The following is a 57,671-nucleotide window of genomic DNA, read 5'->3' on the forward strand; positions in this document are numbered from 1 at the left end:
ACTGAAATACAGTGTTGATAATCACATGAAATAAGTGACCGTAACTTAAAAATAAGTACTACTTGCGCTTATTGCTTTGGTGCAATGGCCAAGTAGTAAACGAGACAATTCGTTTATGAATAGTGAGAGCGGTTTAAATTGAAACGGGTGTGAAATAAACACTATGAGCCATATTTTACCTATGATGTATGCAATAAGTTTCACCATTTTTATCGCTATTTTACTCTGCTTGCCTATTCGAAGAGATAAAAAGTGGCTAAAGCATGGTAAATTTTCTCGTTGCTCCCACGTTGTTATTGCTCGGCATAATTATTATATGGAAGAAATCAAATGCCAAAGCTACAGAGCTGCTTTGGCGGCCTACCAAAAAAACATTGAAAATTTGTATACTTATGGCAAGGTCATTGACATAAAATATGACTTATATGATTGGACTAGTACCTATATTCAATTCGAGGATCTAACCATTGGTATTACGTTATGTCGTCCGATCCACAGCATCCAACTAGTACAAAGTGAAAGTTATATGCCAATACAAATCATGGAAGCCGATCAGCCATTTTTAGAGATTATCCTACCTTTAAAAAAGAGTGCTAACGTCAGCAGAGTAAACCTTGTTGACGTTATTAAAGAAGGCTAGCGGAAATAACACAAATAATGCCTAAACAGTAAAATTATTGAATTACCACTTTATCGCCATCGGCCAGTCTTTCAGCGCCTCTAATCGCAACATTATCACCATGTTTAAGTGAGCCTGTTATCGCAACACGTTCTTTATTTCCTTTACCGACAACAACCGCTAAACGTGAGACTGTGCTGTCTGCATTGACCTTAATGACATAGCTACCACTTTTACGCAAAATAAGGGCATCACGTGGTACAGTTAAGCTCTCTGTTGCTTTTTGAGTGGGTACGCTAACACTGACAAGCTGTCCCGCAGCCCAGTGTTTATTAAGTGCTTTAGGTATATTAATCCTAACTTCAAAAGTTTGTGAACGTGGATCTGCTCTTGGAATTTTTGCGGTAACAGCTGCCAGCGTTTTTTGTTCACTTGCTGACATGCTTAATTTGTCACCTTTATTGATGAAAGCGAGATATTTAATTGGGATGTATAATCGTGCTTCTAAATGCTCGGTATCCAGTAGCTTAAGTAAAATATCACCACGACTTACCTCACTCCCTACCCTTATAAGACGCTCAGTAATGATTCCTGAAAATGGTGCAGTTATGATGGCGCGGGACAGTTGTTCATTTATTTGTGCCAACTTTAGTTGAGCAATTTCTAAATCTGCTGCCGCTAAATCATGCTCTGAACGCATTTGGTCTAAATTAAATTGTGAGACGGCTTGTGTTTTACTCAACTCTTGCAAGCGTGATAATTCATTTTTTATATACGCGACATTGATTTTTGCGCGGCTAATTTGGGCTTTTTGTTCTGCTTGGCGCAGTTGAATGGGTAATAAATCCATGCCCGCAAGTTTATCTCCCTGATTGACAAAGTCACCAGGTTCAACCAAATAATCTACCCTTGTGTTGAGTGATGCAGTTATTGGAATGTGTGATCTACTGTATAAGGTCGCGTTAAGTTCAGTATTTGCTGCCAGAGGCATATTTAGCACAGCTGCTGCTTTTACTGGCTTTGCCATGACTTTTATTTCGCTTTTTTCAACCGCATCCTCGGCAATACTCACTTGCATTAAGTTCATTGCGATTAGGGTCGTTACTGCTATCTTTTTCATCATGTTATGCACTACTTTTACTGGTATTGTATTTACTTGCGCTAGGCTGGTTTGTGTTTGTTTTACTTCATTCATTTTTAGCATAAATTTCTCTTACCGATTACTCATACGTAATTCTTGTTCTGTTGCTGAAATAGACACAATATTTGTTGCCGGCGCGGCATGTTTACCTTGTGTCATTCTCAGTAAACTTGGGAACAATACTAAGGTGAATATTGCACTTATCGTCATGCCACCGACAATTACAGCGGCTAATCCGCGATATATTTCGCTGCCGACACCTGGCATTAACATTAATGGCAACATGCCAAATAAGCTGGTTAATGTGCTCATATAAACTGGTCGAGCACGAATACGAATGGCTTGAGCAACGGCATCACAGCGAGACAAGCCTTCTAAACCACCTTGGTTGGTTTGGTCTACCAGTAAAATGGCATTGTTTACCACCAAACCTAGTAGAATAATGAAGCCGATCATCGTTAATAAATCTAATGATTGATAAGCAAATATATTCAAGAAACTCAGGCCTATAACGCCACCTGCTGTGGCTAATGGCATGACCAATAACACCATTAAACTATCTTTAGCGGACTTAAATAATGCTGTCATCAGTAAAAATAATATAAGCAAGGCTAAGATAAAGTTGTTAATCATATCACTGATGGCTGAGGCCATTTGATTCGCATTACCACTCAAAGTAATTGCCGAGTTTTCTGGCAACTCTAACTCCATTTTAGGCAGCACTTTTTCATGAATAAGCGCTGTTGCTTCTTCAAGTGACATGGTCGCTGGTGGTGATACTTGAATACTAACGGTACGTTTACCATTAATTCTTTTTAACTCAGTAGGACCTGCAGATCGGGTAATATGGGTTAACTCCCCTAAGGTCTGGATACCAGCCAACGGTGTATGTATAGGCATCATGGCAAGTTCATCCGGGGTTTCCCACTGCTCACCACGTAATATAATGTTGGATCTATAATTGCCATCAAAATACTCACCAATGAATAAACCACTGGTATAAGCACTAATAGCTCTAGCGACGTCGCTACGATTTAATCCCGCCTGAGTAATACGTTGGTCATTAGGGAGTAAATTTAGTTCAGGCTCTGCTAAGTTAAGGCTTGGAATAGGAAATGCGCTCGTGTTTGGCATATTTTCCTTAATGGCTGCAATGCCCGTTTTCGCTACCTCCATTAAGCCTTCGATATCAGTACCATGAATATCTATGTCGATTGTTCTGCCATTTCCGTTGCCAGAAATATTTATCATAGAGCCACGAAACAGAAATACATCGGTATCGGGCAAATCTGAAAACACATCGGCTTTAATCACTTTCATCAACTCTTCAACCCGGCTTGGATCATCTGAATAGATAAAACCACCCGTTGCATTAGAGCCAAAGGAATAGAAATTATAACTTTTTAATTTTGGCGTTTTCTCTCCAGTTAAGTATGGCGTTAAACGCTTTTTAACCAGACTGGCCATTTCATGCTCAATAAAGTCAACGTTGCCTCCTGGTGGCATATCTAAACTGAAAAAGAAGCCATCTGTTGGCGCTCTCGGCATGAAATCTGTTTTGGGTAATAAGGTAAAACTAATGACTAATGAACCAGCAAGTAAAAGGCTTATCCAGCTTACACGTTTAAATTTACTGTTCGTCAATTTCATTACAAGTACTGTAAGGCGTTCCCAATATTGTGCGAAAGGGTCTACATCATTAACGTCTTTTAATAAATATTTGCTGGCAATAGGTAATACAGTAATAGCGGCAAGCAATGAAGCAATAACGGCAATAGATAGTGTGAGTGCTAAATCAGAAAATAGCTGCCCTTCAATACCTTTCATAAATAATATCGGCAAAAATATCGCAACACTGGTCGCGGTTGAGGCAAATAATGCACCGGTAACCTCAGTAGTACCTTTGAGCACCGCTTTATGGTTATCCATGCCCTTACCTTTGAGTCGGACAATATTTTCTTGCACTATGATGGCGGCATCAAGCACTAAACCAACTGAAAATGCTAAACCTGCAAGAGAAATAACATTCAGTGTTCGATCGAACGCACTCAACGCAACGAAAGCAACTAACAAAGATACGGGAATAGTCGTCGCAATGATCAAGATATTGCGCATGCCTCGAAGAAATAACCATAAGATCACTAATGAAAGTAATACGCCTAGGCCTAAGTTATTTTGTACTAGCGATAATGCATTTCGAATATGTACAGAAGAATCAAAACTTAAATCTATTGTTAGTCCTTCGGCTTTTAATGGTCCGTCGTTTAGTTCTTTGATGGCGATGTTTATTTTATCGAGCAAGGCGACTATGTTTTCACCATTTTGACGCCGCAACGTGAGGTAATATGACGGTTGCCCGTTTCGTAAGTTGAAACCTTGTCGATCGGCTAAGGTATTCTCAACGGTTGCAATATCTTGCAAATAAATCGGTCTTTCATCACTGTAACCAATGATCATTTTTGTGAGATTATCTAGGCTATACTGACCCGAAAAACGTACTACATATTGACGACGTCCGACATTTACCGTACCTGCAGAGGTATCATTTGAATTGGTGATTACTGAGCTTATTTCAGCAATAGATAAACCTAACGAGGCCGTTTTTACTGGATCAAAGGTGACTCTAATTTCTCTTTGCCTATGGCTAGCTAGGTTAACTTCGCCAATACCTGGAATTCTTGCAAACCTTGGTTCAACAACATCTTCAATGAGTTTTTGATACTGACCAAAATCGTCAACCGGATTATCCGGCAAGGTTTTAATCATCATGGTAGCGGTATTACCACCACCATTAGCGGATACGACAGGCTCCATGGCATCAATAGGTAATGGCGGAACTTGGTTCAAGTTATTGATAACATCAAGCATGGCTTTTTGCATGTCAGCACCGACATCAAAGGTTAAGTTAATTCGACCAAACCCTTGGTTTATCGAGGTATCTACTCGAATGACACCTTGGGTATTTTTCACCACATTTTCGATAGGTTCAATAATCACAGACTCTAATTCAGACGGAGCGGCACTTCGCCAGCCGGTAAATATATTTATTTGAGGCTGTTCTATATCTGGGGTTAGTTGAATAGGTAGTTTAGAGACACTTAATAGGCCAAAAACCATAATTAAAACGACTATAACAATGATTGCTGCGGGGTTTTTAAGTGCAGCGCGTGTGTAATTCATTTATTCATTCCATCATAAAAGCAGCAAACATTGTATTATACAGTTTGTTAAAAATATCCGTATTTAGGTAAATTGATGTAAACAAATGTGTCTATAAGTATTTCATTAACCGTCTATTAATCAAAAGAGTCGCCCTATTCTTAGTTATATCAATTCCATTAACCACTTTTGTCTTTTAAATTTTCTAGGCGCTGTTGCTGTTAATGCCAATAGCTAGTTGTGACGTTTTGGATTGCTTGTACGGTGATATAATTTAGCTATACAATACGCTTGTTTTTACTCATCAATTAAGTGTACCTCTTGAAAGTTAACTCGAAAAAAAGTGCTCAACCCAGCGTCAAATTAAGTAAACGGTTACAGGCAATTGAACAAATGGTGACATCGCAGTACGATCATATTTGGGATTGCTGTTGTGATCATGGCCTTATTGGTAGTGCTTTATTGTCGCGCGAAGAAGACACTACCGTGCATTTTGTTGATATTGTTCCGCAATTAATGGCTGAACTAGATAATAAACTTCAACGTTTTTATCCAAATTCAAGATGGAAAACTCATTGTCTTGACGCCGTAAAACTGCCATTAGCGCAATGTAAGGGAAAACACCTCATTATTATTGCTGGGGTTGGCGGCGATTTAATGATTGAGTTTATTGAGGCTATCTATCAAAAGTCCCCCGAATTGGCTATTGATTTTTTACTCTGTCCGGTACATCACCAATTTTCTTTACGCCAGACATTAATCGCACTAGATTTTAGTTTGAAAAATGAAATGTTAATCGAAGAGAATCGCCGTTTCTATGAAATAGTATTGGTTTCAACGGCGAGGGACGAAAGCAAGAGAGTTAATCCGGTTGGCGATATGCTTTGGCAATCTATTTCAAGCCATCAATCTACCACTGCACAAAGATACTTAACTAAAACCCTTAATCATTATCAACGTATACATCAAGGTAAGAGAAACGATGTTCAACACATTATTGATGCTTATCAGGCAATAGAGCTATAAAACTAATTCAGTTTCACGGGTATGACAGTTTATAACACTTACCAACTAGTAATCATCGTCTGCGGAATAGCCAATAACCTTATTGGCTATTGAATAGGAAAAACCTTTAGAGATTAAATGGCGTAACGCTTTTTGTTTCACTTTAATATCTTCAATAGGCTCTTCGCCAAACTTTCTTATTTTTAAAATCAGTGCTTTCTCAAAGTAATCTTTATCAGATGTTTCTATCGCACTAACACACTCATTGATTATTTGAGATGATAAACCTTTGGCATAAAGCTTTTCTTTTATTTTATTAGCGCCGATGTTTTTCTCTGACAAACTCATTGTTAGGCGCTCTGCATAGCGGCGATCATCAACAATACCTCGCTCTTTAAGATATTCCAGTGCTGGTTCGTTGAATTGTTTGTCGTCTTTAAAGAGTAAGTTGGCCTTTTGCAGCAAGGTTTTAGCTGAGTAATCACCATATCGTTCTATCAACCACAGCATATATGATTTTACCCGATCATAAGAAATGACTTGGGGTTTGGCATCTTGCTTTCTGTTATACATGCTCGTTTGAAATCCTCTTGCTCTTTGCTCAATATTTCGTTGTTATGCTTCCGCTAACTTTTGGTTTTCTGTCAAACGACTTAGAAATATTTCTGCACCAATAAAAGCAAAAGGAATTATTGAAGCAATAAATAAAGATAACCAAACGAGTAATGACCATTGCTGTTTATTAGAAACGATGAGCGACAAAAATAAGTAAAGCATGAATAAGACTCCATGAGTCATACCCAACATAAAAACAAAATCTCTGCTGATCAAACCAAACGACACACTTAATATGGCTAGAAAAGACAAGCCTTCTAACAGACTGATGGCACGAAAATACTTGAGCATTATTATTACCTGAAAAACAAAAAGCCGTATTATCCTGTGCTAACCTCACGGGGTCAAACTTATATGATAGTTATTACCTAACTGCTCTACTCTTTTGGCTGTTATCTCTACTTTGCTGTTTAGTTTTTACTTTCTTTTAGCAAGTAATTCATCTACTGATCTTTTAACAAAATCGTATTGATAATAATCGTCATCAATAATATTGCTATTTACTATAACAATATCTAAATCAATCGGTCGCGGTCCATTTTTGTTACTGGTTCGTATTCGTCCCATTTGCGTTTCTATACTTGTTAACTTCGCCTTTAAATCTGTAGCATTAAGTGCACAATCAAACGAAAAGGCGGTATTAATAAAATCTGCTTGTTGGGTAAACCCCACAGGTTTAGTACTCAGTAAAGTTGCCATACTTGCCTTTGAGTCTATTTTTTTTATCAGCTCAAATGCTTGCTCAACATTTGCCTGTGCATCGATATTTGAGCCGACAGCAATAATGTAAAATGACATTAAACCGAGCGCTCTGCAGTAATAGAAACATTTTTTGCATAACGTAAGGCACCAGGCTTGGCTACTTGCAACTTAGCGTGTAAAACACCCTCAAAGGAGGTAACTAAGTCTAATAGTACTCCTAATAAGCGTTCAATGGTTTTGTAACTTGAATTAAGCACTACGGCTAAAATTTCTTTATTGATGGTACGGTAATTAACACAATCTTCGATATCATCAGATAACATAGCTTTCGATATGTCTGCTTCAATCCAATAATCTATAATCAGTTTTTGCTTGTTCTTACGTTCTTCTTCAGTAATACCAAGAATTGCGTAAATCTCTAATTTTTCAACATATATGCTGGACATTGTAAGTGACTCCCTCCGTCTATCTGTATTGTTTGTCCCGTAATGGATGTGTTTTTTGTTAAAAACTCTATGGCTGAATATAAGTCAGCTAATGGGACTTGACGCTGTAAAAGGTTTATATCTTTATTATCTATCTGAGCCGTTGTTTGAGTTGCTTTTGAATCTATCGCTGCTAAAACAAAGCCCGGTGCTATTGCATTCACTCGCACAATGGGGGCGCATTCTATTGCAGCCAATTCGGTTAATGTTTCCTGCGCTTTTTTTGAAATGAAGTATGCCGATTTATTGGTATAACGATGCGTTATATTAGCATCTGAAATGTTAATAATTTGGCACGGCATATTTTGTTTTGCTACTGCCTGAATTAACAGCCAAGGACTTGTCAGGTGAATGTTTAGGTTGCTTTGAATTTGCCTTAAAGAGGATTCAAGTAAGGTTCCTTGACTAAACACTGAGGCACTATTTACCAGTAACTCAATATGAGACACTTGAGTCCGCAATGCTTGAAATCGTTGTGCAATTGTCTCAGGCTCATCTAAATTCGCTTGCCATAATATCACGTTGATATTTAGTGCCTCTAATTGTGCTTTTAAGGCAATGGCAGCCGTTTCAGAACGATTGTAATGCAGCACAATATTCTTACCACTTTTGGCAAACTCTTGATTGAGAAACGCGCCAATGCGCTTTGCTCCTCCTGTGACTAACACCCAGCCAGCGCTATTCATCAATCTTTAATCAACTGCAAAAATTCAGCACGGGTATCTTTGCATTTCATGAAGGAACCGAGCATACATGAAGTTTTCATTTCAGAGTTCTGTTTTTCAACGCCACGCATACGCATACATAAATGTGAAGCAGACATAACAACACCTACCCCTTGTGCCCCTGTAACATCCATAATTGCATTGGCAATTTCTTGCGTTAAATTCTCTTGAATTTGCAAACGTCGTGCAAACATATCAACGATTCGAGCAAGTTTAGATAAGCCTAATACTTTGCCATTTGGGATATAACCAATGTGACAACGACCAGTGAAAGGTAACATATGGTGCTCACACAACGAATAGAGTTCAATGTTGTTAACCACGACCATCGAATTGCACTCTGAGCTGAATAAAGCGCCATTGATAACTGAGTCTAAATCTTGCTCATAACCTTGAGTGAGGAATTTCAGCGCTTTGGCTGCACGTTTTGGCGTATCAAGTAAACCTTCACGGTTTGCATCTTCACCTATTTGTTCAATAATCGATTTAAAATTTTGTTCCACTTGCTTACCTGCTTATTTATGTTAACTGGATATACCAAAGCCACTTACCGAGGCTTATTGTTTCAGTTGAAGTTAAAACATCATGCGCCTTGGTATAGGTATTAAATATTTGCTTAGACATGCTGGTCGATTAAGATTGCATTGCCATCAGGGTCTTTAACAGAGAAACTGGCTGGTCCACTTTCACCATTCATAGATTGTTGTATTATGTCGACACCTTGCCCCTCAAACTCTGTTAAGAGTTCTCTAATGTCGGTAAAAGATTCTAATGTTTTACAGTCTTTATCCCATCCAGGATTGAAAGTCATTATATTACCTTCAAACATGCCCTGAAATAAACCAATAGTATGTTCTCCATTTCTAAGTATTAACCAATGTTGAGTTTGATCTCCACCAATAACCTCGAAACCTAGCTTTTGATAAAACAGTTTTGACGCTTCGATGTTACTTACCGCTAAACTTAGCGAAAATGCACCTAACTTCATCTTTTTGCTCCTTAGTTTATTGCTAAAACTTGCTTACCCTAGTAATAGTAGCAACGCTTATACCTTAATAAAATAAAGGAGTGCTACTAAAGTAACATCAAGAGACTCAAAGCTATACCTTGCGCAATGATTTCAACTTTTTAGCGACCTACCTCACGCTTTCATTTGTTGGTAACTCTGATCAAAAAACTCAGATTTATAACTATACTGTACATAAGGATGAAGGTGGGAAATGCAGATGCTAAAAAAGATTTTATTTCTTGCAGCTTTTATTTTGCTTATTCAACAATATGGCAATGCACAGCTAAGTCCATCGCTCAATAACAGTCAGTGGACCGTGCCTGTGCTTTCAATCAATGGTGCGATAGGGCCTGCCGTAAGTGAATATCTCGTCACAGAAATATCCAAAGCCAATAATGATTCAAGCATTCCGTTAGTCATCATAATGCTAGATACACCCGGTGGTCTTAGTTCAAGCCTGCGAGAAATCAATCAACAAATTCTAAATTCATCCGTACCTATTGCTTGCTTGGTTCATCCTCAAGGCGCGCGTGCGGCAAGTGCTGGCACGTATATGTTGTACGCTTGTCATTATGCCGCTATGGCGCCAGCCACTACGTTAGGTGCCGCTACGCCAGTGAGTTTAGCCCCTGCACCTTCAAATAAAGATTCAGATAAAACAAACAAATCGCCTTCAGCTATGGAAAAAAAAGTATTAAATGACGCCATTGCCTATATCCGCTCGTTAGCACAGCTACGCAATAGAAATGAGCAATGGGCCGAATTAGCCGTCTCTAAAGCGGCAACCCTTACTGCAGAGGAGGCGCTTGCTGAAAATGTTATAAATTTCATTGCTCCAACAGCACAAGCCTTATTTGCCACTATCCTCAAACAAGACAATTCTGCATATCATTTTTCTGAAGTGACAACTGACAATACACAGCTAAAAACTATCTCGCCCAACTGGCGTAATGAGTTTATTGCCACGATCACTAATCCAAATATTGCCTATATTTTAATGCTTATAGGGATCTATGGTTTAGTGTTGGAATTTTATAGTCCTGGCATAGGGGTTGCCGGTATCACTGGGGTGATTTCCCTCTTGATTGCGCTGTATGCTTTTCAACTTTTACCTCTAAATTATTCAGGCTTTGCCCTGTTACTTGTCGGGATAAGTTTGCTAGTAATTGAGTCGATAATGCCTAGCTTTGGAGTCTTTGGCATCGGGGGAACTGTTGCCTTTGTTCTAGGATCTATTTTTTTAATTGACACTGAGCAACCTCAGTACCAAATTTCATTACCTCTCATAGCTGCTTTTGCTTTTGTATCAATACTCTTTTTTGTTCTTTCTTTGGGATTATTGTGGCGAAAAAGAAAGGACAAAGTGGTCTCTGGACAAGAAGAGCTTATCGGTGCGATTGCCTTTGCCGAGGCAAGCTATAGTCACAAAGGTTTTGTCCTCATCAATGGTGAACGTTGGGCGGCAGAATTTAAACATCCAGTCCATCAACATCAAGCCGTTCAGATTAAGGCCATTGAGGGGTTAACCTTAATTACCATTCCTTGTAGAGAATAGGAGAACAATCATGGACATTGTGCTTAATAATGCCCAACAAATATTCACCGTTGTGGTCATTATTCTATTAATTGCCTTACTACTTAGTGCCTTTAGAATTTTGCGTGAATATGAACGTGGTGTTGTATTTTTCCTTGGACGTTTTGACAAAGTCAAAGGACCAGGTTTAGTTATTATCATTCCATTAATTCAACAACTTGTTCGCGTTGATTTACGCACAGTCGTTATGGACGTACCAAGCCAAGATGTCATTAGTCGAGATAACGTATCAGTTAGAGTCAATGCGGTAATTTATTTCCGGGTTATTGATGCACAAAAAGCGATAATCAATGTCGAAAATTACTTGCAAGCTACATCACAATTAGCTCAAACCACCTTGCGGTCTGTCTTGGGTCAACACGAATTAGATGAAATGTTGGCAAGCAGAGAAATGCTTAATATCGATATTCAAGAAATTTTAGACGCGAGAACCGATGGTTGGGGCATAAAAGTCTCTAATGTTGAAATAAAACATGTCGATCTTAATGAAACCATGATTAGAGCCATAGCAAAACAAGCTGAAGCAGAAAGAACCCGTCGAGCCAAAGTTATTCATGCGTTAGGGGAAATGGAAGCGGCAGAAAAATTGAGTGAAGCGGCCAATAAACTGAGCTCTGAGCCTAATGCAATAATGCTACGTTACTTACAAACCTTGACAGAAATTGCAGAAGAGAAAAACTCTACGATATTATTTCCTCTACCCATGGAGTTGCTAAAAGGGTTATTTGGCCCCAAAAATGATGAGGAGAAACAATAGCTCTATCATTTGATCGTACTCGTTAGTATCTGGATAGTACTTCGAGCAGAACGTCTAGCATTGTATTTTAGGGATATCACGCCATTGGCTGGTGTACTGAGGGCTTAAAAACGCTCGTCGCATTTGCCACCTTTCATGTTGTCCTTCAGCAGCCAGTTTTAATGTGCTATCTCCGTATCTATGGTTTATATTATCTAGGCATTTCATTACGTTACTATTTGTGTGATCGGGCATAAATAAGTCTGGCTGTATAAACATTTTACTCGTTAATTCGATTGCCCCTACACCACAACGATAAAAAGGTATACCTGCTTGATAGATAGTATCAATGACTTGGTTGACGGCATTCGCCATCTCACAAGTATTCTCGGTAGCTAAGATAAAAGGATAAGCAATAGCTTGCTTGTAATATAAGTCATCATGTGGCGAGCTAGAGGCAAATATCATTAATTTTTTAATGAGTGAATTTTGCCTTCTTACTTTACGTCCAACGATAGCTGCATGCGTGACCAACGCTGAGCGAAGCTCATCTTTTGTGGTAATACGCTGTCCAAAACTTCGCGTTGAAAAAATTTCTTTTTTGGGGGACTTTACCTCATCCCATGACAAGCAGTTGATACCATTTAATTCATTCACGGTTCTTTCAGTCACCACACTAAACTGTTTTCGAATATGCTTAGCATCTTGCTCCGCTAACTGCGCAGCAGTGCTAATTCCCTCAAGTCGTAATCGTTTGGCTATTTTTCTTCCAATGCCCCATATATCATCAACATTCATGCGACCGAGTATTTCATCTCTGCTTGTTTTGCTATTAATAACAGCAACCCCATTAAATCCAGACAGTTTTTTGGCGGCATGGTTTGCTGCTTTAGATAATGTTGCAGTATCCCCAAAGCCAACACCTACAGGCAGTCTAGTTTCCTTCCAAATAGCCTTTCTTATTTGCTTACCGTATTCATGCCAATCTTTTATACAGCTTTCATAATGATCAAAATATAAAAAAGACTCATCAATTGAGTAGATATATTGGTTATCACAAAAACGGCCAATAACGTTCATCATTCGTTCACTTAAATCGGCATACAGCTCATAATTTGAAGAACGAATAACCACACTATGCTTTTCCAGCAATGCTTTCACTTGAAAGTACGGTATAAATTTGGGAATGCCAAGACGTCTTGCAAGTGGGCAAACAGCACATATACAACCATCGTTATTGGTTAATACGACAACTGGCTTATTGCGTATGCTTGGGTCAAAAACTTTTTCAGCACTAGCATAAAATGATACTGCATCAACTAAAGCATACATGCGGCTAACTCTGGAGATTTGTGGTGCAAGCGAATAGAGCGAGTAACAACACCCTCTAATGAGAATTCATCTTCAGGGGTAATTGATACTGGCGCAAAGTCAGCAGAAGCAGATAATAACCTCGCTTGTACCTTATCGATTAACTTGCAAACAAAGCAGCCATTGTAATTGGCCACAATAACATCACCATTTCTAGCCGTTAACGATCTGTCAACAATAAGAATATCGCCATCAAAGATACCAACACCCTTCATTGACTGACCAGAGGCCTGACCAATGAAGGTGGCATTGGGATGTTTAATGATTAACTGGTCAAGCGATAAACCTAATTCTTTATATTCTGCTGCCGGAGATTCAAAGCCCGAAATACCAGCTTCGGCATATATTGGAATAACTTTCATATAAAAACCACACTACACTGTAATTACATACAGTATAGTGTGGTTTGCTTAATTTATGAAGTACTGAACTCTATAATTATGCTTTTATGGCAGTATCTATCTTCATTTTTAGTTAATTTATTATTCTAATCTAGAGTACTTTTCTGATGAGCTAATATAGGTGGAGTGTTTATACAATAGGAGGAAAAGTTAACGATAACAGTATTACAAATATAGTTTTGCTTACAATAGTATCTCTCCTTAGAGGTCGATTAAGTAACGCGTAACCGTAAAAATCAATATAAAACAAATGATTAGAGTAACAAGTCAATTGATTCGTAAATGAAAGAAAAATGACTAATACACTTTGTTATGCGTACCAAATTTATTTTACTAGGCTAACTAAAGGTGATTTGAAGTGGTATTTTTATTTATTGTAACCAAGAAAGTGCATCATCTCGCTCAGAGAACACTTCAATATTTAACGTTGCAGAGCTAGGAATAGACGCCGAAAATTCTGCACTCATCTTGGCCAGTTTATTAGGGGCAAATATTGCTATTTTATCTATGGTCGGCAAAGTACCGAAATGAATGAGTGCATCAAGTTGGGTAGAATAAGAATTGCTTTTATTGATCAGTAATGAAAATGAGCCGCTAAATAGCGAGAGCAATAAGTGGTGAAGTTCATTCACCATGTCGAGGGTAATGTCTACGCCACTATCAACCGTAATTTCGACAATGTCATTACTAAGTACGCTGACTTTGGCAAATGATATTTGATGTATCCCCATATATTTATTGAATCCCTATTGTCACTTTGTTATTCCTTAACAAAGCGTAGTATAGCTAAATATAAAATGTTGTCATCTGTTTTATAATATTGATTAATTTAACCTTTTACCAATGAATTGGGTCAACTTTGTAGTAAGCGGCTAATTGCCGATACAGTGCAGGATGCTCTATAGATAGTTGTCTAGATTTTTCAAAGAAAACCTCACTAGCAACAGCAAAAAATTCTGCAGGCTCAGTTGCACCATAATAATCAAATATCGATGGCGTCCCAGCTGCCGCTTGTTTTTGTAGTATACTAAATTGTTGTGAAAAAATTGTAGACCAACATTGATAGCTTTGGTCTTTACCTAAAATAGGGGCGCCATTAGCTTTACCATTTTCTTGATCTAACTGATGCGCAAATTCATGGATCACTACATTGTGGCCATCATTGGGGAGTTCTGCGCCTTGCAGACTATCTTGCCAAGATAATACAATTTTACCAAAGTCCCAAGATTCGCCAGCTAAAGCGACTTTTTTTGTAAATTGAACACCATCAGCATTACGTTGGCTTTGCTCTTTAAGAAAAGCGCTTGGGTAGATTAAAATTGTTTTTAATTTAGGATAATAATCTGTTTTTCTATTTAGCAGTAATAAACAAGCTTGCGCCGCAATGGTAATTTTTATTTCTTCAGTTATTTTAATGCCGTTACAACCGATAAAGTTTTTTTCTGCAATAAATACTTGGATATGTTGCTTAAGTTGTAGCTGTAAATCTACGGGCATTTGCTTAAAATATGGCATTCTTTGCTGAATTATTTTACGCCATTGCTTTTTAAAAGGCCGACTTCTTATTTTATCGCGTTGATGTTCGCGCCAATATGGCTTTGCCACTAAATAGCCAATAATCGCAATACCAATAAATAGAGGCAAAAGAATAATCAAAATAAAACCTTAATAATACCAATACATTAAAATAGTGAGCTTTATTCATATCTTGGTATGAATTAAGACAATTTCAAGCGCATTTGGTTTTCAACCTTCATCATAATAACAATAGTGCTCAGTACCACTACACAATATTCAGCTAGCACTGAGCACGGCTATAACATGAGATTGATTACTTGGTAATAACAACCACAGTGTTTTGTTTGGTGTTGGTCCTTGCTTTGGATAAACCTAAGTAAGCGGGTTGTCGACTATCGATAGAAAAGAATGGCGGTACGGGGTTGTCTGTAAAAGCGCTATGCCATTCAATAACAGCAAAGTCGTCAATATCTAATTGCGTTGTGCTGCCATCAACCAATTCAGCTTCAACCATTACACGGTAGCTTTTGTAGCCTATTCTGGGGGAGTTATAATCAACCTCCACGTTTTGCCAGGTATCTGAGCCATTTAATTCGACAGTGTTAATTAAGTGTTTAGGGCTATTTTCAAAGGCATCAAATAACTTTTGTCTCTTTTTTCTTCCTTGCCAGTAATAATGCAATTTAACGGCTTTTTTACTTAGATAACTGGCTTTAATGGTGACCTGTCTACTGGCAGAATAAACACGCCAAAAACTTTTTACACCAAAGGTGGTTGAGTGTTGATCATTAAGCGCTAAAGCAATACTTGAATTACCGCTATCACCATAATTGTTTAAAGACATTACACTTCTATCAAAAAACAAACCACGTTCTGAGCTATCAAAGGTAGAGAAGCTTTCAAAGTCACTGCCATTAACTAAGTTTTTACCTAAACGATATTTCACCTTTTTATCTTCGATAAAAACCTCAGTAAGCTGTTGATGCCATGGTAAGTGATACAAGCTGGCTATGTTGCTGTCTTGCGCAAAAGTTAGCTCATGCTTAGTGCCTGAATTAATATCACCCTTTGTCGTAATAGAGCCATTATCCAATGATTTAACGGTAACTACTGGTGTTTTTGCTATGATGACACCGTGACCACCAGACTGGCTAATAACGGTATTTCTAACCTTAGAAAGTTCAGTTAAACGCTTCATCACAGTATAACGATTAGTACCTGTAGCAGGCGTGGGTTTATAACCCTTAACATATAAAGGTACTATCTCAGCGCGATGAAATTTGCCCTCATCTAACCAAACATACAAAATAAAGCTGTGTTTTGTTGCACTAAAATTTTGGTCAAAGATAAAGTTGCCCATAGAGTATGCAATTAACTTATTATCATAAAGCTCTAACCCTTGGGTTACGTGAGGATGATGGGCAATAGCAAGTGCAGCGCCATTATCTAAGGCGGATTTTAATCTTTGCTCGGTAACACCTGTTGGGCTGTTGGCGTATTCTTGGCTACCATGATATTGCACTACCGTGACCCTATCTTGACTCACTTCTTGTTGCACCGAGTTAACAATATTAGCCATTGAACCATATGCGGCACCGCCGTGTTGATGATTAGCAGTTTGTGAAGGCTCAGATCGCCCTTCCCAACCGACGTAGCCTAACATAGAAAAATGGGTCTCTTTTATCGTATCTCTATGTGCTTTTAGCGCTTGTTTTTCATTCATACCCGCACCAGAAAACGCCAGTGTACTCTTTTGTAAAAAGGCTAAAGTAGACGCCATGCCTGGTTCTAAATAATCATAGGTATGATTGTTACCTAAACTCACATAATCAACGCCCGCCCACACTAAAGCATCGAGTATTTCAGGTCTCGAATAGAAAGTAACTGACTTAGGAGCACGTTCACCAGGTGTGTTATTTGCGATTTGCGTTTCTAAATTCACCGCGGCGTAATCGGCGATACTCATATAAGGTTTTATATTTTCAACAATCGCCTTACTATCGCTAAGCCTAGTCTCAGGATGAATCAAAATTGAATCGCCAAAGTAAGGTTTATAATAACGGCGATCCATCATGACATCGCCACCAAAAGCTAACATTACCCGTTTAGCTTTCTTGCGAACTAAAGTAAGGTCTGCAATAGCGGCATTTACGTTTTTCTTCTTCTGGGCGAAAAGTTCATAATGACTAAAAGTTTGAATGTTTTTGAAGTAGTCTTTTTTGACAAAATTAAGTTGATAAATATCTTTAGTGACGGTCGCTATAGTAAATCGCCCGTGTTTATCGCTAGTGACTGATTTATTATTCAGATTTATCGTGACCTTACTAAGGGGGAGTTGCGATTCGTCGAGCAACCGGCCACTAATATTGACCATTTCATTTGCTTTAACATTGTGGTGAAAACATAAAGCCGCGGTTAAAATTATTATTGTTATAAGCTTTTGCATACTTGTTCCAAGTCTGTAACCCTTAAAGAGGCTATTAATAAGTAGTCAATCAAGTATATACAAACAAAAATAATAAATTCATTCTTATCTTTAGATGCCATATAACCTGAAGGCATGGGTAAAAAACTCGTTGAGTTAACCCTAAATTTTTGCGCTAGTTGCCAGGCTAAACAAGGCATAACCTAGCTTTATGACTAAGCAAAGCTTAAGTCTTTTCATTTATCAAAATAAAATTACATGATGTGAACTCAAGGTAATTCATAACGCTTTAAAAAGGTGAAGGTAATGACTGATACTGACAAGACCCAAGGGCAATTGATAACAAACAAAGACATAAAGGATGATTTTTCTTCTAGTTCTGTCACAGGCTCAACAAAAGTTGGCAACTCAAGAAATAAGCAGGTTAATGTGAAGAAATCTCCACTAATGCGATGTTTTGATTTAGTAGAAGAAGCAAACTATAGCTATGTATTAGGCTACAACTAATACAAGCTGTAGCAGCTAAAAAAAGCGCTGAACCGTTAACTCACTAGTTATTAAGTCACTCTTTTGAAATACACGCTATATTAAGTGATTCAGTTGCGTTTTGATAAAACCGGAAAATTAATTACTTTGGTAATAACAGCACTTCATGTTGATAAGCCATATCAACTACTTGGTTATCAACATGAAGTGCTGTTAATACTACCCAAACAGATCACGTCAGATGAAAAGCTAAAGCAGTAAGTAGAAACAATAAAACTATTACCATTAAGAGTAATATCACCAACCCTATTACAATAGGTGTTAACTATATTTTTCAATGACTTACTTTGCAAGATAAAATACTTTTGAAAGTATATATTCACTACTTTGCTACACCACATTAATCATTTTTTAAGTCACGCGGTTTATGCGCCAGTAACCCAAAAAAGCTCTGCCACTCATCGCTGATATTCATCAAGAATATGCTGATGAGATACGATATAGGAAGGAGAGAATTTAAAGATTTAAGAACAGAAAGACGTTCGATTACCTGTGGTGCAGAACTGTTGTTAAATATGATTTTAAGAGCTTCATCTACCAGGCATAGTAGATGAAAGCGTCTAATGAATTATTGATATAACCTATTATTGAATAAATTTTCCAGCTAAGGTGCCGCCAAATTTTTCGTTTTCTATCACCAATGTACCGTTGACAATTACCTGCTCTACGCCCACCGAGTAATTATTCCACTGGCTAAAGTTTGCCTTTGGCGCAAAACCTTGTTGATCAAAAACAATAACATCAGCCTGATAACCGACTTTTAAAAGACCTCTTTCATCAAGACCAAGTAATTTAGCCGTTTGAGAAGAGCTTCGATTAATAAACTCGGCGATAGTCAGTAATTTTTTATCAACAACATAAGTTTGATATTTTTGCGGGAAACTCGCATATTTCCTTGGGTGACCATTGGTACCATCAGATGATGTTACCACCCAAGGTTGCACCATAAAACGCTCAACATCTTCTGGTGACATATTAAAAGAGGCAACTCTAACGTCACCCTGTTGCACCATCCAAATAGCCGTATCAACAACAGATAAATTTTTTAACTCAGACACCTGAAGTAGATTTAAACTGACCAAACTTTTATCACTAAACTCTGTGATATAAAGTGAGTCTGGCCCGCCTCTTCGGCGTATATTTTCAGTAATTTCTGCTGCTAACTGCTCAGTAAACTCAGCTTTGTTAAGGCGTAGATGAAAAGCTTCTGTTGAATCTGCCATGACCCATTTGGGCATTACTGCACTACGTAATTTAGTACCTGATGCTAGCCAAGGGTATTGATCGGCAGAAATTGATGTGCCCTTTTGTTGTGCTTGGGTAATCGTTTCTATTGCTTGCTTACTTTGTCCCCACACATCAACGCCTAATGCTTTTATATGCGCTAAATGTAAGTGTATATCTGCCTTATCTGCAATATTAATAGCTTCGTCTAACGCGGCAGTAAAACCGATAGTAAAGGTACTTTCATCACGTAGATGAGTATCATAAATACCACCATAGTGACTGGCAATTTTCGCCAGCGTGATAACTTCATCGGTATTAGCATAACTACCTGGTACATAATATAAACCCGTTGATAAACCAATGCCGCCAGCTTCCATCGCTGTTGTTAATAATGCTGACATCTCTGAGAGTTCTTCTGACGTGGCAAAGCGCTCTGCTCTGCCCATAACTTGCTCTCTTAAACTGCCATGGCCCACTAATAAAGCAGTATTCGTTCCTATACCATTTTGTGTTAATTTTTCAGCCGTAGCCTTTATATCGACTGGACCACCGCCATCATTACCATTAACAACGGTAGTCACCCCTTGAGTTAAATAATTCAAGTTATGGTTTTTATCTTTACTTAACAGCTCTGCGAGAGAATGAGTATGGGGATCAATGAAACCAGGGCTCACAATCTTACCTGTAGCATCAATGGTTCTTTTGGCCTTGAGATGGTGCTCGCCCGTAACATATAAGCCACAGATAACTTGCTGACAAATCGCAACATCGAGTTGCTGAGCTTGCTCATTTTCGCCTGTATAAACACTCCCTTTGGTGATCAATAAATCAACGATCTTATCGGTAACTTTTTGCTCTTCAGTCGAGCAGGCAGTCAGCAATACCGTGCTGATCGCTAAGCTGATTACTGTTTTGTTAAATACATTCATAGCCTTTCCTATTCTTTCTCATGATCAACATCTGACAACATGTTAATCATCAATATGTTAGCAGATTTGTATGCGATGCGTTTTATCTTAGTACGATCGGTGTTGTCACCCATTTCATAGGTAATGGCATGTACGCCAAACTGATCAGAAAAATACTGTTTTGATACACCAAGGTTCGGGTTATTTCCCGGTCTTAAAACCACATCAAAGTTAGGCATTTGTCTATCAAGCTCACCTAACCAATGCCTGACAAAGTAAGAGCTTTCAACGCCATAATCCACTGGCATAGTATAAAAAATATCCTTTTTAGTAGAGTGAAAATCAATAGCAAACTTAATTTTTTGCCCTTGAGTTACTAAGCCCTGTAAGTAGTCATTGATTAGTCGTGTTTCAATCTGAGTAAAGTCATTCCAATCGCGATTTAAGTCCTTGCCATTAGCATTACTTCGCCAATTACCCGCATGCACCCCATCAGGGTTGATATTAGGAATAACGAGCACATTATATTTTCGAAGAAAATACTTACTGAGTTCACTGTTTGATAACAATGTCTCAACAAATGGAAATAAAGCCAGAGCACCGGTGATCTCTGGTGGATGTTGTCGACCTAAAATAACAACCCACTCGTTAGAATTTTCAGCGCGACTTTCAATTTTGTAAATAGGACGCCCTTGGGTAGACGAGCCTAAAATACTTTGAGTGAAAGCGCTTTGTGCGGTCAGCTCTGCTGCCCAATCAACATAATATTGATTATTAATAATCTCTTGTGCGGCAATAGTTACAGGTTGAGACGAAGCTTGCACTTTCATGATTAAATGATCGCCTTTTAGCTGATAATCTTGCAACTGCCACGATTTACCATCACGACTAATTTTAGGGGGGTATCTATGTTTATCACCCTGTACCGTCATCGTAATGATGATATCGGTAGTTTGCTCTGCCTGTACTTTAAAAGCATACCAAGGACTAGAATTTATTGGGGTATTTTCAGGAACCAAGGTAATTGAATATTCATTTTTCCCTGTTCTTTTGCATTTATCCATTCGCCCTGCAGCGAAATCACTGCTTAACTTTACCTCGCTATTATGGCAAGACTGACTAAAAACACTTGGTCCCTTAGGTACTGTTGGTTCAAATTGTTCATTTAAAGGACTAGCAACTGTTACAGAAGTATCACTTTGCGTATTTTCAGAGGAAATTGGCGGTGTTTTTTCAACATTTTTTTGCGGGGCGGAACAAGAAAATATGACTAATAGTAATGGTAAAAGCAAAGTTGATGAGTTAAGTGCATTTTTCATAATTGGTTCTTTATAAACTGCATGAGAGTGAAAATATGGCTGGACTAGGTTTCATTAGCCGAGCCATATCATTTGTGACTAATTAGCTATTAAAAACTGAAATTAGCACTGGTATAGAAGTATCTTCCACGGCTTGAATGTAATGATCCGTCATAACCAAAAGTCGTATCAGCCAACGGTGGCTCCTGATCGAAGATATTGTTAATACCAAAACTTAAACTTACACCTTCATAACCCATAAAGTCATAACGAGTTATATAAGAGTTTGCCCGAGTTTGTGCTTTAGATGTGTAAAATGTTGTCACGCTATCAACAGTTTTTGAAACACTGGTATTTGCTACTTCACCAACATATTTAACAAATACTCCTGCGCCCCATAATGCATCGGTTGATTTCCATTTTAATGATGCCGTTGCTTGCCATTCTGGGATACTGTTTGTGCCAACAATATCACCAACAGCAGTACCTAACACTTCAGGATCTGCGCCAGCTTCGACAATTATTGAGGCATCACCGCCAGCTTCTTGGTCAAATTTAAGCGTTCTAGCGCCATTTAACGTTAAGTCAAAATCACCAATCGAGGTATCCAAATTATAATTAACCGCAATATCGTACCCCGTAATAGTCCGAGTGTTGAGGTTTTCATAGCGACGATTAATTTGAACAATTTCTCCTAAAGGGTTTTCAGCATCAATAGGGCCACGAATAACATCAGGATTTGTTGAACCTTCCCCTCTTGCTATCAAATCTAAACGTGAGATATTTTCATCTGAAAGCACACCAACAGTACCCGTTGTCTCAATTTCCCACCAATCATAAGTAAAGGTCAAGTTATCCATAAGCTGTAGTGTTAAACCTACGCTAATGTTTTCACTTTCTTCTGCTTCTAGATCCTTGTTACCTGATGTTGATAGATTATAGTTACCATTACCCGAACCACCATCGGCTAGCGTATCAGCATTAACAACAACATTACCGTTGTCATCTAAGGAGTTTTCAGCATAGTCATCTACCCCTGTAGTAAGGGTAGCGCCAGGTGAATTTAATTGTATAAGGTTAGGTGCTCTAAAACCTTTAGATACCGCGCCTCTAAATTGCAACATTTCAACAGGGAACCATGAAACGGCCATTTTAGGTCGAGTTATATTACCTATATCACTAAAATCTTCATAACGAGCAGCTAATTGCACATCTAGGCTATGAACGGCAGGAAGATCCGCTAGTAAAGGTAAAGCAAGCTCTACATAAGCAGAAAAAACTTTACGTTCACCAGAAACATCTAAACGAACACTACTACCTTGCAGACTACTAAGGTTAACAGGATCTGCATTGCCCTCAACAAAAGGCTCTGAGCCATCAAAGTTTGAACTATTGTCTTCATCTAATGTTTCTTTACGATATTCTAAACCGAAAGCTAAGCCAGCCTCACCGCCGGGTAATTCAAACATAAATGGATTTGATGCTTTAAAATCGACCATGGTTAATGACGTTTTTGCACTTCGTTGAGCGGTAGTTAAGAAGGGATTAATACTCGCTTGTGGATTTGGCGTTGCATCGATAATACTCGCCGGATTATCGGGGTTAACACCAGTGAAGGGATTGTAAGCATCAGCGGTATCTAAACTTAACTGAGCCAATAATAAAGGTGAGCTTATTCGATTACTCATATTATCGTCAGTTTTTGCTTCACTGTATAAAACACCTGTGTCCCAATCCCAATCATCGTAAGTGCCGCGTAAACCATTTAAGAAGCGGTAACTAGTACTTTCAACTTCAACTTGGCGTGGACCAACATCTGTTGGGCGGATTCGTAAGTTATAGCCAAGACCTTCAACGGGTACTACAGAAGGATCTAAACCAGCAAGACGATTTGGGTTTACGCGACCATCAGCAAAATTAACTGGACCAAATGGGTTATAATAACTGTGTGCTGGGACATCAAAAGTACCATTACTTAAAATGGCGGATTGCTCCCATTGACGCTTCGTTTTAGAGCGGTAATAGGTTGATTCATTGTAAAATTCTACGCCATTATTAAACTCATGGCTTAAGTTAGTAAACAGGTTTAATCGATCAATATCAGGGACTAAAGTACGCTCTTCATTACGATTAGGACGTAAAGCCCTATTGTGACTGCCAGCGGCATCAAGACATACATCGCCCATCACTCCGCCGCCAGACGCTAAAGCTCCACCGCCACAACTACCTGCCGATTGTTGCTCGCCAGCATCGTTAATGTATGAGGTTGGTCGAATGATGTAATCATCAATACTGCTCGGTAAACCGATATAATGTAAGTCGGCATAAGCCTCTAATGTTGAACGATTGTCAAAATCGGTATCGCCGGCAAACTCTACAGGGGCTCTTGAACGTAAGTCTTGGTTACTAGAAAAATCATTTTCTGATGCTTGTATCCCTGTTTTCTTAGCATAATTGGCACTTATCATGAAAAACGTTTGGCTGTTATTAAATTCAAAACCTTTGTTCCCTGATAAAGTGAAATCATTGCGATCAGTACCTTGCTCTGCGCCATAGCGCACTTTAAAGTTACCCCCTTGATATTCTTCTTTGGTTACGTAATTCACAACACCCGCTACCGCATCAGAGCCATATAAAGCTCCTGCGCCATCACGTAACACTTCAACACGAGAAAGACCTGATACAGGTAGAGTATTAGAGTTTACCGAAGTTACCGGTACACCAAAGTTTGTTTGGGTAATAGGATGATTAACCATGCGACGACCATTGAGTAACACTAAGGTATTACCTTCACCGATACTGCGTAAGTTTACAGAGCCAACATCGCCACGAGCAGCATTTGTTCCGGTATTGCCGCCTCGAGTGCCTGTAAAGCCAACAGCTCCGATTTGGGGTATAGATCGTAAAAGTTCATCGCCATCAAGCGCACCCGTGGCGATGATGTCTTCAGCGCTAAGTTCAGTCACGGGTAAAACACTTGTCATCGTGCTGCCTTTGATATTTGAACCGACGATAGAAATTCTTTCGATTTCTTCTTCTTTTATTTCAGTTTCCTCTGCGGCAAAGGCAACTTGAGAAGTAAGTGCTGTTAGCACGCATAAACTTAAATGTGATAGTTTAGACTTAAACATTGATCTATCTTTCATGACATCCACCATTGTAATTTTGCTTATTTTATAATTGTCAGGTTATTAGCTACCTGATCATTTAGTTACGTTTCATTCACCTTAACCATGAACTTAAATTACAGTATTAACAATTGACCCTTTATTGCTGCCCTATAACCTAGGGTTATAGGTTGAACTTTAGCTCATTACATTAATGCAATCCCTAAAGTAAAAACTAGCACTTATTAGATACATTGTAGAAATTCAGAATCTAACAAGACAATGTTGACTTGATAGTTAATCATTTAACTGTCAAGTCCATTCAGTTATTTCTCAGTCAATGAGAATTAAAAGGTTTAGGGACTAGGCATTGATTATAAGGAATGGTTTTTCCCTCGTTAGAATCAATAAATAACCAAAGGAAAGATAATTACCTATCACCACCGGCAAACAGCTAATGACAGATAATTTTGAGGCATTTGTTTATTAAAGGAGTATTTATTTTGTAAGAATTAAGCGGCTAATGCCTTTAGTTGACGGCTAGCAAAGTAAAGCTTGTCAATGTGCACTGTACCACTCTTTAAATCATCCAATACTCTGTGCAATCGATTCAATTCTATTTCCTTGCTAATTGCCCATTGCTCAATAGCAATATCAATCGAAGTATCTCGGTTATTCTTGAGTACTACTAACACAAGTTTTTCTCGAAACTCTAACAAATCAAGTAACAAACTGAAACGAGCTAATCTTGACCAATGATCTTTGGCTATCACTTTTTCTGTTTGTTCAATTAACCAAGCAAGGCCAAGTAACTTACTCATTCTATGATAACAAGGAAGAATTTCTGTTACCGGTACGTTAAGCTCTGATGAGGTTTTTACTATGTCACAGAATACCACACTTGATACTTTCAATTGATGAATAACATCGACTAAAACAAGACCATCAACTTCACTTTGCAATTGGTAAAGCGAATCATCCACGGGTGAAAAAGGCAAAGTAACTTCATCGCCATTAAGTTGTTGCAAGGTATTTATACCAGGAAAATAGCGTTGCACAATTGTTTCAATACCGTCATGTGGGCTAGCGTGGTTAATAAACCAAATAGCCATCAGCCGGTAAAACCGTTGTACTTCTATCATCAACTGAATTTGCACTTGTGCTGAGACATTAGCATGTAATGTTTCAATTTCATGCCAAATATTATCAAGTGAAAATACTTCTTTGACAATAATGAACGCTTTAACTATTTCGGCGATCGTCGCACCGGTTTGTTCCCTTACAGCATGTATTCCGCCACGGTTAAATATTTCATTGGCAACACTCGTCGCGATAATTTGTTGTGATAAAGGGTGATTAAGAATCTCTTGAGTGTATTTATTAGTTAAAGCTTCTGGAAACGCTGAGAATAGATACTTCTGAAAATAACCATCAGTGATTAATTGTTCTTCCGCCAATAAAGCATCATGCACATCCATTTTTGAATATGCCATCAACACAGCTAATTCAGGCCTTGTTAGTCCTTTTTTAGCTAAATTCCTCGATTGTAATTCTTCATCATCGGGCAAATATTCAAGTTCTCGGTTTAATCCAACACTGTTAACCAAGTATTGGCTCAAGCGAGTAAAACTATCAAAGTGAGACTGACTATTGGCCTCATCAATACTTAACGCTTGCGCTTGATAATAATTGTTACGTAATACCATAGCGCCAACTTCGTCAGTCATAGTGGCCAATAAGTGATCTCGCTCTGATCTTGTCAGCTTTTGTTTATCAACTAAACTGTTAAGTAATATCTTGATGTTCACTTCACTGTCTGAACAATTTACACCCGCTGAATTATCAACAGCATCGGTATTAATTTTGCCACCGTTTTTTGAAAACTCTATTCTTGCAAGCTGACTACAGCCCAAATTTCCGCCTTCGCCAATGACTTTACAGCGTAATTCATTGCCATTAACGCGCAGTTGATCATTAGCCTTATCTCCAACTTCAGCGTTGATTTCAGTTGAGGCTTTCACATAGGTGCCGATTCCACCGAACCATAATAAGTCTGTCTGACTGCATAAAATTTTTCGAATTAACTCATCTGGTGACAACTGCATTACTTGCTCATCGATATTAAGCAACTGTTTTACTTCTGTCGTTAGCTCAATATGCTTGACTGAGCGACTGAATACACCACCGCCTTGAGAAATCAAGGTTTTATCGTAATCTTGCCAAGAAGAACGTTTAAGATGATAAAGTCTGCTGCGTTCAACATAACTCAATGCGCTATCAGGATTTGGATCGATAAAAATATCTCGGTGATCGAAGGCAGCCACGAGCTTTATCGTTTTTGAAGACAACATGCCATTGCCAAAAACGTCTCCAGACATATCACCAATACCAATGACACTGATTTCATCTTGTTGTACGTCTATATCCATCTCGCTAAAATGCCGCTGTACTGAAACCCATGCACCTTTTGCTGTTATTCCCATCTTTTTATGATCGTAACCAACACTACCGCCCGAGGCAAAGGCATCACCTAACCAGAAACCATAATCTTGGGCAATTTCATTAGCAATATCAGAGAAAGTAGCAGTGCCCTTATCCGCCGCCACCACAAGATAACTATCATCACCATCAAAGCAAATAACGTCTTTAGGCTTAACGATGCCGCTAGTTGTATTATTATCCGTTAGATCTAATAAAGCAGAGATGAAAACTTTATAGCAGCTAATGGCTTCGTTAAAAACCATCTCACGCGAACCGTTGACAGGTAATTGCTTAGGGACAAAACCACCTTTAGCACCTTGCGGTACTATCACGACATTTTTTACTTGTTGAGCTTTAACTAATCCCAAGACTTCCGTTCTAAAGTCTTCTTCTCTGTCAGACCAACGTAAACCGCCACGTGATACAAGCGCGAATCTTAAATGAACCCCTTCAACTTGTGGCGAATAAACGAATGTTTCAACATAAGGTCTAGGTTGCGGTGCATCGTCTATGTCACCACTACGTATTTTAAAGGAGCAATAAGTCTTTAATTCACCTGTCGATGTTGTTTGATAAAAGTTCGTTCTGATCGTTGCTGACATAGCTGCGATAAAATTACGCAAAATTCTATCGTGGTCTATTTTCGAAACGCTACTGAGGCGTTGAAGCAGATCTGTTTTGATAAGCTCAGCCTCTTCTTTCCGTTGAGCGATGCTTATTTCACTTAAGGAAAAACGGCATTCGAATAACTTAATTAAACCCTGAACAATCGTTGGGTAGTTAATCAAGGCTTGTTGAAAGTACTCTTCCGAATATCCAAGACCTAATTGGCGTAAGTATTTTCCGTAAGCGCGAATGATCACTATTTGCCTAATATTGAGGTTAGCAGCAAGCAATAACTTGTTATAACCATCACTTTCAATATTACCCGCCCATACCTGAGCTAATGCTTGCTCAAGATTAACTTTTACCGCGTCAATATCTACCTTTTCAGTCGGACACTCTAGGGTATAGCTATAGACTTTACTTTGTGAACTGTCATGTGAACTACTGATTTTAAAACTAAACTCATCCACAGGTCTGAAAGCAAACTGCTCTAATATAGGGATAGAGTCACTTAATGCAATACTGTGTTTTAAGGTATATATAGTGAGCGTAAGTTCCTTTGTACTTTGTGGGGAACGAAAAATTTGAAACTGATAAGGCTTTTCATGTGTTAGACATTCAATATGATTTATCGCGCGAATGGCTTGTTTAGGGGAAAAGTGCTCTCGATAGCTTTTTGAAAAGGCATTATTGTATTTATTAAGCAATACGTTTGCTTTTCGTCCTTGCCATAATTGCGAAATCAGCGAAGTTAAATTTTCATTCCAACTTTGTGCTTTAGTCTCAATACATTCGACTAGAGAGGCAATATCAACTTTATAATCATGAGAACGGCTTTTTTTAACGATAAAATGCCATTGCGCGAGATAATTATCATTGAGCATAGAGCGTCGTGATAAAATTTCACCTTGATAAGCATCTGACAACACATCTTCAATCTCATCGCGTAAATCGGTGCAAAAGGCATCTTTTGATACGAACACCAAAACAGATACTTGTTCGTTGAAATTGTTTTCCCTAATGAAAGCGCCAGATTTACTTTTAACGTTAAGATTATGTATGTTTTGAGCTAAATCTAGCAACTGTTCATTACTACTTTCATATAACTCCCTTTTGGGTAAAACCGCCAGTATATGCATAAAGCTACGGTAATCGTGACTCTCCGACTTTAGACAAAGTTGTTGCAGTATTTGTGCTAATTTTGCATTTAAAAAAGGTATTTTATTCGGATGTAAGTTGTTAGCAACTTGGGTGAATAAACCAGAATATTGATGAACGGCAATAAGCTTTCCGTCTGTAGAAAACTCTTTTACACTGACTAAATCAAGGTAATCATATCGATGAATAGTTGATTTAACCAGTGACTTACTTACTTTCAGAGCGCTTTGTTCAGTAACAAATTGAGTAAATTCCGCGCTGGTTAACGTTAAGTCAGGGTTAGTTGCTTTAACAGCGTCATTGAACATACCTAAGCCATTGTCTTTTGGTATCGCGTTACCATTATCGTTTATTAAATAGCAATTATAACCAATAAAAACAAAGTGTTCGTTGCAGATCCATGATAAAAACCTTTTAATTTCAATTCCATCAGAACCTAATGATTCATGGTTTATACGGCTACAATTTGTCTTCATTAGCGGCCAATCTTGAGTGACTTTGCTGATATTAGCTAATAATTGCTGAATTGTTTCGACTAGTTCACCGATCACTTGTGCTGGGAGTTGGTTGGCAAGTTCAATATATAAAATTGATTCATCTTGATTTGTCTCTGTCGTATCTTGATTGCTTGATAAAAGTTGACTCCGGTTTATCACGGGGTGCAAAAAAATATTGATCTTATAACCATGTGACATCAGTAACGCTGAAATAGAATCAACGATAAAAGCCTTATCGTCAGTAATAATATGAAGAACAGCTCCCTCTGCGAGCACATTTTGTTGATTACTGTTTTCAATAATAACTTTATTTTCATTGGTACAACGACCGCAAAAAGATTGCCATAATAACAAGGCGATTTGATAACGGTGTTGTATTGATATTTCTTGTAAATCGGTGCTGAGCACACTATTAAACATTTGCTCAGAGAAACGGGTAAAAGCGATAACATCTTGTTCATGGTAGCTTTCATTTATAAAACGACATAATTCTAAATCAGTAGTGACAGTCACAATAAATTACCTTAATTGGTATAATAAGAACCATTCTCCTAAGGGAGGCTTTGTTACACCAAGTGGTTAAATATTGAAACCAATATTTCATTTGGTATAAGTAAAAGCCTAGCTACAGGAGCTTTTACAGGCTAATTCATTTCTTTGGCTAAGGTATAACCAAATGTTGTAGCAAAAATGTCTTTCGCTAATTGCAGCTGGTAGCACTAACACACTCAACAACTCGAGCGCATAACCCAAAGTTATTACCTAGCAAAGATTAACTATTATTCATTTACACCTTGCTACATTATCGTAATGGTATCGACAAAGAATCACCTGTGACCGCAACAGTTGCATGTTTCCTTAATTTAAAAGATGCCCATATGAACAGAAAGCAAAAGATAATTAACACCGCAATCAATAGCCAAATTATTGATCACAATTTAACGGCTATTGGTGTAATGGATTTAGATGGTTTGAGAAAAACTGTTAATGATGCTTATGCCGCGTTTCCTGAAAATTTTTTTCATACCTTTGCTGTAAAAGCAAATGCTTTAGTTAAGGTATTAGAGCCACTACGTGAATATGGCATGGGTGCTGAAGTTGCCAGTCCAGGTGAGCTATTAATCGCACAAACCGCCGGTTTTTCAGCTGAAAACATTATTTTTGATTCTCCAGCAAAAACTATACAAGACTTGCGAGCGTGTATAAAAAATGGCATTGCACTTAACATTGATAACTTGCAAGAACTTGAGCGTATCGATGCACTAATGCTTGAATTTCCTGACAGTAAATCCGTGATAGGTTTTCGTGTTAACCCTCAAATAGGAGGGGGAAAAATAGGCTCTACAAGCACAGCTACAGCTACCTCTAAGTTTGGCTATGCCTTACTCGATGGAAGTAACCGAGACGAACTCATCAGTATTTATAAAACTCGCCCATGGTTACGAAGCATTCATACCCACTCAGGCTCTCAAGGTTGTGAATTATCCTTAATGGCAAATGGTATTAAAATCATTACCGAGCTTGCTGAAGAAATCAATGCATTAACAGCTACTCAGCAAATAACGCGAATAGATATTGGTGGCGGTTTACCGGTTAATTTCACTTCTGAAATAGTCAAACCAAGTTTTCAAGATTATGCTGATATCTTAAGAGCGGAAGTTCCCTTGTTATTCACGGAAAAGTACCAAGTCAAAACTGAATTTGGTCGAGCCATCGTGGCTAAAAATGGTGTTATCATCACGCGAGTTGAGTACACAAAAAATTCTGGTGGTCGTCATATTGCGACAACACATGCGGGTGCACAAATAATAACCCGCACTGCCTTTTTACCAAAATCTTGGCCAATAAGAGTGACTGGCTATACCAGCAATGGTGAAGAAAGAACTGATAAAACATCTGATGTGGTTATGACCGATGTTGCAGGTCCTTGCTGTTTTGCCGGTGATCTTATTTGTGTTAATCAAGCCTTACCAAAATTAGAAAGTAATGATTATGTCATGGTGCACGACACAGGTGGCTATTACTTTTCAAATCACTTTGATTACAACAGCCTGCCTAGAGTGGCAATTTATACCGTCAGTGGTAACGATGATGATCTTACAATCAAATGTATCCGACATGGCGAATCTCTTGATGACGTACTTAACAAAATGTGACGCTTGTTAAGTGAGACAAAGATTATAAATAAACGCAAACAGAAATACTCAATCAAGTTAATTTTGCCTGAATTCATATAAGCAAAGGCTACTTTTTGAGTTACTAATAATAAAGTGGGCTTAGCTATGGAAATAAATGTCAGTATTCTTGAAACGCTCGTAGTAGCACTTATTATTCTTTTTACAGGCTATTATTGTAATAGCAAAGTATCATTTTTACGCAATAACAATATTCCTGAGCCTGTTGTAGGCGGCATTATTTTTTCAATATTAGCAGCCATCGCCCACTCCTTTTTTGACATTCATTTTAATTTTGATATGAGTTTTAAAAACCCTCTGATGACGGTATTTTTTACTACTGTAGGATTAGGTGCTAGTTATTCATTGTTGTTAAAAGGCGGCCCTAAAGTTGTTTTGTTTCTCGGTGTGGCAACCTTGTACTTACTGGTACAAAATGCTATCGGTGTATCAATCGCCGTCAGTACGGGAATGAACCCATTAATGGGACTAATTGGTGGCTCAGTAACTTTATCTGGTGGCCACGGTAATGGCGCAACTTATGCTGACTTATTCATTACTGAGTATAATATGCCAGCTAATATTTTCGAATTGGCAATGGCAGCCGCAACCATGGGTCTAGTTTTAGGGGGATTAGTTGGCGGGCCAGTGAGTAAGAGGTTAATAATGCGTTATGACCTCAAAGCAGATGAATACCATGAAGAGCTTGATGATACCGTAACGTTCAATCCTGAAGATCATGATTTAGTCACCCCCAAAAAAATGATGGAAACCTTATTTATTATTTTGTTATGCATGACAGTTGGTCATGTGGTGTATCTTAATTTAAAAGCGGCAGATGTTGTACTGCCTGCCTTTTTAATGCCATTGTTATTTGGTGTTGTCGCTACCAATTTATGCGAAGTTTCAAAACGTTACACTGTAAGCAGAGCTTGCATAGATTTGTGGGGAACGATGGCGCTTTCTATTTTCTTAGCCTTAGCACTAATGTCATTAAAAGTATGGCAACTCGCAAGTTTAGCAGGACCAATGGTGGTGATCATTTTGCTTCAAACAATCATGTTAATGATGTTTGCATATTTCATTACCTTTAGAATTATGGGCAAGAATTATAATGCGGCTATCATTGCTGGCGGGCATTGTGGTTTTGGTTTAGGTGCAACACCTACAGCGGTAGCCAATATGGAATCTCTTGTGGCAAGGCATGGGCCGTCACCGCAAGCTTTTTTAGTTGTGCCGTTAGTTGGCGCATTCTTTATTGATATAACCAATGCATTGGTTATTCAACTCTACTTAAGTCTTCCCTTTGTCTCTTCGTAGATGACGATTTTCATTGCTAAGCATTTGCTTTATAACGCTATTAACACAAATTTATAAAGCAAACATTGCTCATTTTGACTATAAATTAGTAAATATAAATCATTCCTACCTTTATCTACGCAAGGCTATCCTATAACCTTAGGTTATAGCTTAGAACTAAACACTTAAAGTTATATTGTTTTCCGTAAGCTTTAATAGTGTAGAGACCCAACAAGGAATTGACATGAACAATCGAAATAGAATCCTTACCTTAAAGGAGTCCATTAATGAGTATTAATAATTCGCTTGCCTTAATTATTCTGCTTTTAGGTGTTTTAACTGCGATATTTGTCGGTAACTCTGTTAATAAAACATGGCTTGAGCAGTCTTATGTTTTTGATACTTACCAAACTGACCATGGTGGTCATGCATATAAATATAAAGGTAAAGAAGTTATTATTTCAAAGATTGTTCCCTATCAACAATCTCCTTTAAAACAAGCGAATTTAAGTAAACTAAATGAAGATCCGCTATTAAAAGAGCAATGGGTTGAAGATACAGCACATAGAATAAAATTATTAAAACCTGCTTATCACTATGGCCTTTGGTCTTTACTGCCCGCTTTTATTACCATAGTCCTTTGTTTACTTACCAGAGAGCCACTTACCTCATTATTTAGCGGTATAGTGATGGGCTCATTGATGTTGGGCCAATATGATTTAACCGATGCCGTTATCATTCCCAATTTAGCCAAAGAAGGCACTGCAGCATTACTTTTGCTGTACTTATGGTTATTAGGGGGGTTACTAGGTATTTGGTCTAAAACGGGCGCTGCACAAGCCTTTGCTAACTATATAACACTGCATTTTGTTAGAGGACCTCGTTCAGCCAAAGTGATATCCTGGTTACTGGGCATACTATTTTTCCAAGGGGGTACTATGAGCACAGTGCTCGTTGGGACCTCAGTTAGACCGCTAGCTGACAAAGCCAAGGTTAGTCATGAAGAGATGAGCTACATTGTCGACTCTACCGCCTCCCCGATTGCAACAATAATTGCCTTTAATGCTTGGCCAGCCTATGTGCAAGCATTAATATTTGTGCCTGGCGTATCATTTTTAGCAACTGAATCTGCTAGGTTAAATTTCTTTTTTAGCAGCATTCCCTTTAGCTTTTATGCTATTTTTGCTGTTTTAGGTACCCTATTATTAAGTATAAATATTACCACCTTTTCAGGTAAGAGAATTCGAGATGCCCATCAAAGAGCTTTAACCACAGGACAATTAGACGCAAAAGGTGCTAGGCCATTAAGTGCTAAAGAGCTACAACGCTGTGATGTGCCTTCTGGTTACACTCCTCATGTTTTAGAGTTTATTTTACCCTTAGTCACTTTGATATCTATTGCTGTTTTCACCTTTATATTTTTAGGCTCTCCTAAAATCAATTGGGCTTTTGGTACAGCTTTACTGCTATCCGCAGCAATCGCATTAGCTAAAGGGATGTCATTAACGCACGTTATTGATGGTTTTGGCAACGGCTTAAAAGGAGTGGTGCTAGCTTCTGTGATTCTCATGTTAGCGGTAATTATTGGCAGTATTAGTAAAGAGATCGGCGGTGGTTTATATTTAGTTTCACAATTGGGTGAACAATTACCTTTTTGGTTATTACCCTTGATATTGCAATTAATGACTATGGTTATTGCCTTTTCAACTGGTACCAGTTGGGGAACTTATGCTATCGCCTTTCCGTTAGCCATGCCCTTAGCTTGGGCAGTATGCCAGTCTCAAGGACTTGCTAACCCAGAATTGTTTATGATGGTTTGTTTCGCGACAGTGCTTAACGGCAGTGTATTTGGTGATCAATGCTCGCCCATATCAGATACCACTATACTGAGTGCGATGACCACAGGTTGTGATTTAATGGATCATGTTAAATCTCAGTTAATCCCTGCAACTTTTGCCGCAACATGTGCAGCAAGTTTATGGACATTAACCGTTTACCTGTTTGCTTAAGCTGTACCCATGATAAATTACCCCTAAACAATTGAGGAATTAAAAATGCGCTTAAGACATATTGAAATTTTTCACGCCATTTACACTACTGGTTCAATTACCAATGCAGCAAAGATATTACACGTTTCACAACCCTCAGTCAGTAAAGTGCTATCTCATGCTGAAATGCAACTCGGTTTTGACTTATTTGAGCGGGTCAAAGGTCGGTTAACTCCAACTGACGAGGCAGAAATGTTGTTTGATGAAGTAGATAAGATTTATCAACAAATGCGTTCGATAAAAAATACCGCTGAAAACATCAAAAAGTCAGAATACGGTCAAATAAATATTGCGGGTAGTCCTGCCCTAGGTTTTGATGTTATTCCGTGTGCAATTGCAAAATATCATCATAAACATCATCAGGTAAATTTTAACGTTCAAACTGTGCATAACGATGCAGTTATGCAAACCCTACTTGAACATAAGTGTGATTTGGCGGTATTATTCGCGCCAAATAGTATGCTTGGTGTAACTTCAATTGAATTAGCCCAATCTGAATTAGTGATTGTATATCCAAAAGCTAGCTTCCCTGCCGCCCCTAAAAAATTAACCTTAAACCAGCTTAAAGAGTTCGAATATATCGACATTGGAGATAGTGGTCCGCTAGCTGATTTATTATGGACAAGAATGATGCAAGACAGCATCAATCTAGAGGCGCTAATAAAGGTACAAACCTACTTTATTGCCGCAAGACTAGTCGCTCAGGGTGTTGGTATTTGTGTGGTAGATCGTTTTACTGCCCAGGGGAATTTATCTGACAACACCGCCATCGCATCGTTTGATCCGCCTTTAACCTTTCCTGTCAAAGCACTGTACCTTGACAATAAAAGCCTATCTAAAGTGAGCCAAGAATTTTTATCGTATTTAAGCGATGAATTTTCCAATAGTTAACTTAACTCCAGTACAGATAACAATTGTATTTGTACTGCAGTTAAACTATCCGTCTGAGAACTTTTCTTAATAAGCTTCGGCAACCTCTTGTTCAATAAGAGTCACAAGTTCTTCATAACCAAAAACCACTAAAGGTTTTCCGTTGACAAAAAATTGTGGTGTTGCTCGCACTTTCAATGTTTGCCCATCTTGAATATCTTGTGCAACAGTTCTTTCTATTTTTTTGCTTTGCCAGTCTTTTTCAAGTTGCTCTTGATCTACATCGAGCGTTTTTATTCCTGCTAAAGCACTGCTAGGATTAGATACATGGTGCTCTACCCAGCGCTGTTGATTAGCAAAGAGTAATTCAAGAGCGGGCCAAAATTTACCTTGAAGATGTGCTGCTTCAAGCATTTTTACCACATCATCTGAGCCCTTATGCAATGGGGCATAACGCATAACAACGTTAACTTTCCCTTGGTATTTCTTAACTAGGTTATTAATTAATGGATAAAATTGGCTACAAGTACCACAAGCGGGATCAAAAAACTCAACAATGGTTACTTTGGCTTGTGTACCTCCCTTAGTGGGTGCTCCAACGCGTTCTAATGCTGGCAATTTGTCGCTTGCTATTGTTGATGGTTGTTGGCTTTTATACATTGCGACTGCTGCAATAAATATTACGCCGATAAATGCTGCAACGCTGATAAAAAGAGTTTTATTATTCATGATTGTTCCGAGTTAAGATCCGAGTTATTTAAGAATTTATATTTAGTTGAATGTATTATTATGTGTTTCGATAAAATTTCTTTTAGCTAGAACAAGCAACAGCCCTAACAAAGAAAATGTCATCAAAGACATCACGGGGATATTGATAAAACCAAGTAAGGTAAAATGAGTTTCTGAGCAAGGAATCCCTTGCACGCATGGTTGCGCCGCTTCAGGAATAATGCCTGCAACAACGAGCACATGAAATAGCGCGACGAACCAGCCAAAAATAACCAAGGGGCTTGTATAACGAATTATACTTATATCAAAAGGAAAAAGTGCCATAGGTAATATAAATACTAAAGGGTATAGCGCAATCCGTTGATACCAACATAATACACACACAGGTAACTGTACTATTTCACTGAAAAATAAACTAATTAAGGTGCCACTTGTTGCGATGATCCATGCAATAAATAGGTAATTCCAAGGTTTATTACTTTGAGCGACTACGGTTTCAGTATCATTCATTTGCTTTTATCTGTCTGTAATAAATAAGTGTTAAGTGTAACGAATTTATCAGGCTTTCATCTGACTCATTTATCTAGCTTTATCATAAATTATCACTAAGTTTGTTTTAGGTCAGAGTCTTTAACTAACTGAATGGACAAACTTGATTGATTTATAGGCACCAGAGTATGAGAGGAGCTCTTTTTTCAATTAAATACAAAATAAAAGTCTTAATCGGGTATCGCTACTTCATACATAGCATTGTCGATGTAGACGAGTTGTTGAAAGATAACACTGATGGCGGCTAAATATAAATTTTTATTTATCTTGTCATAATCATCAAGCTCACTATGATAATTTTTATGTGTACCCACACCAAAATATACAAAAGGGATCCCTGCTTTACTAAAGACACCATGATCACTTGCCATAAGCCAATTTGCTCGATTAACATTTGACCCTACGCTTTTAATCCGTCTAAAACCTGCAGTTAACTGAGTAAGAGAGTTTTTTTTGAAATAAGCTTGCAGTTGATTTAACTCATCAAGCTGTTGACTTGAAAGTATTTTCGGTAGATCTTTACTTAAAAACCGTAGTTTTTTTGTATTTTTACTCCCTGCAATCATATCTAAATTAATATTGAGTTTAACGTTATTGAGTAACTTTTTCTGTTGAGAAATAAAAGCTTTAGCACCTAATAAGTCAACTTCTTCCCCATCAGTAAATAAGAGTATAACACTATGCTTTAAGGGGTTATCCTTCAATAGTTTTGCATAGAGCAATAATGCCGCTGTACCGGAAGCATTATCATCAGCGCCGTTGTAGATTTTATTTCGTATTGTTCCAAGGTGGTCATAATGAGCTGTCAGCACTATGTATTTATCTTTATGATGGGTGCCTTGTATACAGCCAATTATATTAGTGCCCTGCTTTGACTGAAAAAAGCTTGATTTTGTGAAGCTGTGACGATATTGATTATTAAATGCCGGTATAGAATCAGCTTTAAGCGAGGTGACTAGGTAATCTTGACTATCAATATTTCCTTGGCTAGCTAATTTACGACCTGAATAATAATCCGAAGATAAAGTTTTTACATGTTCAAGTACTGATAGATTATCCTTCTCAGTTATAATGTCGGAAAATCTATCAAGTCCAGCCCCACTGCTACTCCAAGCGACAAAAAAATTAACTAAGCCAGTAAGCCATAGAGGAATTATTTTCCGTACTTTAATCAAGGGCTAATTATCTGTTGATCTTTAAGAAAATTAAGCTTTGCAATGTATTGCTTTTGCGTATCTTTTGTTTTTGTTAGTACAACCGCTTTTTTCATCGCTCTTTTCGATAATGCTAACTTATTCTGTTTGTAATAAGCTTTTGCTAAGCCAAAATAAAACTCATGTTGTTCATCATCAAGCTGTATAGCTTTTTTATAATGCTGTATCGCTTGCTTATAAGACTGATTAAAAAAGGCTTCATTACCCAGTAAAGCATGGTAGTAAGGGTTTTTCACGCGTACCTTATGTATATAGTCTTCAATAGGTTTTGCTTCGCTATAACGTTCTTGTTTATTAAGAAGTAAAGCCAAGTTCCCTAATGAGGTTAGGTTATCACGGTCCAAGCTTAAAGCATGACTGTAGGCGCTTTCAGCCATAGCATAATGCCCTGAAAGTTTATATAAAACGCCTAAATTTCCCCAAGCAGAAGAAAAATTTCCATCAGTGTTTGTCGCTTTTTTAAGGTATTGATATGCAAGAGGATAATTTTTATTTAGCATTTCCTCTGCGCCCTTATTGTTATAAAACATAGCAAGTAATGTATGCTTTTCAATGGTATGAGATGGAAAACTCTTCTTCGCAACAAAAGGATCAAAATCGATCCGTATGTTTCTTTTACCCCAAACAACTCGTTTATCAACCTCTTCACTTTCACTAACGAGTAGATTCACATGGCCAGTTAACAAACTATATTCGCCATTACGAACCCAATACTCTGGCACTTCAACATCTTGAAAGCTAATGTTCATGCCCGCTTCATCAGCTAAAGCATACGCTAAAATGGTCAATGACATACAATTGGCTAATTTACTATGATAAGCCTCTCTTGCAGTAACGTTCGCGCTGCCATCGTAACTTAATGCGATATTTTCTTCGTTAAACAAATGGTTTAGTAAAACACGTGCTTTTTGCTGGGTGGTTAGATGGCTACTTAACTTATCTTTAACCATGGCACGCATGCCATCATCAAGCTCAAAAATTTCTTGCTCGGTTTCAATATGAATAGATTCTAAGGAGAGATATTGATTATCTAGGTATAATTCAGAGGGTGAACTAGCTTGGTTAACAGGGAGGTTTTGATTACTTTGACATGCAAGTAACAGCGGAAAACATATTAAAAGACACAATAAATTACCTTTCATAATCACTCCAATAATACGAGGAATGATTAAAGCCTATTATAAAATATAAAAACTTGCTACTTAGGCAACTAACTATTCATATTTAATTACAATTTATGCAGTAACTCATTGCTTAACTTACCACTATATTAAGCTTGTTATCTCTCACCCTTACCTAAAAAGTAGACTAAGCGTAACGTGGTATTATGATCTGAAGTATTTGCATTAGTGCTGTGATAAAAACGCCAATCGAGTTGTAAGGCAAAATTATTATTCAGTTTATAATGTGCACCAACACCTGCATTAACTTGGAATTTTTTGGTATCTACCTCTTTCATCCACAATGTTTCACCAAAGCCTGCCGAAAGGTATGGTCTAATATCATTTTCACTATTAAAATAGTATTGGCTGTCTAAGCTGTAGTTTTCATAATTTATTTCAACAGGGCTTAAACCGTCGGTAAACTTACCTTTTGAATACGTTACTCTGCTTGAGAATTGGCGAGTAAAATATAACCCTAAACTGTATTCCGTCGTGCTATCGCCTTCAACGTTCCATAAATCATCGAGCTCAGTTTGACCAACACCATAACTCACGCCAATAATACCAGTATCAACAGGATCATTAATTCTTGAAGATCGTTTTGCTGTACTAGGCGAATAATGACCGCCATCACCCAATTGTAGTGAAATATTAAAACTGACTTGACTGTCTCGTTGTCCGTTATCACCGTAGGGGATTTCATTAAAACTCACATAACCTGTACCGGCTCTGATAATTTCCTTACCGAACATGTTATTAATTCCCACACTCATGCTATCAACAGGGTCAAGAAAGAACAAAGCGGTACTTCCTAAAATACTTGAACCCCAAACATCTCCACCGTCTTTTCTGATATCCATTTCTGTATTGAATGCCCATTCACCATAGGCCCAACCAAGTACAGGGGTAATAACTAAATCTTGTATGGAAGGGACTTCTGCAAATGCTTCAATGCCGTATTCCCAGTAGAAGGTTGACATAATGGTTGCGTATAAAAAAGAGTCCCACTGACGATAACCTGACTTTCGCGCAACCTGGTAATAAACACCACCAAAGTAGGGATGACCAACCAGGTTTAACATACCTGTGTCTCTGTCCCAAACAGGACCACCTTTCACATTGTCAGTCCACTTATTAAATATACCCTCTTCTTTATCCCAGTTTGAGATATCTTCTGGTAATAAAGCAATTAAGCCAATAACACCAAAACCGTAAGCAAAAATTGAGTTAGTTTGAGACCAAAGCCTGTCTCTATCTTCTCCGTTTGGGCTCGAAAAAATAGAGACTTGATAAGGTGATTGAAAAAAATCATCTGATACCGATAAATTTTCAAAACGAGTATTAGTAGCCATTTCTCGATATATATCATCAAGATTATCCGCAGTAATTGCTGGGCTTAGTTTAATATCATTCGTTGTTTTCGGTAATTCAGTTGATTGTTGTTGGTCAGGATCTTGATCAGCTATTCCATGGGCAAAAGAGTGAATGGGTAATAAAGACGTTGTTACAAGTGATACAGCTAAAGCAATACGTTTAATAGTGTAAGTATTTGCCTTATTTGAATTTATATCCGTATCTTTAATGATCACACATAGTCCTTAATTAATAACAATTTTCAATCACTTCATTATCAGCAATAGTTTTATATAGCATATTACTTTTAAATTTAATAAAAGCAAAAAGCCGCTAACTTTTCAGTTAGCGGCTTTTTTAAATGTGGCGGTGAGATAGAGATTTGAACTCTAGAAGGGCTACAAACCCTTGCCGGTTTTCAAGACCGGTGCTTTCGACCACTCAGCCATCTCACCAAGTTACTTCTAGAAAAGCTTTTGCTATTCCTCAAAAGTGGGCGCATTTTAAATACTGGGCATCTATTTGTAAAGCGTTAAATCTATATTATGTTAAATAAATGTAGATAAGTATAATAAACAAACATTTTAATGATGTGTTTTCTTATGACGTATCTTTTACCTTAAATGTTCAACAAGTACCTTCACTATTAAGAACTCTAAAGCGAGAGTAAAACCATTGCTATCTAGCGCACCTTCCAACTTAACAAACACTGAACAATAAAAAATTGTGCTCTATAAATAGTTAAGCTTTAGATCGGTTCACTACAAACTTGTTGAGAAAAAGTGACTGATTACTTTATTTATCTATAAATTCATCCTATATTAAATAACTGATTTATTTAAATATTAAAAAGTATAAATCGCATTTACAATTAAATCTTGAGGGATAACAAATGACCATGAAAAACTTTATTTTGGCAGGCGTAACCACCAGTCTATTATTAGGTTGTGCTACAGGTAATACCCCAGCTGATAAAAAGAAAAATGCAATTCAAGAGACATCACAAGCCCTACAGAAAATTTATGAAGACCATCCATCAGCTAACAGTGCAGTCAATAATAGCTTAGGTTATTTGGTTTGTACTGGTAGTGATAGTTACTTATTTGCCGCTTCTTCTGGTGGCGGTGTTTGTGTACTTAAAGGCAATGGTCAGTCTGAATTTTATCGTTTTGCATCACTAGGTGTCGGTGTCGGTATTGGTTTTAAGTCGGTAGCGTTTGTTTATGCTTATAATAGTGCTGACGCGTTGAGACGTTTTAAAGAGGAAGGTTGGGATGCAGGTGCCCGAGCTGAAGCCAGCGCAAAACACGAAGAAGAAGGTGGTCAAGCTGCAGCTAATACTTCTTATGATGTCGAAGGCGTCAAAATATATCAATCGGCATTGTGGGGCGCAGCTGCACAGGCGACGGTGCAAGGTTATAAATTTTGGCCAACAGACTTTACAGATGATGTAATGCAAAATAGTGAATAAGTCAGTCAAACCTAAAGCTAAATAGTCAATAGTTTGCTGATTTACCCCTAGCCTTATATTGGCTCACTTAAAGACAAAATATAAAAACTGCAGGCAGTGCATGACAGACATTTTATTCACTGTCTGCAGTTCTTAACATTCCTCAATGCTACCCATTGGAACATCACTCACCCGCAAAATGCATCCTAGTTATTTCAGTATTTACTCTGACAAAGTGTTACATAATTTTTACGCAAAGCATGTGCAAAAATGTCGGTATTATTGACCTAACTCACTAAAAAGCTTAAGGTCTTGAGAGAAAACAAGAACAATATGCTCACGACAATCAGTTTTAAGGAATGTATTTTAATAGGGACATCCATTCATGGTTAATAACAATAATAAACTAATCATCTCTTCAATATTAACACTTTCACTTACCGCATGCGGTGGTAGTGGCTCTGACACACCAGAAAAATTACTCTCACCTGAGACAATCGATAAACCCGTGCCTGTGGCAAAACCAGCACCGTTACCTTCAGAAACTACAATTAGTTCTAGTGGTAAAGTCATTGATGGCTATGTCGTTGGTGCGACTATTTGGTTAGATTTTGATGGGGATGGAAAGTTTGATCAACACACTGAACCCTCCACTGTCTCTGGCGACTCTGGCGATTACCACTTTAAATTCACTGAAGAGCAAGCTACATGTGTACCATATTCAACTACTTATGTTGACGTTCCTGTAGGCGCTATGGATCTCGACCTAGGTGAAGTTACTGAAGCTTATCAAATGTCATTTCCCCCCTCAATCGAAGCAATAACCGATCATGATATTCGCAATATTTCACCATTAACGACGGTTATTTGGGGACAGTTAAGACGCCAACTTGAAGGCAGCGGTAAAGGCAAAGTAACATGTGAGAAGTTAAAACTAGACAGTGCACTTCGCAGAGAAGTTAAAAACGAAATTGAAAACGTGATGCTGAATTTAGTCCAACACTATAACCTTTCAGAAGAGCAAATATATTCCGATTTCATTGCCTCAAAAGACAGTGAAACTTATGATCACGCTCAATCAATCGTCAAAGGTTTGAAAGCATCATTTAAGTACAAGAAAAAGTTAGAGAAAATGTACCCTAATGCAAAAGAAATCCGCGTTACTGTATATCAAGATGCCGTAAAAGATGAAGAACTTGGCTTCAAAGATGCGTGGTATCGTGATGAAATTATTTACCTCAACACAGAAGATTTCTCAGAATTTGTAAAACTTACTGATGACGAATCATTATCTAAAGTCGATATCATTTTGTCGAAATTTCACGAAATAGAACAGCCTTGGGGCGACCAAGAACTTAAAGGCTTGTTAAAGATTCGAGCAGATACGTATCGTAACGATGACAACTCTTATCGTTGTGGCAATGTAGAACGTGTTAGTTTCGAACAAAATGGTGTGCAATACGAATTAGATAATATTGTACCAACCGTATCATTTGCGACAATAGATGAATGTTCAAACGATAATCTGGACAACCCATACGAGCGCAGCTACTCATTCAGATTTACTGTTAACAATAAAAGCTACTCAACAGAATTGTACTTTAGAGAGCAAAATGCAGAATTCACTGCCCTGCCTGATTGGATTAATATTAAAGACAAAAGTGATACCTTAATGGCTACTGAGTTAATCAGCCACCTATCTTCCTTTGCTATAGGTTGGGAGCAAGATGTGCTTGTTGATACTGATTACTGGCGCAAACGCTTAGAGTACGACAACATTGTTATTGATAAAAACAATGAAAATAACTGGGTTAAAACAACTCGACAAGAAGATAATACTCTCCGCTATGAATGTAGTAAAGATGGCGTTGTTTGGTTTACCTGTGAAGGCTAAATACTGTCGACCATCTATGAGATAAGTCTCATGCACAGTCATTTGTCCTTAAAGTCTGTTGATTATCAAATATGTTCAAAAGATCAGCAGACTTTTCTTACTGCAGAAAAAATCTATTAAAATAACCTTAATCAGCCATTTTTCAGGTAAAATCCCCTCAAAAGCACCCTGCTTTAGTATTGCGCCATTCAAATTACTTTAAGTTATCTGGAAAATATATATCATGCGAGTAGCCGTTTCTCAGTTTGCCACCTCTTCCAATTTTCAAGAAAACCTAGCTAGCTGTATTCGAATAATAAATGAGGCTGCAACTTGTAAACCGACATTGATTGTTCTTCCCGAATATTGTAATACGCAATTTTATAATGCACCGATTGATAGTGTATCTGTCAGAGAATTCCAATCAGGATATGTAGATCATAATCAGTCATGGGATGAAGCTTTACCGCTTGGTGGAGAGTTTTTACAAAAGATTGCCCAGCAAGCGAAAAAACATCATTGTTACATTGTGGCCAATGTCACGTTACGACGAGACCTTACTCGTGGCACTGCAGGAGTTAAACAAGACGGTTCGGTTAAATCAAAGATAAGTGTGACTTCATGTTTATTTTCCCCGTTAGGTGACCTCATTATTCAAACGGATAAGCAAAAATTGACTGATGACGAAAGTAAATTTTTCACTAGCGTTACTAAAGAGTCTGAAGTAGTAACTACGCCTTTTGGCCAACTTGGACTACTAGTGGGAAACGATAGCATGTCCTTCGAGCCATCACGAAATTTAGCCTTAAAGGGTGCACAACTCTTGTGTAATTCAATAAATACTATCGCATTGGACCAATGCAGCTTGCATGACCCAGCCCGAGCGTTTGAAAATAAAATCTTTATAGCTAGTGCAAATAAAGTTGCTCCGTTAATACCATCCGAACAATCAGAGGAACATTTAACAGAAACGAATAGTGGTGCTGGACGAAGCCAGATACTCTCTGTTGAAGGTAAGGTGCTGGCAAAAATCACTCATAACGAAGAAGGATTTACTTTTGCTGACATAGGATTACTAGGCGCTGAAAATGACAAAGAAATCATCACAAAAGCAGGACTTAACGATAAGCACCGCCCCGATGGTACCCTGTATAAAGATCAACTACGTCCTGAGCTTTATCAAGAGCTAACTGCAGCTATAACACAAACGCACAAGATAAAAACATTGCCAGAGTGTGACAACACTAAAAAGCTCGCGGTAACGGCCAATGTTGCGATATTTGCCACCTATAAGACTAATGAACAGGCTATAGAAGATGTTTGTCATTACATTGAAAATAACCTTACCGACATTATTCAATTACCTGAATTGTTCTTTGTCACAGATAAGACAATCACCAAAGATATTGAGCAAAGAGTACAAATAGAAAACTTAAGCAAAAACTTAATTGAGCAAGTCAGCTCTGTGCTTAGGCCATTTCAATATTTATGCACTAGTTTACTCATTGATGGCGTTCATCAAGCGGTGCTAATTAACCAGCATGGCTTATTTGCCAGACAGGAGCAATTACATTTTTGTCAACGCTACCAATGGACAGCACTCGGTAATGAATTAACGATTGTAGATATACCATTAGAGCAAGGAAATATTACCCTTGCCATGCTGACTGCCGATGATGCCAATATGCCAGAAATAGTTGAGATTGCAGCGTTAAATGGTATTCAGCTATTGTTGGTTCCTTTTGATATTCAAGAGTCATGTGAGGTTGACTACAGTTTATTATCCCGCGCCGCTGAAAATCGAATATGTATTGTCGCAGCAAGTCGCGAAAAAAGCTTTGCTAACGACTTACCCAGCAATAACACAAATGACAATATCTATAGCAAGAACAAAGTAAAAGCGCAAAAATCCACCGGGTTAATTGCTAACTTAAGCACAGATCCTGCATTATTACCTCAATGGAGAGCTCGACCTTATTCTGGTTATATCAATCAACCTTTAGTTAAACTTCAATATGGTAAAATTACTAAAGCGGTTATCCATCCAATTGCTGCCTGTAGGAAATACTAAAAGTAAACGCATCCCAATTGACAAGAATAACCATAAGCAGCTAATAATATCGGAATAGCCTATTATACGGTAGCACCAAGCACTGCTTTAGGTGACAGAGCGATGGCAGGAAACAACGTATAGCCCACACTTGAGTATATGCTGCAGTGACTACACTAAAGCTCATTTAGCCACTTACGCATTATATAATCACATTAATGGCACCACCATATCCAGGTAAAACTCCCTGCAACTTTATAGAATACGACTTAGTAAAATAAAGTCGAATAGATAAGTTGTTAATGAATAGTGCAGGTTTCTAGCCCCATGATTTTTTTTAACGAGGGAGATTGAGAACAACAGCCATCACAATTCTTGTGTTTCTTAGTAAACAATAAAATGGCATGCAGCGTTATGCTTATTGCCTTAAAGGCTGCCTGTTTAATTTCATCAGCTAGAAAATTCGCCCCTATTACTCTCAGTAAATATTCATGGGGGCTCATTAGGTATTCTAGTGATAAATCTAGGTAGCCTAGTTCTTGGTACAATGACGATAAATTATGACAAGTACATATCCAATCCATTAACAATTCAGAAGATTGTGGATCATTACCACGCGCCTTACTGAGTAAATCGTAAGCGTGTAAATAGAAGGTTTCAGCTTGATCTAACTGTTGATTATCAAAGCAATGGTTACCGTTTTTTAACAATAATTGCCAAGGAGACTGCTCCATAACTTATTCCCTAATTCACTTTAGATAGATACGTGCTAGCACATTCTTTATTAATCACATCAGTAGTTAGCCATATAATTTTATAATCTTTGGCGTATACAGTAGAGCTCAATATAGTCAAACTAATTATCAAGGTTACCTTTATGTTTTTCATACATAGATTTTAAAACCAACACAACTCAACGCAAATGATAATCATTAGCAATAATAAAAGCAAGAGTCTATTTTTGTTATATAGTTACTGCCTTAGTTAAAAGAAATTAAGATCTCACTTTGAATTTGTCACTCACACTACGAGAGTTTTTACATAAAATGCCTAGGGTTTATTAATACGGTTATATTTTGATGGCGATACACCCGTCCATTGCTTAAAAGCACGGGTAAATGAGCGAGGCTCACTAAAACCTAGTGCATTAGAAATATCGTTAATATTACGGTTGCTCATTTGTAAATAATCAATCGCTAAGTCTCGTCTAATCTCATCCTTAATCATCGGGTAACTTGTCCCTTCAACTTTAAGACGACGGCGTAATGTTTGCGCACTCATATTTAAACTGTTGGCAAGTGTTTCAAAACTGGGACAATAAAGAATATTATTTTCATCATGTATCAACATAGCTCTTATTTGGGCCTTATAGCTTTGCCCGCTGCCAGGAATAGTGATTAAATCTGCTGGTGAATCTCGCAAAAATCGGGTGAGTTCTTTTCTGGTCCTAACACATGGAAAATCTAAATACTTTGCATGGAAGCATAACTTGACGACAGGACGGTTAAAGCTGTGTCGGCAAGCAAAAAGCAATTTTGCCTCCTGAGAATGGCTTGGTTTAGCATGGGTAAAGCATACTTGAGTCAACGGAATTTTCACATCGATCAACCAACTAGAAAAACGATGCCATATTATTAACCAGAACTCGAGAAAGAAGTGCTTAGGATCATGCTCAACATGACTGAATATAAATTCTAATTCTGCAAGGTCACCTGCCCTGACTAACCTCATCTGCACATCATCGGTGACTAGGTTGTAAAACGAAATACCTTGCTCGAGCATTTTATCAAGGTTTTTATAGTGAAACACATGATGTGCCATAAAAGGAAATATTCCCGTTTTACAGGGGTGCTTAGTGCAGCCAAGAAATTCATCATTTAAGTTCGCCCATACATATTGTACTAAGCGAGTCATTTGCTCACCATCAACCCTTAACTGGTTTGGCATAAGGGTAATTCCTAATGATGATAAAATTTTGTCACCATCAAAGCCTTTACGCACGGCACAGTCGAGCGCTTGGTTAAAATAATGAATATCCACTTTGGCCATAATTACTTTCTCTATCACTTTTAAGACTAATCAACTATACCTTAATCTGACTTACCGTGTAACTTTTAGTGAGTTATAACGTTACATTTTGTCATTTTAATTAACTTTAATTCTACTTATAGTATTGTTATCTATTTTTAAAACCTTATCTTTCTATATCAAAGTAAGATTACATAAAGTTAAAAATTACCTGTTTGTACTACCCTAAATAAATACATGCATTAACTAATAAGTACTTAACTTTTCGAAGAAAAACTAAAAGAGAACTATTATGAACCTTTCATTAACTGAAGACCAAGCGATGATACAAGACATGGCAGCTAAGTTTGCACAAACTGAACTTGCACCTGTGGCTGAAAAACTCGATCAACATGGTGACCGGGAACTGTTCTTAAGTAATTTGAAAAAACTCGCCGAGCTTGGCTTTATGGGATTGAATGTTGGTTCACAGTATGGTGGCGCTGAAGCTGGCACAGTAGTGTTTAGCTTAGCCATGACTGAAATTTCACGCGCCTGCGCATCAACAGCTGTCACCATGTCAGTGACTAATATGGTGGGTGAAGTCATTGAGTCTGTTGCCAGTGAAGCGCAAAAAGAAAAATATCTACCTAAACTGTGTAGCGGTGAATATGCTGCCGGTGGTTTTTGCTTAACCGAATCTGGTGCAGGCTCAGACCCTTCAGGCATGAAAACGAAAGCGGTTTTAGAGGACGATGAATGGATTATAAATGGTGCAAAGCAGTTCATCACTAGCGCTGAATATGCAGGTGTCTTTGTATTATGGGCGGTTACAGATCCGAGTGCGCCAAGAGGTAAAGGTATTTCATGTTTCTTAGTTGAAGCCGATGCGCCAGGTTTAATTATTTCACCAGCAGAGAAAAAAATGGGACAACATGCTTCAGCAACAAACGAAGTCGTTTTTGATAATTGTCGACTGCCTAAAGATGCCTTAATGGGCACGCTTAATCAAGGTTTTAAAGTTGCTGTATCTGAACTTGCTGGTGGGCGTATTGGTATTGGTTCACTTTCTTTAGGTATTGGGTTAGCTGCCATCGATTTTGCCCGTGACTATGTTAACGAACGTCAACAATTTGGACAAAAAATAGCTAACTTTCAAGGTGTGCAATGGATGCTAGCTGATGCTTATACAGATTTAGAAGCCTCACGTTTGTTACTGATGAACGCAGCGGATAAAAAAGACAAAGCACAACCTTTTGGTAAAGAAGCATCAATGGCTAAGCTGTTTGCTTCAGAGAAAGCCAACCAAGTTTGTTATACCGCTCTGCAACTCATGGGGGGCGCTGGTTATATTAAAGACTATCCTCTAGAGCGTTATGCACGAGATGTTCGTGTTGCCTCTATTTATGAAGGCACGAGCGAAATTCAACGCGTTATTATTGCGCGTGATTTGTTACAAGAAATAAACTAATTTAAGGATATATCATGGATTTAAATAACAAAGTTGTTGTTGTAACTGGCGCCGCTTCGGGCTTAGGTTTAGTTACTTGCCAAGAATTAGCCAAACAAGGCGCAAAGATTGTAGCCTTTGATTTAAACGAAGATGCAGGACGTTCTCTAGTTGCAAGTTTGGGCGATAAGGCGATTTTCGCCAATGTTAATGTAACTGACGAAACTTCAGTGATTGAAGGTATAAAAGCTGCCGTCGATGCTTTTGGTACTATCCACGCTTGTATTAATTGTGCTGGCATTGCCCCTGGTGGTAAAACGGTTGGTCGCAATGGCGCATTAGCCTTGGAAAAATTTTCACAGGTTATTAATATCAACCTGATTGGTACTTTTAATGTACTACGTTTAGCAGCTGAGCAAATGGCGAAAAACGAACCCGATGCTAAAGGCGAACGTGGCGTAATTATTAATACTGCTTCAGTTGCTGCTTTTGACGGTCAAGTTGGTCAATCAGCTTACAGCGCCAGTAAAGGTGCTATTGTTTCGATGACGTTGCCTATTGCTCGTGATTTAGCGCCACTTGGTATTCGTATTATGACTATAGCGCCAGGGATTTTTGATACTGCCATGATGAAAGGTTTTAGTGATGAAGTTCGTGATCCGCTAATCAAAATGGTGCAAAGCCCTAAACGTTTTGGCGATCCCGTCGAATATGCGGATTTAGCTGCTCACATCATAACCAATAGTTACCTTAATGGTGAAGTGATCCGTCTTGATGGCGCCATTAGAATGGAGCCTAAATAAAGTTTGCGTTTTTGGGGGCTATAATTAGCCCCTTTTTTTCTGCTAATTTTAATGCTCTGTTGGAGTTATCCATGTTAAGCAATATTAAAATTTTAGATCTTTCTACCCTACTCCCCGGCCCGTACGCCTCAATGGTACTTGCCGATCTCGGCGCAAAGGTATTGCGTGTAGAATCGCCAACTCGAGTCGATTTAGTCAAAGAAATGTCACCGCAAGTAGGTGATTCTTCCGCTGCTCATCAATATTTGAACCGTTCTAAACAATCTATTGCTCTGGATTTAAAACAACCAGAAGCCATTGAAATTATTAAAGCACTTGTTCAAGAATATGATGTCGTGCTTGAGCAGTTTAGGCCGGGCGTCATGGACAGGCTGGGTATTGGCTATGAAGCGCTAAAAGCAGTTAACCCCAAGATAATCTATTGTGCGATCACCGGTTATGGTCAAACAGGACCTTATAAAGATCGCGCGGGACATGATTTAAATTATCTCGCCATTGCTGGCATTAGTAGTTATTCCAAACGAAAAGCAGGATCCCCCACTCCTCAGGGCATTCAAATAGCAGATGTAGCCGGTGGTTCATTGCATGGTGTTATTGGTATTTTAGCGGCTTTGCATCAGCGTAATCGTACGGGAGAAGGTCAAATGATCGATATCAGCATGACCGATTGTGCTTTTGCTTTAAATGCAATGAGTGGTGCTGGTGCACTCGCGGGTGATGAAATACCAACGGCTGAATCGCAACTGCTCAATGGTGGTACTTTTTATGATTATTATCAAACGAGCGACAGTCGTTACCTATCCGTCGGTAGCTTAGAGCCAAAGTTCTTTCGTGGTATGTGCCAACTACTCGATTTAGAGCACCTACTGCCACTAGCTAACTCTACTTCGGCGCAACAAGAGATCAAGGACAGTTTTGCTCAGGCATTCAGGCAAAAAACTTATCTACAATGGCAAACAATATTCATTGAATTGGATTTATGTGTTGAGCCTGTGCTTAGCCTAAAAGAAGCGAGCGAACATCCTCAAATAGTTGCCAGAGAGATGATTGTTGATGTGCCTCACCCAAAAACAGGCTCACAAAGACAATTAGCTAGTCCCATTAAGTTTTCTGGTTACCAAGCTGAATATTTGCATGCTGGTGGTGCTCTAGGTGCCGATGGCAAGCTTGTCCTCTCCAAACTGGGCATAAGCAATAGCAAAATAACGTCACTTAAAAAAGGCGGCGTGGTTTCGTTTTAGCCACCTCCTGTCGTAAATTACTTTGCATAATCATTTTTAAATAAGTCTGCATGACCTTTAGTAGACAGCTAAGCAGACTTTATTGTTATTTAGTTGACTTAAGCGTTTTTCGGTTTTTAACGCGAGACATGTGCAATATTTTTCTATTTCGATTTTTATGTAAATATAGATATAAGCCCGTTAACGCTAATATTAATGGACTAAGTCCTAAAACACACCAAATTAATTTACTCGTTAAGCCACCAAAATGACCAAAATGTAATTTTCGAAAACTATCAATAGTTACATGTAATGAAGACGCCGATCTCACATCTTCAAAATGAAGCATGTTCCCAGAATCTTTATTGTAAGATATGGTACTAGAATAGTTACTATTGAGAGGGTTTGTTGAGTTCACTGTGCCATAAAACATAATATCCATCTCGGGTTCAAATGGCATTAAAAGATAGGTTGCTTCAAAATTTTCAATGGTCTTTTGATTACTGTCCAACAGTGTTTGGATTGAAAGCTTCTTGTTATATAGTTGATTTTTAATTAAAAAAGGTTCTTCAACAATATGTTCTGATACTTCATGTATCACCAGTGAAATGTTCCAATAAGCCCCGGTAAACGCGAGAATAAGGATAACAGGTGAGCTTGATATACCAATCATTTTATGCAAATCACTAAAAAATATTCTGCGGGCAAGTCCTAATCGTAAAGTAAAAAAATTGAGCCAAAACTTACGGTATAAAATAACACCACTAATGCCTAAAAACAGTAGTAATAAAGAAACAATAGCACCTAAAAACATACCATTGGTCTCAAGTAATAATTTATAATGTAAATCGAGCAACCAATCCGTTAAATCATCTGATGTACCTACCGGTGTTGAAAGCAGTTTTCCGGTATATTGGTTTACATATAATTTCGACCAGTCTGTTGTATGATGTTTGATAAGATAGGCGGTATCGGTTCTACTTTTATCGTCAAATAATTCCCAACTGCCTATTTCATAATTTGGGTATTTTGATTTTACATTCGTCATGAGCACATCTAACGAGGCTCTCTCACCAGGATTAATGCTAGTCACTTGCATTTTATCAGGCATCAATAAAGTATCTAACTCAACCTTAAATACTAAAATACTCCCAGTAACAGAAATTATTAACAAGGGTAGCATGGCAAAAAGCGCTCCAATGGAATGCCATTTATATAATTTTTTTCTCATAATATTTTACAGCGAAAAGTGGTATTACTTAGTGCAATACCACTTCAATAATTCCTAAAGTGACCAGCTTAACGTGGCTGAGTAATTCGCAGGAGCTCCGTAATAACCTTGGGCCCAATATAAGCTATTAATATACTTTTCATCGGTAATATTATTGGCATTAAGGGATACCCTGACATCATCAGTAACAGCATAAGAGATCATTAAATTCACAATGGCGTAAGCCTCTTGTTTAGTGACTATTTCCTCACCTGCGTTAACAAACTCATCACCAACGACACCCTGTTTACGAGAAATATCATCTTGCCAGTTCATGTTGACACCTATCGTTAAAGCTTCAATTGCAGGTACTGTGTAAGTAGCTGCTAATTTAATTAAGGTTGATGGTGTGTAACTTGACACAACTTCATCACCAGAAATTTTAAAATCAGTAAAACCAAAACTTACCTGTAAGTTATCATATATTTGCCCCGCTATTTCTAATTCAAAGCCATGACTTTTAATGCCTTCAGCACCAATATATCTATGTTGATCCATAGGTAAATGTATGGTGTCTTCATTGAGTTTCGCGACATTTGTTTGTTCAACATCAAAATAAGCAACGGATCCTATCAACAAACCATCAAAGAATTCGCTTTTGACCCCTACCTCTTTACTTTCACCGGTAATAGGCGCAAGAACTTTATTGTTAATGTCCAATTCGGTTTGTGATAAAAATGTTTCGGTGTAACTGCTATAAGCAACTAATTCAGGGGTAATTTGATACACAGCACCTAAATAAGGAATAAATTCTTTATCAGACGCATCTTGAATAACATTATATGAACTGCCTTCCACGCTCCAATCGTTATAACGTCCACCTGCTATTACATGCAAATCATCTAATACTTCAAAACGTGCAGTAAAGTAAGCAGCTTTTTGCTCATTCGTGACATCACTACCGGTTAAGCCATCATTAAAAGTTGGTTTTGGAGTATTTCCGTCCCATTGGGGTAAAGGAGGCATAATAGGGAAACCATTTCCAGTTGTGTAATCATAGAGTGACTTATCAATATAACTCATCTTAGCGTAATTGATGCCTGCAACTATTTGATGTTCACGGCCGAATAATGAAAACTCACCATTGATGTAGGCATCAAATAAATTATGCTTATCATCTAGATCATATTCACTAGCATAACCAAGCAAACCTAATTCTGTGCTTTTATCTGGGGTGCCGTAAACATAGAATAATTCGGTGTCTTCATCAGTCGTTTTATGTGAATAAGTGGCACGTAAACTCCATTGAGAATTAAAGTAATGAGCTAATTCAACTACTGTATTGTTTTTAACAACTTGCCAATTTGACCAGTCCGCTGAGGTATTCGTTGAAGCACCATAGTCAGTAGCGCTGCCATCAGTATAATAAAGAGGGTTAGCTCCCCAATTATTACCGGTAGCATCACTTGAATTATAACTATGACTAATTGATAAATAGGTATTATCAGTTAATTCTGCGCCAATAAAAGCATAAGCAACGCTTTTATCTTGTTCGTATCGATCCAAATATGATTCATTGTCTTGTTTAACTAACACAATACGAGCACTCACTTTATCAGTAAGTGGTGTTGAGGCATCTAGCTCTAAGCGCGTTTTATTCCAAGAACCCACGGTTCCTCTTACACTTACCTCAGTTTCTTCTGTTGGACGCTTTCGAATAAAATTAATCGTTGCTGATGGATTGCCAACACCCGTCATCAAGCCATTTGCACCACGTATCACTTCTATTCGCTCATAAATGGCGGTATCTTCATCTGCGTGGTTATTGCCAGACGTTAAAGGTAAGCCAACACCGTCAATTTGGAAGTTTGTTACGTCAAAGCCCCGTGCGGTGTAATAAGTTCTATCTGTTTCAATGCGCTCAACATTGATACCTGTTGCAGAATCGAGTGCCGCATTGATGTCAGATAACTGAAAATCTCTCATTTGAGCGCTGGTAATTACCGACACAGATTGCGGTATTTCAATGATTGATAAGTCTAACCGTGATGCCCCACTCACTTCATGAGCGCCATATCCTTCAATATAGGTACCTTGAACTTCAATCTTTTCAACATCAGTCTCTTTGTTAACTTCAGCAAATGCATTCGTTGTCATTAAAATAGTAAGGGTAATCAAATTTAAAGGGAGGTTTTTCACTGTTCTAGCCTATTAAGTGTCAAATTGTAATTGCGCACATAATACATAAGCAAACTCACCATGTAAATACAAATCATTATCATTTGCTATTGTAATATATCTGAGACTATTGGACAATAACTGCTGCAATTACTTTATGTATCGATTGGTCAAGGGAATAAGTTTTGTTCTAAGCTGCCTAGATATTCTCCATGCTATTTACAACAAAGTACTGATTTATATGAGTGAAAAGCCAATTTAATTTCTATTTCATGGTGGGCGTTCATACTACAGATTCATTTAAATATTAGGCTGTTAGTGCTGCCAATAATGGCCTTGGCCGAGATGAGGGATATGGCAACATTAAGTTTGAAGATAAACAAAGTCATTATAAAAGACAGCTATCCAAAATTACGGAGTATATGCATTGAGGCTGTTGCTGTTATAGCCGTAAACCAATCACACAGACAAATTCACATTACGTATGTTACTAAACTATTTCAGTAACATACTACAAAGCGATATAGGCTAACGGGCTAAAAATATATTAATTATTAGTGTCACAGTTATCAATATGCAACCGTAAACCGCTTCCTTGTATGTTTAACAAACTCAGCTTCATCTAATACAGCAATAGCAAAATCTTCAAGTGAAATGTTAGACTGCCCTTGCTCATCCACTAACAATTCATCAGTTCCTATTCGAAATAATCCAGTACGTTCTCCTGGTGCTATGACAGCTGGAGGACTTAAATAACTCCAATTGACTGACTCATTGTCTAAGCAAATATTGTGCTGTTCAAGACATGCTAAAGCAATATCCCGCCAAGCAGTAGGCACTAAGTCCGGATCATTGACCACTAATACACCATTACTGTTTGGCACAGTCAAACTAGCAGCCCCTCCTACTAATAATAACCGTACTTTAGTTTGTGCAAGCCCTAACAATAACGCTTTTGCTGTGTCGACAAGTTGACTCTCTAATCCTTGTGGCGGACGTGTTGCACTAATGACAATATCTTGGCCTTCACTCCACTTAACAATGTCATCGATATTATCAGCATGGCCATTAACGACCTTCACCGAGGCATCAAAATCATGAGGCTTTGTATTATCTCGTAATACCGCCGTTATTTCATGACCTCTGAGTAAGGCCTCTGATATGACTCTTGTACCTACATTACCTCTTGCTCCAAAAATAGTAATTTTCATTTGTAACACCTTTTATTTAGTTTAACTTGTTATCGGTTTGATTGAGCCAGTCTACAAACAAGTTTTGCTAACAACATTAACCTAGGTTTATTCTCAAAATAATGTTGAACATTTTATAAGTACTCATAACATAATAATTTTTCACTAAACCTAGGTTAATTACCTGCGCACTTTTCTCAGTTACACTTCACTTATCAATTTAGATAAAGACATAATAAAGGAATGACATCGTGACCAATAACCAAATAGCCCAATCCTATTTAGCCGACTTAGCTATTGACAACCGTTCGTTAGATATTACTTTTTTAAATGAATTACAAAGTAAGCATATTGCACAATACAGTTTTAATAATGTCGCGGTGCTCTTAGGACAAGAACTACCACTAGATATTGAATCACTCTTTAATAAAATTGTTGAAAAACGTCGAGGTGGATATTGTTTCGAGCATAACAAACTTGTATTCACCGTGTTATCTGAACTGGGTTTTGATGTGCGTTTATTGCTCTCTAAAGTTATTTATAATCAAGATATTGAAGTTGCTAGAACACATAGAGTGACACTACTTACCCTTGCCGGAGAAGACTACATTGTCGATGCTGGTTTTGGCCATTTAGGTGCTCGTTTTCCAGTAAAAATCACACTGGGTTTAATACAAGATCAAGGAGACGCCAAGTATCGTATCATCAAAAATGCTAAAGACGATTACTGTTATCAAGTAGTTAAAGATGGCGATTTCTTTACGCTGTACACCTTTGATTTACATCACTATACAGAATCAGATTGCTTATTAGGTCACTTCTACTCACATAAGCATCCAAATGCAGCATTTGTTAATAATTTAGTCATTTGTCGTAAGTTTTTTAATGATATTCAATCACTACGAAATAATGAATTTCATCATGTTAAAGAGGGTATTAGCCAGACAACTAAGATAACGAGTTTTGAGCAATTACATCAATTATTAATCAAGGTTTATCAACTAGATTTTGATGTTGCTATATCAGAGTTCCTATTTCATAAGTTTGTTGCACCAAAAGCAGCATAATCAATGGTAAACAACTGATGAAATCTACATTAATTGACAACTTTACTTTACTTATTTGGGTTAGCTTAATGGCCTCCTCATTTGTTGTATCAGAACTATTAATCCCTTTTGCTAACCCGATTGCAACCACAGCATTAAGGTTCATGTTTGCGACAATACTAATGTTGCCTTTTATTGGGAAAATTTCCATTGAACAGTTGAGTTACAAAGTATTGTTTCACTATAGCGTCATCAGTTTATTGCTCGTCTTATTTTTTATCGGATTGTTTGAAGCACTTAAAACCACCAACGCACTGCGTACATCGGTAATCTACACCCTGCTACCTTTGATCAGTGTAATTATTACGTATAGTGCTTTAAAACTCATTACGCCAAACAAACAAATTGCTGGTTTTATTATTGGCACACTTGGTGCCATATGGGTATTACTGGCTTTTACCC

General features: G+C 37.9%; 47 protein-coding genes and 1 tRNA gene (2 of these 48 cut by a window edge). 19 read left to right on the plus strand and 29 right to left on the minus strand.

Annotated elements, in window-relative coordinates:
* Both ND2E_RS05685 and ND2E_RS05680 read left to right on the plus strand, forming a co-directional pair.
* A protein-coding gene (locus ND2E_RS05685; RefSeq protein ID WP_052056804.1) for an MBL fold metallo-hydrolase crosses the window boundary here: on the plus strand, nt 1-34 show its 3' portion. 872 nt of this gene lie to the left of the window's left edge; only the last 34 of its 906 coding nucleotides appear in the window; its start codon lies off the left edge, out of view; it ends in the stop codon at nt 32-34.
* 129 nt (nt 35-163) lie between these two features.
* A complete protein-coding gene (locus ND2E_RS05680) occupies nt 164-640 on the plus strand; it encodes a hypothetical protein (RefSeq protein WP_033094918.1) in 477 nt (158 codons plus the stop codon).
* A 34-nt stretch (nt 641-674) separates the two neighbouring features.
* Here ND2E_RS05680 and ND2E_RS05675 read toward each other — a convergent pair whose 3' ends face one another.
* Complete coding sequence (locus tag ND2E_RS05675; protein WP_052056806.1) at nt 675-1,823, minus strand: efflux RND transporter periplasmic adaptor subunit; 1,149 nt, start codon at nt 1,821-1,823, stop codon at nt 675-677.
* A gap of 9 nt (nt 1,824-1,832) precedes the next feature.
* Complete coding sequence (locus tag ND2E_RS05670) at nt 1,833-4,940, minus strand: efflux RND transporter permease subunit (protein WP_033094919.1); 3,108 nt, start codon at nt 4,938-4,940, stop codon at nt 1,833-1,835.
* Nucleotides 4,941-5,240: 300 nt separating this feature from the next.
* Between ND2E_RS05670 and ND2E_RS05665 the strand changes: the two genes are divergently transcribed.
* Nucleotides 5,241-5,945 carry a tRNA (adenine(22)-N(1))-methyltransferase gene (locus ND2E_RS05665; protein WP_033094920.1) on the plus strand — a complete coding sequence of 235 codons (705 nt, stop codon included), beginning with the start codon at nt 5,241-5,243 and terminating at the stop codon, nt 5,943-5,945.
* 45 nt (nt 5,946-5,990) lie between these two features.
* Here the strand turns inward: ND2E_RS05665 and ND2E_RS05660 are convergent, their stop codons facing one another.
* From ND2E_RS05660 to ND2E_RS05630, 7 genes are all read right to left on the minus strand, one after another.
* Complete coding sequence (locus ND2E_RS05660; RefSeq protein ID WP_033094921.1) at nt 5,991-6,497, minus strand: regulatory protein RecX; 507 nt, start codon at nt 6,495-6,497, stop codon at nt 5,991-5,993.
* 42 nt (nt 6,498-6,539) lie between these two features.
* Nucleotides 6,540-6,830, minus strand: coding sequence for a DUF3817 domain-containing protein (locus ND2E_RS05655; RefSeq protein ID WP_033094922.1), 291 nt, complete (start codon nt 6,828-6,830; stop codon nt 6,540-6,542).
* 126 nt (nt 6,831-6,956) lie between these two features.
* Nucleotides 6,957-7,337, minus strand: a complete 381-nt coding sequence (gene folK, locus ND2E_RS05650; RefSeq protein WP_033094923.1) for a 2-amino-4-hydroxy-6-hydroxymethyldihydropteridine diphosphokinase — start codon at nt 7,335-7,337, stop codon at nt 6,957-6,959.
* Entirely contained in the window at nt 7,337-7,687 is a 351-nt protein-coding gene (locus ND2E_RS05645) for a dihydroneopterin aldolase (protein WP_033094924.1), read from the minus strand. Before ND2E_RS05645 ends, folK begins: the two co-directional genes overlap by 1 nt.
* The gene (locus ND2E_RS05640) at nt 7,660-8,412 is read right to left on the minus strand and encodes an SDR family NAD(P)-dependent oxidoreductase (protein ID WP_033094925.1); all 753 of its coding nucleotides are present in this window, start codon (nt 8,410-8,412) and stop codon (nt 7,660-7,662) included. The genes ND2E_RS05645 and ND2E_RS05640 overlap by 28 nt, the downstream gene beginning before the upstream one ends.
* Nucleotides 8,412-8,954: a GTP cyclohydrolase I FolE gene (gene folE, locus ND2E_RS05635; RefSeq protein WP_033094926.1), complete on the minus strand. Its 543-nt coding sequence runs from the start codon at nt 8,952-8,954 to the stop codon at nt 8,412-8,414. Before folE ends, ND2E_RS05640 begins: the two co-directional genes overlap by 1 nt.
* A 113-nt stretch (nt 8,955-9,067) precedes the next feature.
* Nucleotides 9,068-9,439, minus strand: a complete 372-nt coding sequence (locus ND2E_RS05630; protein ID WP_033094927.1) for a VOC family protein — start codon at nt 9,437-9,439, stop codon at nt 9,068-9,070.
* Between the two features lie 238 nt (nt 9,440-9,677).
* On the opposite strand from ND2E_RS05630, the gene ND2E_RS05625 reads away from it, so the two are divergent.
* Both ND2E_RS05625 and ND2E_RS05620 read left to right on the plus strand, forming a co-directional pair.
* Entirely contained in the window at nt 9,678-11,015 is a 1,338-nt protein-coding gene (locus ND2E_RS05625) for an NfeD family protein (RefSeq protein WP_033094969.1), read from the plus strand.
* A 10-nt stretch (nt 11,016-11,025) separates the two neighbouring features.
* Nucleotides 11,026-11,811 carry a slipin family protein gene (locus tag ND2E_RS05620; RefSeq protein ID WP_033094928.1) on the plus strand — a complete coding sequence of 262 codons (786 nt, stop codon included), beginning with the start codon at nt 11,026-11,028 and terminating at the stop codon, nt 11,809-11,811.
* 54 nt (nt 11,812-11,865) lie between these two features.
* Here the strand turns inward: ND2E_RS05620 and ND2E_RS05615 are convergent, their stop codons facing one another.
* From ND2E_RS05615 to ND2E_RS05595, 5 genes are all read right to left on the minus strand, one after another.
* The gene (locus ND2E_RS05615; protein ID WP_033094929.1) at nt 11,866-13,122 is read right to left on the minus strand and encodes a Y-family DNA polymerase; all 1,257 of its coding nucleotides are present in this window, start codon (nt 13,120-13,122) and stop codon (nt 11,866-11,868) included.
* Entirely contained in the window at nt 13,110-13,523 is a 414-nt protein-coding gene (locus ND2E_RS05610) for a LexA family protein (RefSeq protein WP_011043491.1), read from the minus strand. Before ND2E_RS05610 ends, ND2E_RS05615 begins: the two co-directional genes overlap by 13 nt.
* A gap of 410 nt (nt 13,524-13,933) precedes the next feature.
* Nucleotides 13,934-14,293, minus strand: a complete 360-nt coding sequence (locus ND2E_RS05605; RefSeq protein WP_033094930.1) for a SpoIIAA family protein — start codon at nt 14,291-14,293, stop codon at nt 13,934-13,936.
* Nucleotides 14,294-14,399: 106 nt separating this feature from the next.
* Nucleotides 14,400-15,221, minus strand: coding sequence for a M90 family metallopeptidase (locus ND2E_RS05600; RefSeq protein ID WP_190277854.1), 822 nt, complete (start codon nt 15,219-15,221; stop codon nt 14,400-14,402).
* Nucleotides 15,222-15,393: 172 nt separating this feature from the next.
* A complete protein-coding gene (locus ND2E_RS05595; RefSeq protein WP_033094932.1) occupies nt 15,394-17,526 on the minus strand; it encodes a CapA family protein in 2,133 nt (710 codons plus the stop codon).
* Nucleotides 17,527-17,811: 285 nt separating this feature from the next.
* On the opposite strand from ND2E_RS05595, the gene ND2E_RS05590 reads away from it, so the two are divergent.
* Both ND2E_RS05590 and ND2E_RS23155 read left to right on the plus strand, forming a co-directional pair.
* Nucleotides 17,812-18,012 carry a hypothetical protein gene (locus tag ND2E_RS05590; protein WP_033094934.1) on the plus strand — a complete coding sequence of 67 codons (201 nt, stop codon included), beginning with the start codon at nt 17,812-17,814 and terminating at the stop codon, nt 18,010-18,012.
* A 93-nt stretch (nt 18,013-18,105) separates the two neighbouring features.
* Nucleotides 18,106-18,252, plus strand: a complete 147-nt coding sequence (locus ND2E_RS23155) for a hypothetical protein (RefSeq protein ID WP_190277853.1) — start codon at nt 18,106-18,108, stop codon at nt 18,250-18,252.
* A gap of 383 nt (nt 18,253-18,635) precedes the next feature.
* On the opposite strand, the gene ND2E_RS05585 is transcribed toward ND2E_RS23155, so the two are convergent.
* The 4 genes from ND2E_RS05585 to ND2E_RS05570 all read right to left on the minus strand — a co-directional run bounded on the left by ND2E_RS05585 (nt 18,636) and on the right by ND2E_RS05570 (nt 29,846).
* Entirely contained in the window at nt 18,636-20,207 is a 1,572-nt protein-coding gene (locus ND2E_RS05585) for an N-acyl-D-amino-acid deacylase family protein (protein ID WP_033094935.1), read from the minus strand.
* Between the two features lie 8 nt (nt 20,208-20,215).
* Entirely contained in the window at nt 20,216-21,505 is a 1,290-nt protein-coding gene (locus ND2E_RS05580) for a M14 family metallopeptidase (RefSeq protein WP_033094936.1), read from the minus strand.
* Nucleotides 21,506-21,594: 89 nt separating this feature from the next.
* Nucleotides 21,595-24,630, minus strand: a complete 3,036-nt coding sequence (locus ND2E_RS05575) for a TonB-dependent receptor domain-containing protein (RefSeq protein ID WP_223303659.1) — start codon at nt 24,628-24,630, stop codon at nt 21,595-21,597.
* 473 nt (nt 24,631-25,103) lie between these two features.
* On the minus strand, nt 25,104-29,846 hold the full coding sequence (locus ND2E_RS05570; protein WP_223303660.1) for an NAD-glutamate dehydrogenase: 4,743 nt from the start codon (nt 29,844-29,846) through the stop codon (nt 25,104-25,106).
* A gap of 320 nt (nt 29,847-30,166) precedes the next feature.
* Between ND2E_RS05570 and ND2E_RS05565 the strand changes: the two genes are divergently transcribed.
* The 4 genes from ND2E_RS05565 (at nt 30,167) to ND2E_RS05550 (ending at nt 35,745) form a co-directional block, all read left to right on the plus strand.
* Entirely contained in the window at nt 30,167-31,489 is a 1,323-nt protein-coding gene (locus ND2E_RS05565) for a type III PLP-dependent enzyme domain-containing protein (RefSeq protein WP_223303661.1), read from the plus strand.
* 126 nt (nt 31,490-31,615) lie between these two features.
* Nucleotides 31,616-32,827, plus strand: a complete 1,212-nt coding sequence (gene gltS / locus ND2E_RS05560; protein WP_033094937.1) for a sodium/glutamate symporter — start codon at nt 31,616-31,618, stop codon at nt 32,825-32,827.
* 266 nt (nt 32,828-33,093) lie between these two features.
* Entirely contained in the window at nt 33,094-34,815 is a 1,722-nt protein-coding gene (locus ND2E_RS05555; protein ID WP_033094938.1) for a Na+/H+ antiporter NhaC family protein, read from the plus strand.
* A gap of 45 nt (nt 34,816-34,860) precedes the next feature.
* Nucleotides 34,861-35,745 (plus strand): LysR family transcriptional regulator, encoded by an 885-nt coding sequence (locus ND2E_RS05550; RefSeq protein ID WP_033094939.1) that lies wholly within the window; start codon nt 34,861-34,863, stop codon nt 35,743-35,745.
* Nucleotides 35,746-35,811: 66 nt separating this feature from the next.
* Here ND2E_RS05550 and ND2E_RS05545 read toward each other — a convergent pair whose 3' ends face one another.
* The 6 genes from ND2E_RS05545 to ND2E_RS05520 all read right to left on the minus strand — a co-directional run bounded on the left by ND2E_RS05545 (nt 35,812) and on the right by ND2E_RS05520 (nt 41,187).
* Nucleotides 35,812-36,453 carry a DsbA family protein gene (locus tag ND2E_RS05545; RefSeq protein WP_033094940.1) on the minus strand — a complete coding sequence of 214 codons (642 nt, stop codon included), beginning with the start codon at nt 36,451-36,453 and terminating at the stop codon, nt 35,812-35,814.
* A gap of 42 nt (nt 36,454-36,495) precedes the next feature.
* Nucleotides 36,496-36,963 (minus strand): disulfide bond formation protein B, encoded by a 468-nt coding sequence (locus ND2E_RS05540; protein WP_052056809.1) that lies wholly within the window; start codon nt 36,961-36,963, stop codon nt 36,496-36,498.
* Nucleotides 36,964-37,172: 209 nt separating this feature from the next.
* Nucleotides 37,173-38,177, minus strand: a complete 1,005-nt coding sequence (locus ND2E_RS05535) for a M20/M25/M40 family metallo-hydrolase (protein WP_223303662.1) — start codon at nt 38,175-38,177, stop codon at nt 37,173-37,175.
* Nucleotides 38,174-39,358, minus strand: a complete 1,185-nt coding sequence (locus tag ND2E_RS05530) for a tetratricopeptide repeat protein (protein WP_033094941.1) — start codon at nt 39,356-39,358, stop codon at nt 38,174-38,176. The genes ND2E_RS05535 and ND2E_RS05530 overlap by 4 nt, the downstream gene beginning before the upstream one ends.
* A gap of 137 nt (nt 39,359-39,495) precedes the next feature.
* A complete protein-coding gene (locus tag ND2E_RS05525; RefSeq protein ID WP_033094942.1) occupies nt 39,496-40,968 on the minus strand; it encodes an acyloxyacyl hydrolase in 1,473 nt (490 codons plus the stop codon).
* A gap of 128 nt (nt 40,969-41,096) precedes the next feature.
* A tRNA-Ser gene (locus tag ND2E_RS05520) sits at nt 41,097-41,187 on the minus strand.
* A 437-nt stretch (nt 41,188-41,624) separates the two neighbouring features.
* On the opposite strand from ND2E_RS05520, the gene ND2E_RS05515 reads away from it, so the two are divergent.
* The 3 genes from ND2E_RS05515 (at nt 41,625) to ND2E_RS05505 (ending at nt 46,126) form a co-directional block, all read left to right on the plus strand.
* The gene (locus ND2E_RS05515; RefSeq protein ID WP_052056811.1) at nt 41,625-42,203 is read left to right on the plus strand and encodes a lipid-binding SYLF domain-containing protein; all 579 of its coding nucleotides are present in this window, start codon (nt 41,625-41,627) and stop codon (nt 42,201-42,203) included.
* Between the two features lie 364 nt (nt 42,204-42,567).
* Nucleotides 42,568-44,076, plus strand: a complete 1,509-nt coding sequence (locus ND2E_RS05510) for a hypothetical protein (protein WP_033094943.1) — start codon at nt 42,568-42,570, stop codon at nt 44,074-44,076.
* A gap of 223 nt (nt 44,077-44,299) precedes the next feature.
* Nucleotides 44,300-46,126 carry a nitrilase-related carbon-nitrogen hydrolase gene (locus ND2E_RS05505; RefSeq protein ID WP_033094944.1) on the plus strand — a complete coding sequence of 609 codons (1,827 nt, stop codon included), beginning with the start codon at nt 44,300-44,302 and terminating at the stop codon, nt 46,124-46,126.
* A 278-nt stretch (nt 46,127-46,404) separates the two neighbouring features.
* Here ND2E_RS05505 and ND2E_RS05500 read toward each other — a convergent pair whose 3' ends face one another.
* Both ND2E_RS05500 and ND2E_RS05495 read right to left on the minus strand, forming a co-directional pair.
* A complete protein-coding gene (locus ND2E_RS05500) occupies nt 46,405-46,839 on the minus strand; it encodes a hypothetical protein (RefSeq protein ID WP_033094945.1) in 435 nt (144 codons plus the stop codon).
* 316 nt (nt 46,840-47,155) lie between these two features.
* Nucleotides 47,156-48,154, minus strand: a complete 999-nt coding sequence (locus ND2E_RS05495; protein ID WP_052056812.1) for an AraC family transcriptional regulator — start codon at nt 48,152-48,154, stop codon at nt 47,156-47,158.
* Nucleotides 48,155-48,425: 271 nt separating this feature from the next.
* Between ND2E_RS05495 and ND2E_RS05490 the strand changes: the two genes are divergently transcribed.
* The 3 genes from ND2E_RS05490 to ND2E_RS05480 all read left to right on the plus strand — a co-directional run bounded on the left by ND2E_RS05490 (nt 48,426) and on the right by ND2E_RS05480 (nt 51,606).
* Nucleotides 48,426-49,583: an acyl-CoA dehydrogenase family protein gene (locus tag ND2E_RS05490; protein WP_033094947.1), complete on the plus strand. Its 1,158-nt coding sequence runs from the start codon at nt 48,426-48,428 to the stop codon at nt 49,581-49,583.
* Nucleotides 49,584-49,597: 14 nt separating this feature from the next.
* Nucleotides 49,598-50,365, plus strand: coding sequence for a 3-hydroxyacyl-CoA dehydrogenase (locus tag ND2E_RS05485; RefSeq protein WP_033094948.1), 768 nt, complete (start codon nt 49,598-49,600; stop codon nt 50,363-50,365).
* A 71-nt stretch (nt 50,366-50,436) separates the two neighbouring features.
* On the plus strand, nt 50,437-51,606 hold the full coding sequence (locus ND2E_RS05480; protein ID WP_033094949.1) for a CaiB/BaiF CoA transferase family protein: 1,170 nt from the start codon (nt 50,437-50,439) through the stop codon (nt 51,604-51,606).
* Between the two features lie 85 nt (nt 51,607-51,691).
* On the opposite strand, the gene ND2E_RS05475 is transcribed toward ND2E_RS05480, so the two are convergent.
* The 3 genes from ND2E_RS05475 to ND2E_RS05465 form a co-directional block, all read right to left on the minus strand.
* Nucleotides 51,692-52,816, minus strand: a complete 1,125-nt coding sequence (locus tag ND2E_RS05475; RefSeq protein WP_033094950.1) for a PepSY-associated TM helix domain-containing protein — start codon at nt 52,814-52,816, stop codon at nt 51,692-51,694.
* A gap of 54 nt (nt 52,817-52,870) precedes the next feature.
* Entirely contained in the window at nt 52,871-54,952 is a 2,082-nt protein-coding gene (locus ND2E_RS05470; protein WP_052056817.1) for a TonB-dependent siderophore receptor, read from the minus strand.
* Between the two features lie 590 nt (nt 54,953-55,542).
* The gene (locus tag ND2E_RS05465) at nt 55,543-56,184 is read right to left on the minus strand and encodes an NAD(P)-dependent oxidoreductase (RefSeq protein WP_033094952.1); all 642 of its coding nucleotides are present in this window, start codon (nt 56,182-56,184) and stop codon (nt 55,543-55,545) included.
* A gap of 230 nt (nt 56,185-56,414) precedes the next feature.
* Between ND2E_RS05465 and ND2E_RS05460 the strand changes: the two genes are divergently transcribed.
* Both ND2E_RS05460 and ND2E_RS05455 read left to right on the plus strand, forming a co-directional pair.
* Nucleotides 56,415-57,230: an arylamine N-acetyltransferase family protein gene (locus ND2E_RS05460; protein ID WP_033094953.1), complete on the plus strand. Its 816-nt coding sequence runs from the start codon at nt 56,415-56,417 to the stop codon at nt 57,228-57,230.
* Between the two features lie 17 nt (nt 57,231-57,247).
* A protein-coding gene (locus ND2E_RS05455; protein ID WP_033094954.1) for a DMT family transporter crosses the window boundary here: on the plus strand, nt 57,248-57,671 show its start. 452 nt of this gene lie beyond the right edge of the window; the window shows 424 of its 876 coding nt (coding positions 1-424); its start codon is at nt 57,248-57,250; its stop codon lies beyond the right edge, outside the window.

Origin of the sequence: Colwellia psychrerythraea, assembly GCF_000764225.1 — a bacterium.
Taxonomy (GTDB): domain Bacteria; phylum Pseudomonadota; class Gammaproteobacteria; order Enterobacterales; family Alteromonadaceae; genus Colwellia; species Colwellia psychrerythraea_D.

Bases quoted from the DNA above. Each gene is read 5' to 3' on its own strand.
- ND2E_RS05670 (WP_033094919.1), bottom strand. From the start codon at position 4,940: ATGAATTACACACGCGCTGCACTTAAAAACCCCGCAGCAATCATTGTT.
- ND2E_RS05500 (WP_033094945.1), bottom strand. From the start codon at position 46,839: ATGGAGCAGTCTCCTTGGCAATTATTGTTAAAAAACGGTAACCATTGC.
- ND2E_RS05630 (WP_033094927.1), bottom strand. From the start codon at position 9,439: ATGAAGTTAGGTGCATTTTCGCTAAGTTTAGCGGTAAGTAACATCGAA.
- ND2E_RS05480 (WP_033094949.1), top strand. From the start codon at position 50,437: ATGTTAAGCAATATTAAAATTTTAGATCTTTCTACCCTACTCCCCGGC.
- ND2E_RS05510 (WP_033094943.1), top strand. From the start codon at position 42,568: ATGGTTAATAACAATAATAAACTAATCATCTCTTCAATATTAACACTT.
- ND2E_RS05490 (WP_033094947.1), top strand. From the start codon at position 48,426: ATGAACCTTTCATTAACTGAAGACCAAGCGATGATACAAGACATGGCA.
- ND2E_RS05485 (WP_033094948.1), top strand. From the start codon at position 49,598: ATGGATTTAAATAACAAAGTTGTTGTTGTAACTGGCGCCGCTTCGGGC.
- ND2E_RS05470 (WP_052056817.1), bottom strand. From the start codon at position 54,952: ATGACAACGAATGCATTTGCTGAAGTTAACAAAGAGACTGATGTTGAA.
- gltS (WP_033094937.1), top strand. From the start codon at position 31,616: ATGGAAATAAATGTCAGTATTCTTGAAACGCTCGTAGTAGCACTTATT.
- ND2E_RS05545 (WP_033094940.1), bottom strand. From the start codon at position 36,453: ATGAATAATAAAACTCTTTTTATCAGCGTTGCAGCATTTATCGGCGTA.
- ND2E_RS05540 (WP_052056809.1), bottom strand. From the start codon at position 36,963: ATGAATGATACTGAAACCGTAGTCGCTCAAAGTAATAAACCTTGGAAT.
- ND2E_RS05530 (WP_033094941.1), bottom strand. From the start codon at position 39,358: ATGAAAGGTAATTTATTGTGTCTTTTAATATGTTTTCCGCTGTTACTT.
- ND2E_RS05550 (WP_033094939.1), top strand. From the start codon at position 34,861: ATGCGCTTAAGACATATTGAAATTTTTCACGCCATTTACACTACTGGT.
- ND2E_RS05615 (WP_033094929.1), bottom strand. From the start codon at position 13,122: ATGTATGCTTTAGTTGATGCAGTATCATTTTATGCTAGTGCTGAAAAA.
- folK (WP_033094923.1), bottom strand. From the start codon at position 7,337: ATGTCATTTTACATTATTGCTGTCGGCTCAAATATCGATGCACAGGCA.
- ND2E_RS05655 (WP_033094922.1), bottom strand. From the start codon at position 6,830: ATGCTCAAGTATTTTCGTGCCATCAGTCTGTTAGAAGGCTTGTCTTTT.
- ND2E_RS05680 (WP_033094918.1), top strand. From the start codon at position 164: ATGAGCCATATTTTACCTATGATGTATGCAATAAGTTTCACCATTTTT.
- ND2E_RS05495 (WP_052056812.1), bottom strand. From the start codon at position 48,154: ATGGCCAAAGTGGATATTCATTATTTTAACCAAGCGCTCGACTGTGCC.
- ND2E_RS05640 (WP_033094925.1), bottom strand. From the start codon at position 8,412: ATGAATAGCGCTGGCTGGGTGTTAGTCACAGGAGGAGCAAAGCGCATT.
- ND2E_RS05675 (WP_052056806.1), bottom strand. From the start codon at position 1,823: ATGCTAAAAATGAATGAAGTAAAACAAACACAAACCAGCCTAGCGCAA.
- ND2E_RS05515 (WP_052056811.1), top strand. From the start codon at position 41,625: ATGACCATGAAAAACTTTATTTTGGCAGGCGTAACCACCAGTCTATTA.
- ND2E_RS05575 (WP_223303659.1), bottom strand. From the start codon at position 24,630: ATGAAAGATAGATCAATGTTTAAGTCTAAACTATCACATTTAAGTTTA.
- ND2E_RS05660 (WP_033094921.1), bottom strand. From the start codon at position 6,497: ATGTATAACAGAAAGCAAGATGCCAAACCCCAAGTCATTTCTTATGAT.
- ND2E_RS05595 (WP_033094932.1), bottom strand. From the start codon at position 17,526: ATGCAAAAGCTTATAACAATAATAATTTTAACCGCGGCTTTATGTTTT.
- ND2E_RS05610 (WP_011043491.1), bottom strand. From the start codon at position 13,523: ATGAAAGTTATTCCAATATATGCCGAAGCTGGTATTTCGGGCTTTGAA.
- ND2E_RS05555 (WP_033094938.1), top strand. From the start codon at position 33,094: ATGAGTATTAATAATTCGCTTGCCTTAATTATTCTGCTTTTAGGTGTT.
- ND2E_RS05580 (WP_033094936.1), bottom strand. From the start codon at position 21,505: ATGAAAAATGCACTTAACTCATCAACTTTGCTTTTACCATTACTATTA.
- ND2E_RS05605 (WP_033094930.1), bottom strand. From the start codon at position 14,293: ATGGGGATACATCAAATATCATTTGCCAAAGTCAGCGTACTTAGTAAT.
- ND2E_RS05475 (WP_033094950.1), bottom strand. From the start codon at position 52,816: ATGAGAAAAAAATTATATAAATGGCATTCCATTGGAGCGCTTTTTGCC.
- ND2E_RS05620 (WP_033094928.1), top strand. From the start codon at position 11,026: ATGGACATTGTGCTTAATAATGCCCAACAAATATTCACCGTTGTGGTC.
- ND2E_RS05505 (WP_033094944.1), top strand. From the start codon at position 44,300: ATGCGAGTAGCCGTTTCTCAGTTTGCCACCTCTTCCAATTTTCAAGAA.
- ND2E_RS05625 (WP_033094969.1), top strand. From the start codon at position 9,678: ATGCTAAAAAAGATTTTATTTCTTGCAGCTTTTATTTTGCTTATTCAA.
- ND2E_RS05645 (WP_033094924.1), bottom strand. From the start codon at position 7,687: ATGTCCAGCATATATGTTGAAAAATTAGAGATTTACGCAATTCTTGGT.
- ND2E_RS05465 (WP_033094952.1), bottom strand. From the start codon at position 56,184: ATGAAAATTACTATTTTTGGAGCAAGAGGTAATGTAGGTACAAGAGTC.
- ND2E_RS05590 (WP_033094934.1), top strand. From the start codon at position 17,812: ATGACTGATACTGACAAGACCCAAGGGCAATTGATAACAAACAAAGAC.
- ND2E_RS05585 (WP_033094935.1), bottom strand. From the start codon at position 20,207: ATGAATGTATTTAACAAAACAGTAATCAGCTTAGCGATCAGCACGGTA.